This is a genomic window from Nonomuraea maheshkhaliensis (assembly GCF_039529435.1).
GTDB lineage: Bacteria > Actinomycetota > Actinomycetes > Streptosporangiales > Streptosporangiaceae > Nonomuraea > Nonomuraea maheshkhaliensis.
Genome location: NZ_BAAAMU010000066.1, coordinates 1 through 56,588, shown reverse-complemented (window position 1 = coordinate 56,588; position 56,588 = coordinate 1). Strand labels below are relative to the sequence as shown.

Here is a 56,588-nt window from a genome sequence, read left to right as displayed (position 1 = left end):
GCGCACGTACAGAGCCCCAGCGGTACGGCCCTAAGTCCCCGCATGAGGTGGCGGTCCTACAGTAGCCGTGCGCGGAGCGCCCGCCCTCTGCCTAGGTGTGAAGGCCCTTGGATCGGCCTTCACACCTAGGCATCTTTTGTCCCCCTTGTTATATTGATCACGTTCGTGATCTCGGCTGTGGTGCCTTGATCCGGCTTTCATGTCCGGGTTCGCAGCCCGGAGGTGACGCACTCCCATGCTGAGCATCGGCCTCGGCTACGACCCGGGGTATCTGACGCGGCAGGTCGGCACGGGAGCGGAGAACTACTACCTGTCATCGCTCGGTGACGAAGAGCGTGGCGAACCGCCAGGGATATGGAGCGGCGAGGCCTGCGCCGAGCTGGGGTTCACGCCCGGCGAACCGGTCGAACCGACAGCCTTCGAACGGCTGTATCGCAGCTTCGCCGACCCGCGTGACCCCGCCTTCGACGACCCGTCGGTCCCTGAAGCGGACAAGCCGGTGCTCGGCAGCAGACCAGCGCAGTTCGCCGCGGACACCGGCCGTAAGCCCGTCTACTTCCTGGACCTGACCTTCAGCCCGCCCAAGAGCGTGACGTTGCTCCACGCCGGCCTGCTGGCGAAAGCGGCTGAGCGAGAACGCGATGGCCACCCCGATCAAGCTCTGGACCTCCGGGCCCAGGCAGCCGCTGTATGGGACGCGGTCATGACGGGCAACAGGGCGATGCTGGAGTACTACCAGGACGTATGCGGGGTGAGCCGAGCTGGCAAACACGGCCCGAAGGCGGCGGGCCGGTCCACCGGACGCTGGGTCGACGCGCCCCGCTGGGTGGTCGCCTCGTTCCGGCAGCACACCTCCCGCAACGGCGACCCGCAGCTGCACGTGCACAACCCCGTCCTTAACCGGGTTCCGTGCGACGAGGACGGCAAGTGGCGGGCTCTGGACAGCCGAGCGATCCACGCCGTCCGTCCCGCAGCGGCCGCGCTGGCTGAGCGCGTCATGTGGGAGACGCTGACCCGTTCGTTGCCGATCAACACGCGGGTTCGAGCCGACGGCCATGGGCTGGAGGTCGAGGGCATCGACGACGACTTGATCGGCATGTTCTCCTCACGTCGCGTCGAGGTCTCCGGATTTCTGGAGCAGCTGCGTGCGCAGTACGTCGCCCGGCACAGGCGCGAGCCCTCGGCTCGCGCCCTGTTCTCCATGGCGCAGTACGCCACCCGCGCCACCAAGGCCCGAAAGAGCAAGGCTCCCGCGCCCACCCACGCCGCGGAGCTGGACCAGTGGATGGAGCAGTCCAGACAGGTTGAGTCAGGCACACTGGCCGACGTTCCCAATCGGGTCTTCAACGGACGCACGCATCCGGACACGGACTCCGACCGGGAGCAGGCGACGGCTCTCGCCGAGCAGATCCTGCAGCGCTCGGGCCATGCGACTCGTACGTCTCGACCCGGCGTCGCTATGGAGGTCGCCGAAGAGTCCCAGGCCGAGCAGCAGATCAACCGCATCCTGCAGTCCGCGGTTGCGGACGCTCAACGAGCCAAGGCCGTGTTCTCCCGGTACGAGGTGACCCGCGCGATCAACCGCCACCTGCCCGGCTGGCTCGGCGGGTTACCCGCGAACGCCGTCAGGCAGGTGCTGGAGGATCTGACCGAGCAGGCGATCGGCCCGGGCAACGCGTACGGAGTGCGATTGCTGAACGTGCCCGAAGTGGTCGAGGTGCCTCCCGAGCTGCGGAGGGCGAACGGCAGCAGCGCCTATGTCGCCCCCTGCGCCGAGCGATTCACCACCGACGATCACCTCGCCATCGAAAACCGGCTGCTCACCGCCGCTCAAGCACGTACCGCACCAGCAATCCCCCTCCAGCGGGTGCAGGAATGGCTGGCCCCGCGCCGCTCCGGCGACGACGGTCCCGGACTGCGCGAGGACCAGGCCGAAGCCATCATCGGCATCGCCACCTCAGGCCGGGCCGTGGACGTGTTCGAGGGCCCCGCCGGGTCCGGCAAGTCCTACACGCTGGGCCGGCTGACCGGGCTGTGGCGGGCCGGCCAAGGGGTCGGTTCGATCGGGCTCACCCTGTCCACGAACGCCTCCTACGTGCTGGCCGATGAGGGCTTCGAGCGGACGTTCAACATTCGCCGCTTCCTCACGCTGGCCCGGGCGGGCAAACTCAGAATCGAGCCGGGCACGCTGATCGTGGTCGACGAGGCGTCCATGGTGCCCACCGCCGACCTGGCCGCCATCCAGGAGGTAGCGGAACGGGCGTTCGGCAAGGTGGTGTGGGCGGGCGACACCGCGCAACTGTCGGCGCCGGAAGCGGGCGGGCTCATGCGCGTGCTGGCCGCCGACGCCGGTTCGTACGCGCTGAACGTGGTCGAGCGTATGGAAGCGGTCTGGGAGCGCGAGGCGTCCCTACGGCTGCGTTCCGGCCAGGTCTGGGTGGTGGACGAGTACGACGAGCGTGGCCGCATCGTGGAAGGCGACCGCGAACAGGTGACCACCCGCCTGGTGTCCGACTACCTGGAAGACCGCGCCGCCGGACGGCGGGCGGTGATGCTGACCATGTCCAACGCCGATGCCCGCGAGCTGGCGGCCCGAGTGCGCGCCGAGCTGGTACGACGCGGTGAAGTCAGCGCCGACGGGGTACGGCTTCGCGACGGCACCACTGCGGGCGTCGGAGACCTGGTGATGGCCCGCGCCAACACCAGGCGCGTCAACGTGGCCGGCACCTGGCGTACCTTGTCCAACCGCGACGTTCTGCGCGTCCACCAAGTCCTCGACGACGGGGCTCTGATCGCCCACCTGACCAGCCGGACTCACCCCAGCGGTGACCCCGCCCGCCACGTCTACATCCCCGCCCACTACGCCGCCAAGCACCTCGAACTCGGCTACGCCACCACGACCCACGCAGCCCAAGGCCGCACCGTCGACGTCGCGCGCGCCCTCATCGACGGTCGCGTCACCCACCAGATGTTGTACGTCATGCTGACCCGCGGCCGCTCCGCCAATGTCGGCTACGTCGACGTCACGGCCCTGACTGCGGCCGACCTGCGCGAAGGCGGCCGGCAGTCGCTCCAACTGGCCGAGCCTGACCCCGCGCCCGGCGCCCCCACCCTCAACGCCCGCACCGTCCTCGCCCACGTCCTCGACCGCGACGACGCCGCCCCGGCCGCCATCGAGGCCCTGCGCGAGGAAGGCGAACGCGTCACCCACATGGCGCATCTGATGGCCATCTGGCGCGACATCATCGCCCTGGCGACCCGGCCCCGCCACCGCCGCACGCTGGGCGCGGAGCTCACCCCCGACCTGTACGAGAGGCTCCAGAACGACCCTGCCCGCCGCGCGTTCGACGCCCTGCTCCAGCGGATCGAGCTGTCCGGCCGCGACAGTACCGAGCTGATCCGCCGGGCGGTGCACCACCGCACCTTCAACGACGCCCGCTCGATCGCCCAGGTACTGCACCACCGACTCACTCGCCTGCTGAGCGCCGATGACGAGGGCCGGGATCCGGTGCCCGTGCGTTGGCGTGACCGGCCGCCGCACATCGACGATCCCAACCTGGCCCGATACGCCCATGAAGTCGCCGAGCGTATGGACCAGCGCACCGAGCACCTCGGCCAGCGCGCCGCCCAGTCACCGCCGACCTGGGCTCTGCAGCACCTCGGCGAGGTCCCCGACGAACCCCTCCTACGACAGGAATGGATCGTCCGAGCCGGCGTCATCGCTGCCTACGGTGAGGCATACGGTACCTCCCTGCTGACCGACCACCGCCCAGGGCCGCTCGCTCCTGACCGCGAATCGGCCTGGCAGGCCGCCCGGCAGGCTCTGACTTCCCGCACCTTGCCAGCCGCCGAACGCCCGGATGGCGAAGTACGCCCGCCGGCCCCCACCACCCCGCAGAGGCCCGAGTCTCCCTCGCGTAGTGACGACACCGTCGCGGCGATGAGGCAGGCCGGCGCCTTGCTCGCCCTCTCGCACACGCCGTACCGCGTCGGGCTGCTCACACCAGAACAGCTCACTGCCCGCGCCGACGAGCTCACCAACCAAGCCCGCGATGCCGCAGCAGCCCTGACCGCCGCCGAGCAACGCGCCCGAACCTACGCCGTCACCGGAGGCGGCCCCGCCGAGCAAGAACTGACCAGCAAACGCGCCCAGCTGACGGAACGACTGCGCCGCATCGAGGAAGCCACCGCAGCGCAGGAGCGACTTCGCCTCGCCGAACAAGAACTGGAGCGCGCCCAGCCCGCCGAGCAGCCGAGCGCTCGCCTGTCGGCGGCACAACACGCGCACGCCACCGCGAGAGAACAAGCCCGCCAGGCCCTGGCCCAGGCGCCCCCGCGTACCGTATGGCCGCTGATCCGCCACCAGCACGACCAGCTGATCATCCACTGGGACACCATCCTGCATGCCGGCCGGCAAGCCGACATCCAGGCCGCCGAGAACGACGCCGTCACCGCCCGAACCGCCCAGCAGCAGATCCGCAGCGAACTGGATGCGATCCAGAACGAGATCGCCCGCCGCCAGGCCCTGCCTCAGGCCCGGCAGCGCGTCGAGCAGGCCGCTCGCGATCACCACCACGCCACGCAACAGCAGCAGGAACTCCTGGCCACCCTGGCCGGCACACCCGACGGCGTGGGCCTACTCACCACCAGTCAACTCTCCGCCCGCATGACAGAACTTCGCCAACGCGAGCAGGAACTCGCCGCCGCCGTACGAACCGCAGAAGACCACCTGACGCACCTCACCGAACACGGCGGCGGCCCCGCCGAGCACGTCCTCCAGCAGCGTCGTGACGAACTGGCGAGGCACCTCCGACGCATCGACGCCGCAGACCAGGCCGCCCGGCGACGCGACGAACTGGCCCAGCACCTGAGCGACCTCAACCAGCAGAATGAGGCGATCTTGGAACGGATCCAGCAGATCCGTCACGAACTTCCCACGCTAGGACGGGTGCGGCCTGGGTCACGAGCACGACGTGCCGCCCTGGAGAACCGGCGCGTCCAGCTCTACCAGCGCCACGCCGACCTCTTGCAGAGCCACCAGACGCTCGAAAGCGCACACCTCGAAGCGAGCCGAGCCGCCCACGCCAGCGCCGAGCAAGCTCCCTCCCGCTCCTCGTGGCCGCAGATCCGCCGACAGGCCGCCGAACTGGAGCGCACCTGGGAACAAACGCGGCAGCAAGCCCAGGTCACCGACCTGAAGTCGGGTCAAGACCGTCTCGAGGAGGCCCGCGGAAACGCCCTTCAGACGGCTCGCATGCTGCAGGCCACCGTAGAAGAAGTCGAGCGCCGCCGAAGCCTGCCCCACGGACAACGCAAGGCCGAGCATGACGCCCGAGCCGAGCATCAGCGGAGCCTTCGTGAAGAGCTAGAACTACGGGAGACCCACCGAGCCGCCAGTCGAACACCGGCAACTGGCCGCCGAATTCAAGACCGAGTGCCGGAGCATCAAGATCGTGAACGGAGCCACTGAGGCAAGAAGGCATTACGGTAGGTGGGCATGTAGCTGGATGATTTGGGCCGTCACCACTACGTCGGCGGCGCGGTCACGGAGCATTTCCGGTAGCACGCGGCCGACCGAATAGGTGACGGTCTTGCCAGGCTGGGCAGTCGCTTGACCTGCGACAGGTCGACTACGACGCCGCCGTGGAACGTCTTGGTGAAGATCGCCAGGATGCCTGGCACGATGGCGCCCTTGCCCTGGGTGCTGGTGAGGCCCAGATAGCTTGGATCAGGCGCGGAACATTAGATGGCTTGAAGGCTGGCTTCGGAACCTTGGGACCATCCCCGCGTACGCGGGGAGCACAAGCACCTGGGCATCGTCCCGCTCAACAAGGCGGGACCATCCCCGCGTGCGCGGGGGGCACTCGTCCGTGGTGAAGAAGAAGACACCCGGCTCGGGACCATCCCCGCGTGCGCGGGGAGCACGGGAACAAGGGCCAGATCAAGATCCCGGCCACGGGACCATCCCCGCGTGCGCGGGGAGCACGCCCAAGGCTTCCGCGACATCTTCTGTGGCGGGGGACCATCCCCGCGTGCGCGGGGAGCACGTTCGGTTCGACTCTGCGCAGGCGCTCGCACAGGGACCATCCCCGCGTACGCGGGGAGCACACGTTCGTGCTCGTGTTCTGGTTTACCGCCCGGGGACCATCCCCGCGTGCGCGGGGAGCACTCCATCCGCTACAAGGACCCGTGGGCGGATCCGGGACCATCCCCGCGTGCGCGGGGAGCACGAGGCCGCCCGCAACCGGGCCATCGCCGCCGAGGGACCATCCCCGCGTGCGCGGGGAGCACGACGGCTACTACAAGTGCGCGGGCTGCGGCCGGGGACCATCCCCGCGTGCGCGGGGAGCACGCCCTACCAGGACATTCCTTGGTCAACAAGCGGGGACCATCCCCGCGTGCGCGGGGAGCACGAGGCGCTCGGCTTCGACCCCACGCCAGGATCGGGACCATCCCCGCGTGCGCGGGGAGCACAGCTCCTATATTTCTCCACGTCTGTTGATCGAGGGACCATCCCCGCGTGCGCGGGGAGCACGGCGTTCCCAAGTCTCCACCGCCGACCTTCGAGGGACCATCCCCGCGTGCGCGGGGAGCACAACGTCGAGGTCCCGCTCGTTTCGCTCCAGGAGGGACCATCCCCGCGTGCGCGGGGAGCACACATCCTGGGTGAGCCGGTTGACGGTGGCCACGGGACCATCCCCGCGTGCGCGGGGAGCACTGCCGCACCAACGCCGCCGCCATGGGGCAGGTGGGACCATCCCCGCGTGCGCGGGGAGCACATCCGGCGGCTGTGCGTCGAGGAGGGCCTGGAGGGACCATCCCCGCGTGCGCGGGGAGCACTTCGACAAGCGGGCCACCTGCCGCTGCAATGCGAACCCTCCCCGCGTGCGCGGGGAGCACAGTATATTCACGGCGCGCAATTCAAGCAGAGTGGGACCATCCCCGCGTGCGCGGGGAGCACAAGCCGGACGACATCGCCGTCTACGAGAAGGCGGGGACCATCCCCGCGTGCGCGGGGAGCACTACTTCCTGGCACCGTGCGTGATCAACGCGGTGGGACCATCCCCGCGTGCGCGGGGAGCACAACCGCAGTGGGATACGGATCCGACGGGCCGGAGGACCATCCCCGCGTGCGCGGGGAGCACCCGGTGTCCACCCTGCTGGGCACCGGGATGTTGGGACCATCCCCGCGTGCGCGGGGAGCACGACGAGCTCGACGCCGGCGGCGTCCGGGACTGGGGACCATCCCCGCGTGCGCGGGGAGCACATCGCCAAGGACGGCGTGGCCGACAGGCCGACGGGACCATCCCCGCGTGCGCGGGGAGCACTCGAAGTAGAAGCGGCCCGTGTCGCCCAAGTGGGGACCATCCCCGCGTGCGCGGGGAGCACTCTATGAATGCGATGAATCCGATGCTGTAAAAGGGACCATCCCCGCGTGCGCGGGGAGCACTCTCGATGACCTGCATCGTTAGCCCGGACAAGCGCTCAAATGGAGTACTTTCGAGAATTCGGACATCCTGGACACTGTTCAGGTTGGCTTATGCGGAATGAGAACTTCACGATACGGGTTAGGTCGCGTCCTCGGAGCAGCACAAAAGACTCCGTGGGTGGAGCAGGGCTCGGCGGAGGTAGTGCAGGGTTCGCAGACCCGTGCTGGTCATGATAAAGCCGCGCCAGCCACGGGCAGTTCGGTCGAGGACGGCCCACACGAGTGAGACGCAGATGATCTCGCCGGGGAAGCGGCCGATGACCTTGACGCCCCGACAGGTGCGAGGCAGAGGGGACCGCTTGCATACAGGCATCCCCTCTGCTTGTCACGCGGCCATGAAAATCTTCGATTGTTGGGGTTTCCCCAGGGATGATGTCCTTTAATGGCTGCATGCTCGATGAGGAGCCTTCTCCTGGCCGTTGGGCGATGGGGCTGACCGCTGCGGCCGGCGCGGTTTGGGCTAAGCATCACCAGGAAACCGGTGGATGGTTGCCCTTGTGGCGGCACATGGCGGACAGCGCAGCAGTGGCTGGCTTGCTGTGGGACCGTTGGCTGCCCGTCCAGGTGATGCGGGTCATCGCCGAGAGCCTGCCGGGAGGCATCGAGGACGGGCGCCGGTTGGCGGTATGGTTGGCGGCCAGCCACGACATCGGGAAGGCGACTCCGGCCTTCGCCTGCCAGGTGGAGTCGCTCGCCGATGTCATGCGGGCGGCCGGGTTGGATATGCCGTTACAGAAACAGTTGCTCGACCGCAAGCTAGCGCCCCACGGGCTGGCGGGACAGATGCTGGTGCAGGAGTGGTTGTCGGATCGGTTCGGCTGGCAACGCTCGGCCACGGTGCAGTTTGGGATTATCGCGGGCGGTCATCACGGGGTGCCGCCCACCCATTCCGATATTCAGGCGTTGGCTGTCAACGGGCAGTTGTTGCGCATGCCTGGGTGCGCGTCGCTGTGGCGGAGCGTGCAGTGGGAGCTCTTGGATCGTTGCGCGGAAATCTGCGGGGTAGAGGAGAGACTGAAGAGTTGGCGGCAGGTGAAGCTTTCGCAGCCTGCCCAGGTTCTGCTCACCGGATTGGTCATTGTCGCGGACTGGATTGCGAGCAACCCGGACCTGTTCCCGTACTTTCCTCTGGCATCGCAGCAGAATGACAAGGATCGGATCGAGGCGGCTTGGCGCGGCCTGGATCTGCCGGAGCCGTGGCTGGGGCAGACCTTCGACGGTGACCCGCAGGAGTTGTTCGCTTCTCGCTTCCGGTTGCCCGCCGGTAGCCGGATCCGGCCGGTTCAGGAACGGGCAGTCCGAGCAGCGCGGGCGATGTCGTCGGCCGGGCTCATGGTGATCGAGGCGCCGATGGGCGAAGGGAAGACCGAAGCGGCTCTGGCCGTGGCGGAGGTGTTCGCAGCTCGTTCTGGGGCGGGCGGTTGTTTTGTTGCGTTGCCGACAATGGCAACGGGCAATGCGATGTTTCCGCGGATGCTGAAATGGCTGAGTCGGCTTCCCGATGCGGGGAATCGGCCTCGTCGGCGCTCGGTGCTGCTGGCGCATTCCAAGGCTGCGTTGAATGAGGACTACTCCCAGCTGATTCGTGCCGGTCGTCGGGGGACACGAGCAATTGAGGTGGATGGAGGCAGGATTGAATACCGTCATCGAGCTGATCGCAGGATTGCTTCGGCTGAACTGGTCGCCCACCAGTGGCTGCGCGGTCGTAAGAAGGGCATGCTGTCTTCATTCGTGGTGGGCACGATCGACCAGCTATTGTTCATGGGGTTGAAGAGCCGCCACCTGGCGTTGCGTCATCTTTCCTTGGCGGGAAAGGTTGTGATCATCGACGAGGCTCACGCTTATGACACGTACATGAATTCCTATCTGGATCGTGCACTGTCGTGGCTGGGCGCTTATCGGGTTCCTGTTGTGGTGCTGTCAGCCACACTGCCCGCTGGCCGTCGCCGCGAGCTCGCGCGGGCGTACGCGGGCCCCGCCGCAGGCTGCGGGGATTTCGACTCGGTGGGGGATGCCAAGGGGTATCCGTTGTTGACGGTCGTGGAGCCCGGCCGTCCGGTCGTGCCTGAGGTCGTGCCCTCGTCGGGCCGTGAGATCGGGGTGCACCTGGAGCAGTTGCGCGATGACCTGGGCGAACTCGGTGACGTGCTGGAAAGTGCACTGGGTGAGGGTGGCTGCGCCCTGATCGTACGCAACACCGTGGACCGGGTGATGGAGACCGCGGCGTATCTGCGGGAGCGATTCGGCGAGCGCAGGGTCAGCGTGGCTCACGCCCGTTTCGTGGATGTGGATCGTGCGGACAAGGACGCTGATCTTTTGGAACGTTTCGGCCCGCCTGAGATCAGCGGGGACCGTCGTCCTACGGATATGCACATCGTGGTAGCCAGTCAGGTCGCCGAGCAGTCTCTCGACATCGATTTTGACCTTCTGGTTTCGGATTTGTGCCCGGTCGACCTGCTGTTGCAGCGGATGGGCCGGCTGCATCGACACATCCGGGGTACAGGCCAAAGTGATCGTCCGGCACGACTGCGGGTGGCTCGTTGCCTGGTGACGGGCGCGGACTGGGACGCGGTTCCGGTCGAGCCGGTGCGAGGGTCCAAGCGGATCTACCGGGAGTACGCCCTGTTGCGAGCGGCGGCTGTTTTGGAGCCGTACCTGTCTGGGAGTGCTGAGAGCGGGCGTCCAGTGCGTTTGCCCGAAGACATCAACCCGCTGGTCCAGGCCGCTTACGGGGATGATCTGGTGGGGCCGCCGTCGTGGCAGGAAGCGCTGGAGCGAGCGCGCCGTGAGCAGGAGCTGTACCAGGCGAATCAGGACAGCAAGGCACACGACTTTCAGATCAATGCCGTCGGCAAGGCCGGTCGCGCGATGGTCGGTTGGATCGATGCCGGGGTCGGCGATGCCGACGACACACGCCGTGGCCAGGCCCAGGTCCGTGACAGCCCTGAGACGCTGGAGGTGCTGGTCGTGCACCGCCGATCGGACGGCGTGCTGGCGACGTTGCCGCATCTGAGCCAGGGCCGTGGCGGGCTGGAGCTTCCTGCCGATACGGCGCCAGAACCGGATCTTGCGCGCATCGTGGCCTCGTGCAGCCTGCGCTTGCCCTTCCACTTCTCCTTCACGCGCGTGTTGGACCAGGCGATCGATGAGCTGGAGAAGGAGTACATCGCGGCGTGGCAGGTCAAGGAGTGCTACTGGCTGGCGGGAGAGCTGCTCTTGGTGCTGGACGAGAACTGTCGTACGCGGCTGGCAGGCTACGACCTGCGCTACACACCTGTCGATGGCCTGGAGGTGGCTCGTGCCGCGTGACTCCGAGACACCGTCCTTCGATCTGACCCGCCGGCCGTGGCTGCCGGTACAGCGTCGTGACGGCAGCGAAGAAGAGCTGTCGCTGGAGGAGGTCTTCGCGCAGGCCGACAACCTGCGCCGGCTGGTGGGAGATGTTCCCACGCAGGAGTTCGCGCTGCTGCGGCTGTTGCTGGCGATTCTTCATGACGCGATCGACGGGCCGCAGGACGTCGAGGAGTGGCAGGCGTTGTGGGAAGACGGGCTGCCGATCAGCCGCATCAGTGACTACTTGAGCCGACAACGGGACCGGCTGGACCTGCTGCACCCCGGGCAGCCGTTTCTCCAGACCCCCGGCCTGCGCGCGATGTCGGGTGAGATCGCCCGCCTGGACCGGATCATCGCGGATGTGCCCAACGGAGCGCGGTACTTCACGATGCGTGCTCGCGGCGCCGAACGGCTGAGTTTCGCCGAGGCCGCCCGCTGGCTGGTGCACACGCACGCCTTCGACACCGCTGGCATCAAGACCGGCGTCGTCTGCGATCCACGGGTCAAGGGCGGCCGGGCGTATCCGCAAGGCGTGGGGTGGGCGGGCACACTGGGCGGCGTCATGGCCGAGGGGCACAGCCTGCGCGAGACGCTGCTGCTCAACTTGATCGCCTTCGACACCGACAACCTGCGCCTTGTCCCGGAGCGAGATGCGCCGGCCTGGCGGCGCGAGCCGAATGGTCCCGGGCAGATGGACGCGCTGGAGCTGAGCAGGCGCCCGGCGGGCGTACGTGACCTCTACACCTGGCCGTCGCGGCGGGTGCGGCTCGTCCACGACAGCCTGGGCGTGACCGGAGTGGTGCTCACCTACGGTGATCCGCTCTCGCCCGTGAACAAGCACCAGCACGAGCCGATGACCGGCTGGCGGCGCAGCCCTGCCCAGGAGAAGAAACTCGGCCTGGCTCAGGTCTACATGCCGCGCGAGCACGATCCGAGCCGAAGCGCCTGGCGCGGGCTTGGCGCGTTGATCGCCGGTTACGCTACCGGGGGTGAGCAGCGCGGCGAGGATGTGGCCGTCGTCCGGCCACGCGTTCTTGACTGGGTGGCCCGCCTGACCGTGGAAGGAGATCTGCCGCCGGATTTTCTGATCCGGGCACGGCTGGTCGGCGCGGTGTACGGCACTCAGCAGTCCGTGATCGACGAGATCATCGACGATGCCGTGAGCATGCCGGTCGTTCTGTTGTACGAGCGCGATAGTGGTCTCGGGCAGCATGCCATCGGCGCGGTCGGCGACGCGGAGGCCGCGGTGACCGTCCTGGGGAACTTCGCGTTCGACTTGGCCACGGCTTGCGGGGCGGAGGGCGAGCCGCCCAAGTCCACGGCTCGCCACCTCGGCTTCAGCGCGCTCGACGGGCCGTTCCGCGCCTGGCTGGCGGGTCTTCGTGCCGGCGATGACGCTCAGGAGCGCAGAACGGCCTGGCAGCAGCAGGTACATCGGATCATCAGCCGTCAGAGTGACGCCCTGATGCGAGAGGCGGGAGATGCCGCGTGGCGGGGCCGCGTCATCGAGACGAAGAAGGGCCAGGAGCTCTGGCTGACCGACTCCCAGGCGGACTGGGCCTTCCGCGGCCGGTTGCGCAAGGTGCTGCCCTTGGCCGTAACGGACGAATCTGACACTGATCTTCGAAGTGATTCACCGCAGAACGTGGAGGCACGCGCGTGATGTCGGTTCCTTCCGCTGTCCGGCGCCCACCCGGCGATCTCGTTGGCGAGATCGCCGGGGCGTACATCAGCGAACTGCAACAGGGCTATCTCGCCGACCACAGCGCCGCCGTCGCCGCGTTGGCGCAGCTCAGGCGCGGCGCTGGCAAGCTTCCCGAAGATGTTCCAGAGCTGTGGGGGATGGCGGGCACGGAACGGCTGTACGCCGAGCAGACGCTGTCTGCCCGAGAGGCTGAGATGGCCGAGGCCGCGCTGTTCCTGGCGGTCACGCTGTACGCGCTTCACCAGCAGTCCCGACCCGAGCAGCGGATGCACCGCAGCGGTGTCGAACTGGGCGCCGCGGTGCGCCGCCTGATGCCCGGCGGCGCTCTGGACGAGCCGATCCGGCGCCGCTTCGTCCGCGTCGGAACCGCCGGCACCCGCCAAGTGCTGGCCTACCGGCTGCGCGAGATCATCACCTTGCTGCGCGGGCAGTCGATCCCGCTTGACTACGCCCTGCTGGCCCAGCAGCTTTACCGCGCGCAGCTTCCGGACGGGCTACGCCAGGTTCGCCAGAGATGGGGCCGCAGCTTCCACGCCTACCGCCCCGACCAACCGTCCATGGACACCAGCCCAGATCAGTCTGCATCCCCCGAGAAGGACACCTGATGACCCGAACCGTCCTCGAGCTCCATGTCCTGCAGACCGTGCCGCCGAGCTGCCTGAACCGCGATGACACCGGGACGCCGAAAACCGCCGTCTACGGCGGGGTACGCCGCGCCAGGGTTTCCAGCCAAGCATGGAAACGCGCCACCCGGCGCAGCTTCCACGACCTGCTGGACCCCAGCGAACTCGGGGTGCGTACCCGCAGGGTGGCCGAACTGCTGACAGAGCGGATCACAGAGCTGGACGAAACGATCGAGCAGGCCGAGGCATGGACCCTGGCCGCCGAAGTCGTGCAGGTGGCGACCGGCTCCAAGATCGAGACGCCCAAGCGTAAATCCGACAACGGCAAGGGCAAAGCGGAGCCCGCGCCCGCACCCGAGTCGAAGTATCTGATGTTCCTCAGCGCCCATCAGCTGGACGGCCTGGCCGAGCTCGCGGTCAAAGCGCGTGGCGCCGGAAAGGACTACCTCAAGGACAAGGCCGTCAAGGAGCAGGCGAAACAGATCGCCAACGGCCGGCACTCGGTCGACATCGCCCTGTTCGGCCGCATGGTCGCCGACGGCGCCGACATCAACGTCGACGCCGCCGCCCAGGTCGCGCACGCCATCAGCGTGCACCAGGTGGACAACGAGTCCGACTACTACACCGCAGTCGACGACTACAAGAACAGAGAAAGCGATGACCTGGGCGCCGGCATGATCGGGACAGTGGAGTTCAACTCCGCCACCCTCTACCGCTACGCCGCCGTCGACGTCGATCTGCTGCGCAGGAACCTCGGCAAAGGACTACGCGACGACGAACCGGTCGCACAGCCCGTCCGCCGGGCGGTGGAGACGTTCGTGCACAGCTTCCTCACCTCGCTGCCGACCGGAAAGATCAACACCTTCGGCAACCACACCCTGCCCGACGCGGTGGTGGTCAAGGTGCGCTCGGCTCGGCCCGTCAACTTCGTCGCCGCCTTCGAAGAACCATGCCGCGCCGAGCCGGAGACCGGGGGCCACCTGCTGCAGGCCTCACAAGCCCTGGCCGCCTACATCCCCGAGGTCGAACGCGCCTACGGCCTCGACGGCGACGCCCCGACCTGGGTGCTGCGCGTCGGCAAGAACACCGAAGCGCTGTCGGCCCTCGGCGTCGAGATGTCGCTGCCCGAGCTGGTTCCGGCGATCGGCGAGGAGATCATGCGGAGGCAGGACGGGGCATGAGCGTCCTGCTGATGCAACTGGCCGGCCCTTTGCAGTCGTGGGGAGCCTCCTCGCGCTTCGCCCGCCGCTCCACCGAGGCGGCGCCCACCAAAAGCGCCGTGATCGGGCTGCTCGCCGCGGCACAGGGCCGCCAGCGGACGGACGACGTTGACGATCTGGCCGCATTGCGCTTCGCCGTCCGCATCGACCAGCCCGGCACGGTGCTGCGCGACTTCCACACCGCGCACCACTTCGCCGGGGGAGAGGCGATGCCGATCTCGGAACGCTTCTACTTGGCCGATGCCGTCTTCCTGGTCGCAGTGGAAGGCGACAGCGCCCTGATCGACGAACTACACCAGGCACTGTGCGCCCCGGTCTTCCTGCCCTACTTGGGGCGTCGCTCGTGTCCACCGGCACGCCCGATCGCGCTGGGGGTCGACCACGAGCACACAGCGGAGCAGGCACTGCGCCGCCAGAAATGGCGAGCCGCAGCCTGGTATCAGCGCCGCCGACGTAAAGAACAGCAGGTCGAACTGGAAATCCTCCTCGAGGCGACACCCGAGGAGGGCTCTGTCGACAGCCTGCGCGATCAGCCGGTCAGCTTCGATCCTCTACATCGACGCTATGCCCTGCGTGGAGTTCGCCGAGCCAGCCAGGACGTCACCAACCCTGCCGCTACGCGTCCCTTTCATGACCCGACCTCAGTCCTGGGAGGTGCGTGATGTACTTGACCCGGTTTCGCCTGAACACCGCGCGGCTGGGCGCTCGTCGGCTGCTGTCCTCACCGCAGATGCTGCACGCCGGGGTGCTTTCCTCCTTCGCCGACCTGCCACCCGCGGGCGAAGGCACACCGCGGGTGCTGTGGAGAATCGATCGCAACAGCAAAGCAGAGACCTACCTCTACATCGTCGGTCCCGACAAGCCCGATCTCACCCACCTGGTCGAGCAGGCCGGCTGGCCCGAGACAGGACGCTGGCAGACCTACGACTACGCACCTTTCCTGTCCCGGCTCGCTGCTGGAGACCGATGGGCGTTCCGGCTTACGGCCAACCCCGTGCACACCGCCCGCCGTACCGACGACGAACCCACCAAGATCACCGCCCATGTCGGCCTTCGGCATCAGCTGGGCTGGCTCCTGAAACGCCAGGACAGCGCGGGATTCAAAGTGCTGGAAAAGCCCGCAGAACGGCAACTCATCCCCGGTCAGGACCGGTATGAGCTGATTGTCCATGACCGTCGTCAGCTCGCTTTCAAAAAGAGCGGGCAGCGGCAACCGGTCACTCTCGTCACCGTCACCTACGACGGGCGCCTGGAGATCACCGACCCCGACGCGCTGCGGCGCACTCTCAGCCTCGGGCTCGGCAAGGCCAAGGCATACGGTTGCGGCCTGATGACCCTGGCCGAGGCATGAGCCATGGCCACCGTCAGCCAGCGCGGCGCATCCTCTCCCCGCGAACTCACGCGCATGGGAGATCGAATCTCGTTCATCTACCTTGAACGCTGCACCCTGCACCGCGAAGACAATGCGATCACCGCTGAAGACGCCCAAGGCGTCACCCACATCCCCTCGGCGACGATCGGCACGCTGCTACTCGGGCCCGGCACCCGCGTGACCCATCAGGCCATGAGCGTGCTGGGCGAATGCGGAGCGGGAGTGGTGTGGGTAGGAGAACAAGGCGTTCGCTTCTACTCAGGAGGGCGCTCCCTCAACCGGTCCTCCTCGATGGTGGAGGCACAGGCGACCAAGTGGGCCAACCGCCGCACGCGGCTCCACGTAGCCCGCGAGATGTACCGCATGCGCTTCCCCGGGGAAGACCCTGACCGCCTCACCCGGCACGAGCTTCTCGGCCGGGAAGGACACCGTGTCAAGGACTGCTATCGCAGGCACGCCGCCCGGGTCGATCTCCCCTGGAACGGCAGGGTGTACATCCCTGGTGACTTCAGCGCCACAGACCCGCTCAACCAAGCCGTCACGGCAGCAGCGCAATGCATGTACGGCATCGCGCAGACCACGGTCACCGCACTGGGCTGCGCACCCGGGCTCGGGTTCATCCACTCCGGGCATGAGTTGGCCTTCGTGCTGGACATCGCGGACCTCTACAAGACCGAAATCGCCATCCCCATCGCTTTCGACATGGCCGCAGAAGACCCCGAGGACGTCGGCTCCCGTACTCGCCGGGCCATTCGCGACCACGTCAACAAGATCGGCCTGCTGAAGCGGTGCGTCACGGACATCAAGCACCTCCTGCTGACCGACAGCGCCATCGATGAGACAGCGGACGAGGACGTCGATCGTGTGACGTTGCAAAGCGACCACGGCATCGAACTGGAATCGGGCCGTAACTACGGCGACGACCAAGCAGACGAGGTGCCCTGGTGATGGTCATCGTGCTCACCCGCTGCCCCGCCGGCCTGCGGGGCTTCCTGACGCGCTGGCTGATGGAAATCTCCCCAGGCGTCTTCATCGGCGGGCCGTCGGCGCGCATCCGACAAGCCTTGTGGATGGAAGTCCAGCAATACGCGGACACCGGACGCGCTCTGCTCGCCTACACCACCAACAACGAGCAGGGATTCGCCTTCGAGACCCACGACCACAAATGGCACCCCATCGATCACGACGGTCTCGTCTTGATACGTCGGCCCAAAGACCGGCCGGCAACCGCGGCGGCCTCTGCCCCTACCGGATGGAGCAAGGCATCCAAACGCCGCCGTTACGGACAGCGCTGACCCACCAACTGCTTCATGTGCCACCGTAGGCAGGCGCATGGCGATGTTCTCGTCCGCGCCATTGATCGAGAGTGTCCAAAATGTCCGAATTCTCGAAAGTGCTCGATCTGGGCGCCTTGGCGGGCTAACGCTGCAGGTCATCGAGAGTGCTCCCCGCGCACGCGGGGATGGTCCCCGGCCGGTAACGTCACGCCACCCCCGCAACTGGTGCTCCCCGCGCACGCGGGGATGGTCCCGCGATACCGATCCGCGCCGTAAACAGGTCCATGTGCTCCCCGCGCACGCGGGGATGGTCCCCTCACCAACACGAGCTACGAGGCCGGAACGCCGTGCTCCCCGCGCACGCGGGGATGGTCCCCTCACCAACACGAGCTACGAGGCCGGAACGCCGTGCTCCCCGCGCACGCGGGGATGGTCCCGGACCCGTCAGCGACCCCGGATCGGCCACCCAGTGCTCCCCGCGCACGCGGGGATGGTCCCCGGCTGCGTGTGGATCTAGGTCGAGCCAAGCTGTGCTCCCCGCGCACGCGGGGATGGTCCCCGGGAGCGCCGCAAGGTCGTCAACGCCAAGTAGTGCTCCCCGCGCACGCGGGGATGGTCCCACGTCCGGCCTGCACGGGTACAGTTCGCCGACGTGCTCCCCGCGCACGCGGGGATGGTCCCGAGGTGGCCACCCGGATCGTCGAGGCTCGCAAGTGCTCCCCGCGCACGCGGGGATGGTCCCGAGGTGGCCACCCGGATCGTCGAGGCTCGCAAGTGCTCCCCGCGCACGCGGGGATGGTCCCGAGCGGGCAGCGGCGATCTCCAGCAGGCCGATGTGCTCCCCGCGCACGCGGGGGATGATCGAGATGTGTTAAACGAGCTCCCGTGTTGAACGATCGACTATCAGGAGTCCGCTCGACCTTGAGCCGCATGCGTGCGGATGGTGGTGGCTCTACGCTTCCTGATGAGGTAGGACCTCGATTCCTTATCAAGGCCTTGGACATCCCAGGCCCTCGCACTCCAGACACGGGCAGCTTTGCTTTGTAAAGGCCGCTTGGTGGTTATGGATCTCAGCACAGCGGCGGAAGTGACATCGAATGAGAATCAGGGGCGGCCGTTGATCACGATGCGGCTGGCATCTGTAATTAGCGCGCCGATGATCGCCCGTCGTCGACATTTCGGAGATCGGGTACACCTGCTCGATCGAGCCGTTCCTGGCGGTGCTCACGCAGGCTGACGACACCGAGCCGGGTACGCATCTCTGCCAGCAGCGCGCGTCCCTTGATCGCGCGTTCGTAGACCGACTCGCGTTTGATGCCGAGGATTTTGGCCAGCTCGCCGAAGGAGTAGCCGCGCGGCTTCCCCTGGTTGATCGCGATGGCGGTGTTCATCGCGTCCCGCAGGTGCTCGCGCAACGGCTCGACGTGCACGAGCCCGACCGGATCATCGGCCAGTCGCCGGGCGAGCGCTTCGATCATCCGGTGCAGCATGGCGACGTAGTCCTCGGTCTCCACAACGCGCTTACGGTGCTTGCCGCGAGCGGGGGTACCCATGACTACCGCCCACCCTCTGTTCTCCGTTTCGTTGTGAGGCGTTGCCTCACAGTCCGAGGTGTGAGGGGCCGCCTCACACGTGATCGCCGATCTTGGCTTGGCCGTACCGATTGGCCTGGCTTGGATGGTTGGCGGCGGAGCGTGTGGCAGGGCCGCCGCGTGGACAGGGCGCGAGAGGTCTGTGCCGGGCGCCCGGACCTGGTGAGGTGAAGTCGTTCGTACGGAGAGCCTGTGGGCTCGGAAGCCGTTGACGTAACTGACAGAACTCCACTTTCGGGCGTTGACCAGGGGCGTTGGCGGATGACGGAGGGGCGGACAGAGCTGTGACGCAATGGCGCCGGCGATGACGGAACCGCGTCTGTGCACGAGAGCGCTGCAGGGGGCAGGGAGGTTGAGGTTCTGTCATCGGTCGTGAGTATCGTCATGGTTTCGTCTCTCCGTTCTGTCGGGCGTGTTGGCGCAGGTCGAGAGGGTTGTGTCGGTTCTGTCATCGCTCCTCGAAGAGGACGGGGTTGACGGAGAACCGAGGGGAGGGCGTTCTGCCGCCTCTGGAGTCGCGTTCCGGCTGGGGGAGGGGGCGGATGTAGCCGTGGGTGTCCAGCAGCGAGAGGACTGCGCTGACGGTGGCCGCGTCCTTGGCTTTCGACTGGAGTCGGCGGTGGAGGTCGCGTTGGCTGAAGGTTCTGTTCTGGGCCACCTTGTCGTTCTTGGTGATCCAGTTGAGGGCGTCGCGGGCGAGCTGGGTGTGGGGGCCTTCGACCATGACGCCGAAGCAGGCTGCCGCGTGGGCGATGTAGTAGCGGGCGATCTCGATGGCGTCGCGCATGATGTCCTCGGTGACGGGTTTGCGGAAGCCGTCGTCGGCGTGCAGGGCGAGGTGCAGCAGTCCGGCGATGCGAACGCAGGCGCCGACGAGCTTGCCGGCCCAGTCACGCAGGCTGTCCAGCTCGCCGATGCCAGCGCGGAGCTTGGGCTCGATCTCGTCCTGGAAGGCAGTGACGAGTTGGTCGGCGGCAGAAGACAGGGACAGGATCTGCGGCTGGTCCCATTCGGCGAGGCTGAGGACTATGGCCTGCAAGGTGTCGGTGTAGGTTTCGCGGACGCCGTCGGGGACGAGGGCGGGGGAGCTCTTGCGGTAGCCGACGGTGTCGGGCGGTAGGGCGTACAGGAACCGGGCCAGCAGGCCTTGGCCGCGTAGGCGGGGCTTTTCCGCGATGACGGTCAGGACGGCGGGCTGGATGCACACCGCGATGGTCAGAGCGGGGGATTTGACGTATTCGGCGCGTCCGCGGCGGTTGACCTTGAGGACGTCGCCGGCGTGGGCTTCGAGGAATGGGGTGAGGGTGGGGACGCCGTTGCTGTAGCGGCCGCAGATGATGTCGAAGATGTCACCCTCAGCGGACAGGATGGCCAGGCGCCCGTCCTGCTCGGACAGGATGGTCGAGCATTCCTCGGGGGTGACGTTCTTGGCGATGAGCTGAACCTCATGCGGGATTGAAATCTCGGCCAGAGCCAGAGCTGTGGATTCCGCTTCCGCCAAGTCGCTGGCGGAGCCGCTTCTGACGGCTCGCGTTCGCGCTTGTTTGTCGGCCTCTTCCAACTGCAGGCGCAGCAACTCCGCCTGCCGGGTTTTGGCCCGGCCTGCGACGGCCAGGGCCTCTTCGGCTTCGTACAGCGGGGCGGTCATGGCGCGGAAGACGGCTGATTTGCGGGTGGCGGGCGGGGCGACGCAGGCGAGGAAGAGATTAAGGGGCTCATGCCAGCCGCCGCGGACCCGGACGGTGGCCTTGCCGCCGGCCGCGGTGGACAGGGCGCCGAGGCCGAACGCGGCGGCGATGTCGGGCGCGGTCTGAGTCTCCTCCGCGACACCGTCGATCATGTCGCGCATCCAGATCGGCAGGCAGGCCACGGGGAAGGCGGGCGGGACGAGTCGTGAGCCGAGTGGGATGATCTCCTCCCACGCCTCCCCGCTGTGGGGCGCGCCGGGCTTGGGGATGTCGGGGGCCCAGTTCGGCTCCGTGGTCACCGGCGGATCTCCTCGCGTGGGAACGGCTTGGGAGCCCAGACCGGGAGGAAGTCGCCGGTAGTGCCTCCGCTGGTGAGGTGGTCGTGGGCGTCCACGCCATGGCGGGCCTGTAGCACGTAGATGGAGCGCGCGACCGGGAGCAGGTTGGCCACGACGGCTTCGGCGTGGCGGCGGCCGGCCTGGTTGCGGTCGGCGATGATGGAGACGTCGGCACCGTGGAAGTAGCGGGCGAAGTCGGGCCGCCATTTGCCGGCGCCCATCGCGTTGCAGGTGGCGGTGATGCCGGGCCGGGCGCGCAGGGTTTCGACGTCCTTCTCTCCCTCAGGGATCATGATGACGCGCTGCTCGCGGACGGCGGTGATGACCTCGGGCAGGCGATAGGGCACGAGACGTACGGCCAGGCTGCCGTCAGGGCCGTGCAGGCTCCAGCGGCGGCCGGAACGAGCGGAGGAATCGGGCCGCCATTGCCGGAAGCCCTGGCAGCCGTTGCCCTTGCGGTTACAGCGGGAGACCCCGTAGAGGAGGTGCCCGTGCTCGTCGGTGTAGCGGTAGTCGGCCACGCGATCGTGCCCGCACGGCATCCAACGGTCGGCGGTGGGCTTGAGCCGGCAGCGAGTCTTCCGCTCGTCTGCCGGCCATAACGCGGTCATGGGCAGATCGAGGGCTGCCATGACGTCCTGCACGGAGCATCGTGCGCCGCCGTGGCAGGTGAGCATGACCACGCCGTCCGGGGTCACGCCGACCGAGAGAGACGGGTGCCGGTCATCGTGGGCGGGACACCGGGCGCTCTTCTGCGTGGCTGAACCGCGGGGCGCGTATCCGGTCTTGTCGTAGAGCGCCTGGAGGATCAGCGCGAAGGGAGCGGTCATGGGGTCGCTCCGTGCTGTGTGCCGGCACGTGGCTGGTTGAGGCGAGTGATGGGGACGGCCTGCACCAGATCACCCGATTCTGCTCGTTGTGGCTGGACGTGGGGCTGTAGGGGTTGATTGGCGGTCAGGACGCGATGTCGATCGCCTCGAGGGTGGATGCCGAGGTGAGAGCTGGGTCGTCGATGTTGAGACAGCGCAGGATGTCGGCGCGACCGACGCGATAGGTGTTGCCGACGCGCAGGACGCGGCAGGGGAACTGGCCGTTTCTGGCGAGTTCATGCGACTTCGTACGACCGATGCCGAAGGCCTTCCCCGCGGTGGGGAGGTCGACGGTAGCGGGAAGCGCGAGTAGTTCCTTGGTGGTCAGGGCTTGAGCCATGGGGCGCGCCTTTCTGAAGAGAGCCCGCCCGGGCTCGTAGCAGGAGTACCGGGCGGTGTCATCACAATGGGATGGAAGCGTGCTCGCGGTCAGGATGGCATGATCAATGATGGACAATCAACCCAAACGCTTGTAATGTCCCATCCCATTCGGATGGATATGGAGATGGCCGATGCGTGACGCAACATCCGGCAACGCCGAGCAGGACTCGCCTGGCTCCCCCGCCTCCCGCACGCTGAGCGAGGAAAACGTCGCCATGCGGGTGGCCTGGGAGATGCGCCGGCGCGGCTGGTCGCAAGAACGCATGGCCCAAGAGCTGACGAATGCCGGATGTCCGACACACCAGTCGGCGATCTCGAAGATCGTCAATCCCAAGCCCGACGGGAGTCGCCGCGTGATCAGCGTGGACGAGGCGATCGCGATGGCCCGTGTGTTCGGCATCCCCTTGGAGGAACTACCCCTTCCCCCTGAGGCGGCCGAAGGACGAGACCTGCACGAGCTCAGCCGAACCGTCACCCATGAGGGGCGCAAGGCCAAGGCTCAGCACGCACAGTTCCTCCTGGCCTGGGCGCGGCTGCGTCACCGCCTCAGCCAACAGGACAACCGCGCTTTCTACCGGGAGTTCCTCGCCCAGCGCAGAGTCGGCGTGGATCAGGCGAGCGAGGCGATCAAGGTGTGGCGCGACCTGCCGTCCTGGCGTGACGCGACAGCCGCCTACTACAAGCTCGAAAGGACGTTGCAGACCCTCGGGACCGGCCGCGACATGACGCCGCCCACGGACGACGTCCGCCGACGCCGCAGCGTGGTGGCCGACCTTCTGCGAGCACGGGAACTGTTCGCCTCACGCATCCCCGGCGCCCCCGTACGAGTGGTCCCGGACCTGGTCGATCACTTCGCCCAGACACTGATCCGCGCCGACCTGCTGGAAGTCGCCATACCCCTCATCGACTCCTACGCCCGCGGCACGGCACACCCCGTCGATGAAGTGGTGACGGAGATCGATCGACGCCTGCAAGAGATCACCGCCCGCGAGCCCAAGAATCGGCACGAGTACCTCGAAAGCCTGGCCGCCCGCATCGGGCTACGCGGGGAAACTCATGAGTCCCAGGAGCGGCAGGCGCGATCCGCCGGCGACCTGGGCGTGAGCGTGGAGGATTACCGGGATGCGAAGGACCTCGGTGACATGTATCGCGAATCAGGAATGAGGTGAGCTATTGATGACGGGCAACGGGTTCAAGCGGTGCAGGTGCCGCGAGAACGGTCGTGAACTCGGCGCGAAATGCCCAAAACTGCGGCGTAAGGATGGCTCCTGGAATCCTCACCATGGGACGTGGTGCGGCAAGGAGGAGATTCCCGCGGGCCCCGACGGCAAGCGCATCTATCTGCGTTGCGGCGGGTTCGCCACTGAGGCGGATCTGATCGCCTGGTATCAGGCCGCCGGCCGCCTGCTCGATATTCCGGACGCGGGTCCGGAGGGGCATGAGGCTCGTATGGAAATCCTCGACATGATCCGGGCGGCGCACAAGAGACAGGCGCCGCTGCCGGAGTACGAGGAGCTGCACCGAAAGTACAAGGCCGGGCAGTCGTTGCAGTCGATCACGTTCGGGGAGTATTGGGATACCTGGGTGGAGCGTCGCCGTCGGCTCGGGGACATTCGGGAAAGTACGCTGATCGGCTACATCTCCCATTGGGAGACCCATATTCGCGCTGTCCTGGCCGGCGTGCGCATGGACCGGTTGTTCGTGCCTGTGGTCGAGGGGGTCTTCACCGAGATCGACCGTAAGAACGAGGAGTTGCTCGCCGCCCGTGCGTCCGATGACCCCGAGGTGCGGGCGTCGGTACGGGGCAAGCGGCCCACCGGGCCGGTGACCAAGCAGCGGATCCGGGCGACGCTTCGCACGGTGCTGGCCTCGGCGCAACGGGAGCACGTGGTCACTTTCAACGCCGCGGAGCTGGTGAAGCTGGACTCTGGGAAGAAGGCCAAGGGGGTGGTCTGGACGAAGGCGCGAGTGGACGCTTTCGAGGCCGCTTTCGACGAGAGGCTGGCAGCCGAGCGGTCGGCCGAGGTTCAGCCGAAGAAGCCGTTGGAAAGGTTCAAGGTGTGGCTGGCGACGCCGCGGCCGTCGCCCGTCATGGTGTGGACGCCGGCGCAGCTTGGGGTGTTTCTTGATCACGCGGCGGCTGACAGGTTGTACGCCCTGTACCACCTGATCGCTTTCCGGGGGCTGCGCCGGGGTGAGGCGTGCGGGGCGCGCTGGGTCGATGCCGAGCTGGATGGGGGGCTGCTGGCCACGGCCAGACAACTCAACAACGTGGGGCGGCAGGTGAAGGAGGGCTCGCCCAAGACGGAGTCGTCGGACGCGGTGGTTGCGCTGGACTCGGGAACGGTGGCCGCCCTTCGGGCGCACAGGACGCGTCAGGAGGCGGAGCGGCTGGCGGCGGGGTCGGCGTGGATCGACAGTGGGCGGATCTTCACCAAAGTGGACGGGAGTGAGTTGACGCCTGACTGGGTCAGCGAGCATTTCGAGCGGTTGACGTTCGCGGCCGGTCTGCCGCCGATCCGGCTGCACGATCTTCGCCATGGCGCGGCGACACTCTCCCTGGCGGCCGGCAACGACATGAAGACGACATCGGCGATGCTGCGGCACTCGAGCATCTCGATCACGGCCGATCTTTACACGACGGTTCTGCCGGAGGTGGCGCGGGAAGCGGCCGAAGCGAGTGCTGCCCTGGTGCCCCGGGCTGTCGTAGTGACGGGGGCGTCCGAGACTGGCGGTCTCCCCTCGGTCTCCCAAGCGGGGAACCATCGCCCTGCGGACTCGACGGGATCAAGGTAGCCGCAGGTAGAGCACCAGGTGGAAAGGTAGGGCGGGTGGGACTTGAACCCACGACCCACGGATTATGAGTCCGATGCTCTGACCGGCTGAGCTACCGCCCCTGGATTGAGTTGTACGGCGACGAGAGGATCATGCCACCCCGCGCAAGCTAAGGCTAGAGCATCGGATGCGATAGCGGCGCCCGCTGGATGGGTGACAGGTCTCCGCCGACATCATTCCACGTCTGTCGCCGTCGGTGGAGCGTAAGTCGATCATAGTCGGGGGCCGGGAGCTGCGGGGGCGGGTCGGGGAGGGGCGGCGAGTACGGGGGCGCGGCTCGCACCCGCCGCGAAAGTGGGGCTATGGGGCGGTTCGGGCCCAGGGTGTGCGTGCCGGTTCCGGTGCTGGTTCCGATGCAGGTGAAGGGGGAAGCGAAGGTGGTACGTGCGGGTGTAGGTGACGCGGTGGGTGGGTGCGTGGGCAGGGGTGGGGGAATGGTGCTGCGGGGGTGGAGGGTCAGGGGGCGGTGCCGTAGCCGGGGTTGCGGACCAGCCAGTCCGAGTAGACCGGGCTGCGGCGTACGGCGTCCATGTGGGCCTGTTTGGCCTGGGCGACGACCCAGGCGGCTTCGGGGGCGGTGGGGTGGCGGCCGAGGAGTTGGCGCCAGCGGAGCGGGGCGCCGGCCAAAGGGATCATGGTGAGGCCGGGGGCCGCCTGGTGGGTGGCCTGGCAGAGGACGACGGCGCGGCCGACCTGGGCGAGGTGGACGCAGGTCGGTACGTCGGTCTCGTAGATGGTGCCCGGGGTGAAGCCGGATCGGGCGCAGGCCATCGCGAAGCAGTCGGCGAAGCAGCCGTCGCCGGGTGTCACCGCCCACTGTTCGTCGGCGAGGTCGGCCAGTTCGACCTCCTTCTCCCTGGCCACCGGATGGGCGTCTCGGACCAGGCAGAAGACCGGGTCGAGGCTGATCGTCTCCCACAGCAGGGTGCCGGTGGGGGTGCCGGAGTCGCCGCAGGCGCCGGTCAGTACGTAGTCGAGGCGGCCCATTTCGACCATGCCGTTGAGTTCGCGGGCCGACCAGGAGGTGTACGTGCTGACCTTGCGCTCCGTGGCGAGCCGGTCGACGAGGCCGCCGAGTATCGGCCCGTTGGTGGCGCCTATGCGGAAGCCGGGAGAGGGGGCGTGCGCGAAGCGTACGGCTTCCTCCTGCAGCTCCTTGGCGGCGGGGAGGAGCACGCGCGCCCTGGCGAGCACGAGTTCGCCGAGGCGGGTGGGCCTGGCGCCGTGGCGGTCGCGTTCGAAGAGGGTGCCGCCGAGCAGCCTCTCGATGCGCTTGAGCTGTGCGGTTAAGGCCGGTTGTGCCAGCCCGAGCAGGGACGCGGCCTTGCTCACACTTCCCGCGTCCGCGACCGCGCGGACGATCCTGAGGTGCCTGAGCTCGAGGTCCATAACGGGAAGGTAAGGCGGCGATGTCTTACAGACAATGCCTCTATGTCAGGAAATGTGACAGATATTGTTCGGAGCTTCCTGGGGTAGGGGGAGCCCATGACGACGATGGGAATAGATCCGGCCCAGCTCAGCGACGATGATCTGCTGCGTGAGCTGCGCCAGTTGCACGCCACGCGGAGCGATACCTTTTTCCACGGTTCGGACGACGCGCTGGCCCACCACACGTCGCGGACGAACGAGCTCGAAGCCGAATACCTGCGCCGCGTTCCGGATCGCGAGGTCGACCCCGCGCGGCTGAGGGAGGGAGCGAGGCAGCGATGATGGGCAAGGCTCGTGATGTGCGGGGCCGTGACATCCAGCAGGACCGCGACATCCAGCAGGACCGCGACGTGCAGGGTCATGATGTGCAGGGTCACGACGTGCAGGCGCTGTCGGATGTGGACATTCACGTCTACGAGGCCGTGGCGTCTCAGGTGGTGGAGTCCGGTGGCACCGAGCTCGGCGCGGTGGTCCGGGCCTGCGGGCTGACCGAGGAGGAAGTGCGCGAGAGCCTGGAGCGGCTGGTCGGGCATGGGTACGTGGTGCCGCGGGGCGACGGGTACGCGCTCGGCCATCACACGTTCGAGGTCGAATACTAGGGTCCGGTCGGCCTGGAGCCGTGCGTCAAGACGGGTACGCGACCCGCTCCCAGGTGGTGGACCGGCGTACGCCGGGCTCTTAATGTCAAGAAGGTGGACGTCGCCGAACTGAGCCCGGCGCAGGCGCGGGAGCGCTTCCGCGGTGGTGAACGGGTGCCCACCGCCGGCTGGTGCCGGGGCTACGCGCAGGCCAACCTCATCGCGGTGCCGAAGCGGCTGCGGTACGAGCTGCTGCTGTTCGCCCATCGCAACCCCCAGGCGTGCCCGGTGCTCGACGTGGGGGAACCGGGGGCCTGGTCAACTGACCTGTTCTCCGGCGATCTGCGTACCGACCTGCCCGGCTACCGCCTCTACCGGGACGGCGTGGCGGTGGCCGACCTCGGTGACGTGGTGGCGGAGTGGCGCGAGGACCTCGTGCCGTTCCTCATCGGCTGCAGCTTCACCTTCGAGCGGGCGCTGCTCGCGGCGGGGGTGCCGGTGCGGCATCTGGAGGCGGGGACGAACGTGCCGATGTACGTCACCAGCCTGCCCTGCGAGGCGACCGGCAGCCTGTCGGGCCCGCTGGTCGTGTCGATGCGGCCGGTGCCGGGCGCGCTGGTGCCGACCGCGGTCGAGGTGAGCGGACGCTATCCGATGGTGCACGGCGCGCCCGTGCACGCGGGCGATCCGGCCGCGATCGGGATCCGTGATCTGAGCAAGCCCGACTACGGGGACCCGGTGGAGGTACGGGCGGGGGAGGTGCCGCTGTTCTGGGCGTGCGGGGTGACGCCGCAGGCGGCGGTGCTGGCCAGCGGTGTCGAGTACGCGATCGGGCATTTGCCGGGGCACATGGCGATCACGGACGCTCGGGATGATGACTATTTGGTGATTTAGCGCGATATTTCGCCTCAGGTGCCGCTGGCGAGCGTCGTACGCCGGTGCAGGGCCGGTTCACCCGGCCGCCGCAGGTGCTCGCGGCGGGATGCCCGCCGCCGTGAGCTGCTGCCCGATCGGTGGCGCGCCGCGCCGGTTGTCGATCTCCAGATGCGGTACGACCGGCGGCTCGTCCACCCGGATGGCGCGCAGATAATCCGCGAACGCGGACAGTTTGCCCGTGTCTCTGCTCAACCCCCTGGCCGTCAGGCGTTCGCGCAGGATCGCGGCGTCGGAACGAACCCACAGCAACCGGACGGGCGGCCCGCCCAGCTCCTCCACCCACCGCTCCCACCGGGCCGCGTCGTGCACCTGCGTGGTGAACGGGCCGTCCAGCGCGACCGGGCAGCCGTGGCCGCGGATCTGGCGGGCGATCGCGGTCAGCCCCGCGTACTCGTGGTGTTTGACGTGCTCGTCGTACCAGGGGCCCTCGCGCTCGCCGTCCGGACGGCCGTGGGCGCGCAGCACCTCCGCCACCAGGCCGCCGTAGACGGTGTCCTTGTCGAGCAGGGCCGGGACGGGGGACAGGCGGGCGAGCAGCTCGGCCGCGACCGTGGACTTGCCCGCGCCCGGCGGCCCGCTGATCACCCACACAGTGCTCACGCGATCACCGTAGCCCGGGCCGCGCGGATGCGGGTACGCGGATCTGCGTACGCCGGTGCCTCGTTCCGGCGGACGACCCGGGCCCGGCGCGGCGGTCAGACTCCTTGCTCATGCTGACCGTCTTGACCAGGGCGTTCCGGGTGCCGGAACTGCGCGGGAAACTGCTGTTCACGCTCGCACTCATCGGGCTGTTCCGGCTGGGGCAGGTGATGCCCGCGCCGGGTGTCGACGTGGTGGCCGTGCGCGAGTGCGTGGGATCGGCCTCCGGCGGGCTGTTCGACATGGTGCAGCTGCTCAGCGGAGGCGCCATGCTGCACCTGTCGGTGTTCGCGCTCGGCGTCATGCCGTACATCACCGCCAGCATCGTCATGCAGCTCCTCGCCGTCGTGGTGCCTCGCCTGGACGCGCTCAGGAAGGAGGGCTCGCGCGGGCAGGCCAAGATCACCGAGTACACCCGCTACCTGACCGTCGGCCTGGCCGTGCTCAACGCCGGCACGGTCGTCGCGCTGGCCCGCGCGGGGCAGCTCCTGCCCGGCTGCGCCCGGCCGCTGCTGCGGGACGACGGGCTGTTCGCCGTGGCGGTGATCGTGCTGACGATGGTGGCCGGGACCTGTGCAGTCATGTGGCTGGGCGAGCTGATCACCGAACGCGGGATCGGGAACGGCATGTCGCTGCTGATGTTCACCCAGGTCGTGGCGGTTTTTCCGGCGTACATGTCGAAGATCTTCGTGCTCAGCCCGTTCAGCTTCGCGGTGATGGTCGGGTCCGGGCTCTGCCTGGTGGCGGCCGTGGTGTTCGTCGAGCAGGCGCAGCGGCGGGTCCCGGTGAGTTACGCCAAGCGGATGGTGGGGCGGCGGATGTACGGGGGGCGGGGCACGTACATCCCGATGAAGGTGAATCAGGCGGGAATCGTCCCGGTCATCTTCACCTCGTCCCTGCTGTACCTGCCGACGCTCGCCGCGCCGCTGCTCGGGGCGGAGGCGCGGGCGTGGGTGGAGCTCAACCTGACCGCCGGGTCGCATCCGCTCTACATGACCGTGTACGTGCTGCTCATCGCGGCTTTCGCGTACTTCTACGTGGCGATCACGTTCAATCCGGTGGAGGTGGCGGACAACATCCGGCGGTACGGGGGGTTCGTGCCGGGGATCCGGCCTGGGCGGCCGACGGCGGAGTATCTGGCGTACGTGCTGTCGCGGTTGACCGCGCCTGGGGCCTTGTATCTGGGGGTGTTGGCGTTGTTGCCGCTGGTGGCGTTCGCGATCCTGCGGGATCCGGGGACGCAGCAGAACTTTCCGTTCGGGGGGACGAGTGTGCTGATCATGGTGGGGGTGGGGCTGGACACGGTGAAGCAGGTCGAATCCCAGCTTCAGCAGCGCAACTACGAGGGGTTCCTGAAATAACCGGATGTGGGAGGGGATGAGGAGGCTGGTGCGCGGGGGTGAGGGCAGGTGGGCTCGATCGGCTCAGGTGGGTGGGGCTCGGCCGGTTGAGGGGGTGCGGCCGGGGGGGAAGGAGCCGGTCAGGTGGGCTGGGGTGTGGCCGGGGCAGGTGGGGTGTGGGCGGGGGTCAGGTGGGGAGGGCGAGGCCGGCTCGTATGGCGAACACCACGAGCTGGGCGCGGTCCCTGGCGTGCAGTTTCACCTGGGCGCGGCTGACGTGGGTGCGTACGGTGTCGGGGCTGATCGTCAGCTCGGCGGCGATCTCGTCGTTCGAACGGCCGGTGGCCACCCACGCCACCATCTCCCGCTCCCGAGGCGTCAGCGTCTCCAACCCCTCGACCGGTTCCGCGCCTGCCCTTCCGAACAGGCCGATCACCTTCCGCGTGATGGCGGGTGACAGCAGTGCCTCGCCGGCGGCCACCACGCGTACGGCGTTGACCAGCTCCGCGGGGTCGCTGTCCTTCAGCAGGAAGCCGCTGGCCCCGGCCTGGAGGGCGGCGAAGACGTACTCGTCCACGGCGAACGTCGTCACCACGACGATCCTGGTGGCGCGCAGGTCGGGGTCGGCGGCGATGGCGCGCAGGGCGGCCAGGCCGTCCATGCCGGGCATGCGGATGTCGAGCAGCAGGACGTCGGGGCGGGCCCGGCGCAGCAGCGCGAGTGCGGCCTGCCCGTCGCCGGCCTCCCCGGCGTATTCCATGCCGGGCTCCCGCTCCAGCAGCGCCCGCAGCCCCATCCGGACGACCGCCTGATCGTCGGCGATGGCGACCCTGATCACGTCCTTGTCCGCCTGGTGGGAGGTGTCGCCGGTGCCGGTCACACCTTCACCTGTCCGCCCGGGCGGCGCCGCTGGCGTCGATCATGCCTTCGCCCATCTGCGGGGCGGGGTCGTCGGTGCGGGTCCTGGGGGCGTCGGTCATGCCCTCACCTGCGGGAATCGGGCTACGACCTGGAAGCCGCCGCCTTCCCGGGGGCCGGTCGTGAGGTGGCCGCCTGCCTCGGTGACTCGGGCGCGCATTCCCGCCAAGCCCCGCCCTTCGGGGGCTCCCGCGTGGCCGGCGCCTCGGTCGGCCACCTCCAGGACGAAGTCCTGCCGGTCCTCGGTCGCGCGGACGAGGGCTCTGGTCGGGCCGGCGTGGCGCAGCACGTTGGTGAGCGACTCGCGCACCACCCGATAGACGGTCTCCCGGAGGTGGTAGGGGACGGTGAGAACGGCGGGATCGGTCAGGGCGGCGGGATCGATGAGGGTGGCGGGTTCGACGTCCACCGGCAGTCCCGCCGCCCGGACGCCGTCGATGAGTGCGGCCAGGTCGCCGTCCGGTGGGTCGATGCCGTCGAGCGCCGCCCGCAACTGCGCGAGAGCCGTCGTGCTGGTCTGTCTGATCGCCTGCAGTGAGGCCCTGGCCTGTTCGGGGTCTTCGTCGAGGACGACGAGTGCGATGCCGGCCTGCATGGCGATGGCGGCGAGCCCGTGTCCGGCCACGTCGTGCACCTCGCCGGCGATCCTCGCCCGCTCCAGCGCCACCACGTCCACCTGGGCCGATGCGTCATCCGCCTGCGGCTGTGCCGGTGGTGCCGCCGGGCTGCCGAGGTGCGGGGTCGTGTCGGGTTGCCCTGGGCGAATGGTGGCGAATCGGGATTTGCTGACGTTCGAGATACCCCATGCCGCCCGTGACGGCTCGGCGAGTGCTGGATGATGCGCGGTCGCCGTGGCGGGGGAGCGCGGGCGGTCCGTGGCACGGGAATGGCGGCTCGGTGGCTCGGCGTCCGTGGTGGTGGTTGAGGAGTGGAGGCGGGGTGGTTCGGTGCTCGCGGCGGCGGCCGCGGCGGCCGCGCGGGCCTGGGCGAGGCCGCTGAACGACCACGGCACCGCCAGCCATCCGGCCCACGCCAGCATCACCACGACCGGTACGTCGCCCAGCCGGCTCAGCCCCGACAGAGCGGCGGACGACCGGCGCGGGCTCGGGCCGGACGCGTCAGCGGGCGAGTCGGTGGATGGCCGGCGTGGGCGCAGGAGGGTCGTGGGGGAGCGGCGTAGGCGTGACCAGCCGGTGAGTGGTCGGCGCGGGCGCGCGTCCCCTCGCGTCTCCTCGGTCGCCATCCCCCACCCGCTCAGGCTCCTGCGGCCCCGACTCAGGCTCGTGTAGTCCCGATCCTAGCGAGCTTTCACACCGTCCGGCTCTCCCGCGGCCCGTCCAGGCCCCACGAGATGATCTTGGTGGGGGTGATGCGGATGATCTCCCGGGAGAAGAACGGGACCGGCGGCTCGGCGTCCGTCAGCGCCACCGCCGTCCCCCGGATCTCGATGCCCCGCGCCACCCACGGGTCGACGGAGGCCAGGTCGTCCACCACGAGTGCGACCGTGCTGCCCTGCTGGACGTTCCTGAACTTTCTCGACTTCCCCATGGCGTGCCCGCCGATGACGATCGTGCCGCTTCCGGCGTCCAGGAAGAAGCCCACCGGGTTGTTCTGCGTCTGCCCGCCGGGTGTCACCGTGGCCAGGCGGCCGAGTCGCTGGGTCGCGAGATAGTCGAGTTCCGTGGTTGTGAAGGTCATGAGCCTCAGTGTGCAACCTTGACCTCAGTGGAGGTCAAGGTGATCACGAGGGGCGGAAAAGGCTCTCGGCCGGTCGGCGCATCGGCCCCGCGATCAGGAAAGGCCCTCGGTCAGCCAGCGGAGCGGGTTGGTGCGGGTGATCAGGCGGAGGACGTCCTCATCCGTCCCGGCCTCGCGCAGACGCGGCAGCAGGGTGTCGAAGAGGTGGGCGTAACCGGGGCCGCCGTACTTGCCGACCTGCGCCACTCGGTTCACCCCCGTGCTGATCAGGAGACGGTCGGCGTGGCCGTCCTCGATGAGGCCGAGCGCGATCCTGGCCACCTGCTCGTGGCCTAGGCCCAGGGAGCCGAGGCTCACGTACGCGCCCGCCTCGGCGATCTTCCTGGCCGCCCCCAGGTCCCCGCCCGCGTAGCCGACGGCCACCCGCGCGCCGGGCAGGCCCTGGCCGAGCAGGATCTCCAGCAGCGCGGGGGCGTTCCGCCCGTGCGTGGCGACCGGCAGGCGCGTACGCAGCGCGGCGCGGGCGGCGGCGACCAGGCAGCGTTCCTCGCGCGGCGTCGGCTCGGCGCCCCAGGAGCCGACCTCGCCGATGACGCCGGGGAACACGCCGGTCCCGTCCACGCCGCTGACGATCTCCTCCATGAGCAGGCCGGTGAGGGTGTCCACGTCCTGTTCGCCCACGTTCGTGAACGGCTCCGCGAACAGGCCGGTCGAGGCGATCACCGGCACCCGGCTCCCGGCGGCGATCCTGGCCAGGGCGGCGGCGTCGCGGCCCATGCCCAGGCAGGTCAGCTCCACGACCAGGCCGAGCCCGTGATCCGACTGGCGCAGCTCCCTGAGCTCGGCGGTGACGGTGCTCTCCTCGTCGAGCCAGCGGTGCGGGTCGGAGTCGATGCCGACCGCCCAGCGCATGTCGGTGCGCAGGTGCTCGTGGGGGAGTACGGCGCCCTCGATGGCGGCGGCGCGTACAGGGCCGGTGACGGTACGGAGCAGAACGTCGGGCATAACAGACATTAACCGATGTTTGCCGGGCAAAGCCGGGGCTGGCAGGAAGTTTTACTTCGTGTGGGGTTTGAGTGCTTGCAACTGAGCTGCAAGTGGGCACGGAATCGGAGCCGTATCCTGGGGAGCACACCGACTGCCGGGGGGTAATCGTGCCGTTTCAGAACGCCGAAACCGGCGAAGCCGACGTGATCAAGGACGAGGCCGCCGATCGTTCCAGCATGCCCGAGCGCCGTTCCGGTCTCCAGGGATGGCTGGACGGCATCCGCTCCACCCGCACGGGAGCGCTCACCCTGAAGATCGTGATCGGCCTGATCGGGACCGTCATGGTGGCGGGCGGGCTGATCATGGTGCCGTTCCCCGGGCCGGGCTGGCTGGTCGTCTTCGCCGGGCTGGCGGTGCTGGCCACGGAGTTCCACTGGGCGCACAAGCTGCTGGAGTTCGGCAAGCAGACCCTGCGCGCCTGGACCGAGTGGTACAAGCGCCAGGGCTGGACCGTCCGCATCCTCGTGCTCATCGTGACGGTCGCCGCCGCGGGCGTGATCGTGTACTTCGGGCTGCTGACGCTCGGCGTGGACGTCATCGCCATCGCCAATCGCTTCATCTGAGGAATCAGAGGTAGAGGCCCGTGCCGTGGTCGGTCTCCTGGGTGGCGACGGCGTGCAGGTCACGCTCGCGCATGACAAGGTAGACCTTCGCGTGCACCTCGACCTCGAACTGCTCCTCGGGGTTGAACAGCACCTTGTCGCCGACCTTGACCGAGCGCACGTTCGTGCCGACGCCGCAGACCTCGCCCCATGCCAGGCGGTTGGCCATCTTGACCGTCGCGGGGATGACGATCCCGGAGCCGCTGCGCCGCTCCTCGGCCTCCTGCTCCAACCTGATCATGACTCGGTCGTGCAGCATCTGAATCTCGAACTTGGGCTCTACCACAGGCACAAGTCTAAGAGCAGGGCAAGCCCGGGAACTCCACAACCAGGAACGAAGGGGTCAGCGCGGGAGCCGGAGCTCGGCGAAGACGGGCCGGTGGTCGGTGCGCTTGAGTGACAGCACCTCGAACGCCCGCACCGCCATCCGCGAGTCCGCCAGCACGTGATCGATCGTCACCCCGGGCAGGTGCACCGGTGAGTCACCCTGCGGCCAGGTGGCCCGCAGCCCGCGTCCCATCACGTCGGCCGCGTCCCGGTAACCGGCCGCCAGCAGGTCGCGCATCGGCAGGTGGTCGAGCGTGGCGTTGAAGTCGCCGGCCAGCACCCGCAGCTTGCCGTCGCCGCGCGGCAGCGCCTGGAGCCCGGCCGCCCAGCACGGCGTGCTGCGGGTCCGCTTGGGGGCGCACGGGTGCACGGAGACGATCTCCACCCGGGTGCCGCCGGAGTGCGTCAGCCAGGCCCTGGCCTGCCCGAACCCGCCGATCTTGATCATCGGTACGGCGTCGAGCGGATGCCTGGCGTAGATCGCGGACCCGCCCACCCCTTCCAGGGGCCGGGCGACGGCGTGGGGCAGCGCGTGCCGCAGCCCCGCCGCCTCCAGCCGGCGCATCGCGGCCGGCGTGAACTCCTGCAGCGTCAGGACGTCCGGCTTCAGCCTGGTCACCAGGGCCATCAGCTCGCCCGTGTCCGCGCCGCCCACCAGCAGGTTGGCCGCCAGCACGCGCAGCGCAGGCCCCTTCGCCCCTGGGTTGCCGTCGGCGAGCGCGCGGGGCAGCACGACGGGCGTCATGGCCAGCACCGACACCAGCGCGACCGTGCCCGCCGCCCACCGCCGCAGCACGCAGGCCAGGATCAGCGCGAGCACGGCCGCGCCCAGCGCGTACGGCGTGTACGACACCACCGGCACCCACGGGAAGTCCGGCTCGAACCCGCTCAGTCTGACCGCGGCCCACAAGCCGAAGGGCACCACCACGATCCAGCTCATCCATGTCCGCACGCCCTGTATCGCCACGAAGCCCCAGAAAGGTTCATGGGCGCCACGAGAAGTGAGAAGGTGTGCCCTATGCACGACGTGGAAGCCCGGGTACTCAACGCCATCGACGAGCCCGAGACCGTGAACCTGCTGGCCGAGACCGTCAGGGTCCCCAGCGTGACCGGCACCGACGCCGAGTCCGAACTGCAGCACCGGCTCGCCCGCCTGCTCACCGAGGCGGGCATGGACGTTGACGTCTGGAAGCTGGACCTCGCCGATCTGACCGCCCGCCCCGGCTTCCCCGGCACGGAGGCGCCCAGGACCGAGGGCTACGGCGTGGCCGCCGTCACCCCGGGCGGCGAGGGCCCGCCCGCGCTCGCGCTGCAGGGACACGTGGACGTGGTGCCGACCGGCGACCTGGCCAAGTGGGCGGGCAGCGACCCGTTCGCCGCCCGGATCGAGGGCGGCGCGCTGCACGGCAGGGGCGCGTGCGACATGAAGGCGGGCCTGGTCGCGAACCTGGCCGTGGCGCGGGCCATCGCCACATCAGGTGTCAGGCTGGCCAGGCCGCTGGCCGTGCAGTGCGTGATCAGCGAGGAGGACGGCGGGCTCGGCGCGTTCGCCACCCTGGCAAGAGGGCACACGGCCGAGGCCGCGGTGATCAGCGAGCCCACCAGCGGCGCGGTGATCACGGCGAACGCGGGCGCGCTGACGTTCCGGCTGGAGATCGCCGGGAGGGCGGCGCACGGCGCCACGCGGCACGAAGGGGTCAACGCCATCGAGGTGTTCTGGCCGGTGTTCGAGGCGATCAGGCGCCTGGAGGCCGAGCGGAACCGGGACGCGCCCGCGCTCTTCGCGGCCACCGCGACGCCGTACCCGATCGAGGTCGGGACCGTGCGGGCGGGCGACTGGGCCAGCACCGTGCCGGACCTGCTGGTGGCCGAGGGCCGCCTGGGAGTGCGGCTGGACGAGGACCCGGCCGCGGCCAGGGCGGCGTTCGAGCAGGCCGTCGCGGAGGTGGCGCACCCCTGGCTGCGGCAGAACCCGCCGGTGGTGACGTGGCCGGGCGGCCAGTTCGCCAGCGGCCGGCTGCCCGCGGGGCACGAGCTGCTCGACCAGGTGGGCCGGGCGGTGGCGGACACGACCGGGGTGCGGCCGGTCGAGTCGGCGGCGCCGTACGGGAGCGACCTGCGCCTGTACGCGGCGGGCGGCATTCCCACGCTGCACTACGGCCCCGGCGACGTGCGGTTCGCGCACGCGCCCAGGGAGCAGGTGCGGCTGAAGGAGCTGCACGAGGTCACGCGGGCACTGGCACTGCTCGCTGTCCGCCGCTGCGCAGCACTCTGATCAGCGCGGCGGGGCTCATCAGCGCGGGCGGCGGATCGTAGAGGTTCGTCACCCGCAGGAAGCGCCGCGTCAGCTCGGGGTCGTGCGCGGCGGCGGCGTGGAAGCGGTCGAGGTAGGCGGCAACGAGCCGCATCTTCGGCGTCGGGTCGCCCTGGACGCCGGGCATCCGCAGGTCGCCGCCGACCGTGATCTCCCAGGGGGTGTCCACGACGCCGGCGATCCGCCGGAAGAACGGGCGCGGGTTCAGGTCCGGGTCGAGCAGCGCGCCCGCCTCCATGGCGGCGACCGTCATGCCCTGGCCGTACAGGGGGTTGAAGGCGCAGACCGCGTCGCCGGTGACCAGCAGGCCCTCGGGGAAGCGGGCCAGCCGCTCGTAGCGGCGCCGGACGGCCGCCGGCGTACGGTACGCGCGCGGCTGCCCGATCGGCTCGGCCGTCGTGACCAGCTCGTGCAGGTCGGGGACGGGCAGGATGGCGGCGTAGGCGGCGAAGCCGGGCAGGTCGAGCGGCGCGCCCTCGCCGTACCCCACCAGGGTGACGATCCAGCGGTCGTCCTCCAGGGCCAGCGCCACGCCCGCGCGCGGGGTCTCCGGCGTGGGCCCGACGATCACGACCTGGTCCCCGTCGAGGTGGTCGTGGCGGCGTACGAACTCCCACGTCGCGTACCGTACGTCGATCTCCACCCGGTCCTCGCGCGGCGGCTCGTAGCCCAGCTCGCCCAGCCAGGACGGCGTGCGCGAGCCCCGGCCGGCCGCGTCCATGACGAGATCGGCCGGGATCGGCTCCCCGCCGGCCAGGCACACCCCCGTGACCCGGCCCTTCTCGGACAGCAGACCCGTGACGATCCGCTCGGACAGCACCCGCACCCCCGGCAGCGCGCTCGTCCTGCGCCGGATCTGGCCCTCCAGCAGCGGCCGGCTGACCAGCAGCCCGTCCAGGCCGCAGGTCCCCCGGGCCAGCCGGATCCCGGCGTGCACGTGGCGGCCCCGCTCCTGCATGTCGCCCAGCATCGCGCCCTGGGCGACGAGCTCCCCGGTGATGCCGGGCAGCAGTTCTTCCATGGCCTCCCGGCCCCTGGCGAGCAGGCCGTGCGCGTGGCGGCTCTGCCCGACGCCCCTGCGGTGGGCGTCCACGGCCGGCAGGATGTCGCGGTCGAGCACCGTGACCCGGGCGAAGCGGCGGTGCAGTGCCGCCGCGGACAGTAATCCCGACATGCTGGCGCCGATGACGACGGCGTGGTCCATCTGGTCCCCCTGGGAGAGTTCTCTGCGTGTCGCGCAGAGGGTCTCCCGGGGTGGCTCGCCGTTCCATGTCTTTTGGCGCGTTCCAGGAGAAACGTTCGGTACAGCGCTGCCGCTCGCGCCGGGGGTGTCAGGCCGGTACGCGGCGGCGGGCCTCGGGGACGATGAGCGGCGTGCCCGACTGCGGGTCCGGGATGATCTCGCAGCGCAGGTCGAACACCTGCTGCACCAGATCGGGCGTGACGATCTCCGCCGGGTCACCCTCGGCCACGATCCGCCCGTCGCGCATCACGATCAGGTGGGTGGCGTACCGGCAGGCCTGGTTCAGGTCGTGCAGCACGGCCACCATCGTGCGCCCCTCCTCGTGCAGGTCGGCGCAGAGGTCGAGCACCTCGATCTGGTGGGAGATGTCCAGGAACGTGGTCGGCTCGTCCAGCAGCAGGATCGGCGTCTCCTGCGCCAGCGCCATGGCCAGCCACACCCGCTGCCGCTGCCCGCCCGAGAGCTCGTCCACGATCCGGTTCGCCAGGTCGGTCACGTCGGTGGCGCGCATGGCCTCCGCCACCGCCGTCTCGTCGGCCCTGGACCACTGCCGCATGAGCCGCTGGTGCGGGTAACGGCCCCTGGCTATGAGGTCGGCCACCGTGATGCCGTCGGGCACGAGCGAGCTCTGCGGCAGCAGCCCGAGCCGCCGCGCCACCTCCTTCGACGGCAGCGACGTGATCACGCTTCCGTCCAGGTGCACCGCGCCCGTCCTCGGCTTCAGCATCCTGGCCAGCGCCCGCAGCAGGGTGGACTTGCCGCAGGCGTTCGGCCCGATGATCACGGTGAAGGACTCGTCGGGGATCGTCACGTCCAGGCCGGTGGCCACGATCCGCTGGTCGTAGGCGAGGGTGAGCCCGGTGCCGGACAGGCGCGCGGAGGTGGCCATCAGTGGCGGTCCTTTCGCAGGAGCAGGACGAGGTACGTGCCGCCGATCGCGGCGGTCAGCACGCCGACGGGGAGCTGGGTGGGGGCGAGCAGCCGCTGCGCGGCCAGGTCGGCGCCGGTCAGGAGCACGGCGCCCATGAGCGCGGAGGCCCCCATGGTCACGCCGGGCGAGCGGGTGAGCCGCCGGGCGAGCTGCGGCGCGGCCAGGGCGACGAAGACGACGGGCCCGGCGGCGGCCATGGCCACCCCGGACAGCAGCACCCCGGCCGTCAGCGCCGCCCCGCGCACCACCTCGACCCTGACGCCCATGGCCCTGGCCGCGTCGTCGCCCATCTCGATCATGCGCATCGGCCGGGAGACGTACGCGCACACCGGCAGCAGCACCACCAGCGCCAGCGCGACCGGCAGGGCGTGGTCCCACCCGCGCCCGCTCAGGCTGCCGGTGAGCCAGGCTCCCGCCGTGGCCGCGTCGTTGATGTCGGCCCTGGTCAGCAGGTACGAGTTGAGCGCCACCAGCAGCGCGTTCGCCCCGATGCCGACCAGGACCAGCCGGTAGCCCTGCACGCCGCCCCGGTAGGCCAGCGCGTACACCAGCACCGCCGTGGCCACGCAGCCCGCCAGCGCGCCGCCCGCGATCATCGCGGCCGAGCCGCCCGAGACCACGGCGATGATGCCGCCGGTGGAGGCCCCGGCGGTGAAGCCGATGAAGTCGGGGCTGCCCAGCGGGTTCCTGGTCAGGCTCTGGAAGATGGCACCGCTGACCCCGAACGCGGCCCCGACCAGCAGGCCCGTCACCACGCGCGGGGCGCGCAGCCTGCCCACGATCAGCTCGGCGACCGGGGTGCCCTGGCCGAAGAGCGCGCCGAGGATGTCGGGCACGGGCACGGTGAACTCGCCCGTGGACAGCGCCGCCACGGCGACGCAGAAACCGGCCAGGACGAGCAGCGCGGTGACGAGCAGGGCGCGCGGCGCCAGCCGCAGGGACCAGGGGCCGACACGGACGTTCACAGCGCCACCCGCCTCGGCCGTAGGGGCCGGGATCCGACGCGGACGTTCACAGCGCCGCCACCCGCTTCCGCCTGGCCAGCATGATGAAGATCGGCGCGCCGATCACCGCCCACACGATCCCCACCTGCACCTCTCCCGGCCGGGCGATGAGCCGCCCTGCCACGTCGGCCCCCAGCAGCAGCACCGGCGCGGCCAGCGCCGAGTACGGCAGCACCCACCGCTGGTCGGGCCCCACCAGGGCGCGCACGGCGTGCGGCACGATCAGCCCGACGAACCACAGGGGCCCGGCGGCGGCGGTGGCCGCGCCGCACAGCAGCGTGACGGCCACGCCGGTGAGGATCCTGGTCCGGTTCACTGCCACGCCCAGCGCCTTGCCCGCGTCGTCGCCGAGCGCCAGCATGTTGAGCGGCCTGGCCAGCAGCAGGCCCAGCACCAGCCCCGCGACCATGAAGGGCGCCAGTCGCACCAGCGTGTCCGCCGTCTGCCCGGCCAGCGAGCCGGTCAGCCAGAACCGCATCCGGTCGAAGGTCTGCTGGTCCATGCGCAGGATGGCCGAGGCGACCGCCGTGCACACCATGCCGAAGGCGACCCCGGCCAGCGCCAGGCGTACCGGGCTCGATCCCGAGTGGCCGGAGGAGGCCAGGGCGTACACGGCGGCGGAGGCCAGCGCCGCCCCGCCGAAGGCGAACCACACGTAGACGGCCGGGTCGCTGAGCCCGAACAGGCCGAGCGCCAGCGTCACGCCCAGCGCCGCGCCCTCGTTGACGCCGAGCAGCCCCGGGTCGGCCAGCGGGTTGCGGGTCAGGCTCTGCATGAGCGCCCCCGCCAGGCCCAGCGTGGCGCCCACGCCCAGGCCGAGCAGCGTGCGCGGGACGCGCAGCTCGCGGATGACCGTGTGGTCGCTGGAGCCGTCGGGGGCCACGAAGGCGTCGATGACGGTGCCGAACGACACCGACCGCGCACCCAGCGCCACGCTGGCCAGAGCGACCAGGACGAGCACGGCGAACGTGACGAGCAGCCCGGCCACCAGCACCGGCGGCCGGCCCTTCACCGTCCGCGGCCCGTCCTCCTCCGGAGCGCTCACAGCGCTCACCGGGGCCGTCCCTGGGGCCGTGTCTGGGGCCGTGTCATCAGCCGGGCGCACCCGACCCCCTCTCGTCGCACGTCAAACTTAGGCAAGGCTAATCTAATGGGCGGATGACAAGGCAACCCTAACCAAGGAGATCCACATGTCAGGACCGGTACTGGCTCGCCGGGGCTTCCTGTCGGGCGCGGCAGGCCTCGCGGTGGCCCTGACACTCGCGGCGTGCGGCGACGGCGGCACCGGGACGGCGGCCCCGGCGGGCGGCGCGTCCCCCTCGGACGGCGCGGCCCCGGCCGCCCGGAGCTGGACCTTCACCGACGACCGCGGCAAGAAGCTGGAGCAGCCCAAGGTCCCCAGCAGGATCGTGGCCCAGGTGGGCTCGGCCGCCGCCCTCTGGGACTTCGGCGTGCGCCCCATCGCCGTCTTCGGCCCGCACAAGCTCAAGGACGGCAGCAAGGACCCGCAGGTCGGCAACGTCGACATCTCCAAGGTCACCGGCCTCGGCAACGTCTGGGACGAGTTCAACGTCGAGCAGTACATCGGCCTCCAGCCCGACCTCCTGGTCAGCAGCATGTACGTCAAGGACACCCTCTGGTACGTGCCCGAGAAGTCCGAGGAGACCATCGAGCAGGTCGCCCCCAGCGTGGGCGTCATGCTCACCGGCAAGAGCGCCACCGAGGTGATCGGCACCTACGAGGCGCTGGCCAAGTCCCTCGGCGCGGACATGCAGGGAGTGCCCGAGGCCAAGGCCCGCATGGAGGCGGCCACCAAGGAGCTCGCCGCGTTCGGCGACCTCAAGATCCTCATGGTGTCGGGCGGCGCGGACGCGTTCTGGATCGTCAACCCGCCGGAGTATCCCGACATCGTGCACCTGAAGAACGCCGGCCTCACCGTGGTCACCCCGTCGAAGGTGGACGAAGGCGGCTTCTTCCAGACGCTCAGCTGGGAGAACGCCGACGAGTACGAGGCCGACGTGATCCTCTACGACACCCGTACGCAGGCGCTCAAGCCCGAGGAGATGATGAAGAAGCCCACCTTCGCCAAGCTCCCCGCGGTCGAGGCGGGCCAGCTCTACCCGTGGAACGCCGAAGCCCCCTACAGCTACCAGGGCTACGCGGCCTTCCTGGAGGGCCTGGTCGCGAACCTGAAGAAGGCGAAGCCTCTCACGTAGGCCCGCCCGGGGCCGCGCTCGTAGGTCGCCGGCCTCAGTAGGCGCCGCGCACCTCGACGATCTCGGCGAGGGGGAACTCCAGGTAGTCGCCCGCCTCCTCGCACCAGGCGTCGAGCGCGGCGCCCTTGAGCTCGCCGTGGCTGATCGTGGCGGTCAGCCCGTCGGTGAGCGTGATGCCGGCCCGCACGCCCCGGTCGACGACGAACCCGAGCAGCGACTGCTGCGCCGTCGGCAGCCTGGTCGCCATCCGGCCGATGATGGCCCAGGTGCGCCCGTTCTTGGCGTCCTCGCTCCGGCCGGCGGCGACGAGGCGGCGGGCGTGCTCGTAGGGATCGGGCGCCGGCTCGGCGAGCATGTGGGCGGGCGCCTCCAGCTCCGTCAGGCCGGGGAACTCCGACAGCTCGGCCACCTGCCCGCCGGGCAGCAGGATGAGTTTGCCGTTGGCCGGCTCCTCCGACCTGACCCGGTGGATGGTGATCTCGCCGGTGTCGGAGACGGGCACGGGGGAGTAGCCGACCTCGCGCAGCGCCGCCAGCGTGCGATCGGCCGGAGCCCCGCTCACCAGCACCGTGGGCGCCAGCAGCCGCAGGCCGAGCCGTCCGAGCCGCCGGTGCGCGGCGATCTCGGCCAGCAACGCCGGGTCGGGCGCTTGCACGACGCAGCCGACCGTGCTGACCGTGACCTCGCCGTGCCTGCGGGCGGTGTCGCGGACCAGGTATTCGAGCGGCTGCGGGATGGTGCCGACCGTGGCCAGCTCGTCGAGCAGGTCGTCGGCCTCGTAGCCGCGGTCGAGCGCCCGCCGCACGCTCTCGGTGGTGAAGCGCCACACCGAGGCCGCGCCCCTGGACTCGCGCTCGGCGGTCCGGTCGAGCAGCGCCGCCAGCTCCGCCGACGGCGGCCCGGTGACCACCGCGGTCAGGTCGGGCCCGAACAGGGCGCTCCTGCGTACGCTGGCCAGCGCCCGGGTGGCCGCCTCGGCCAGGACCGGATCGTGCTCGACCACGGGGACGGCGTCGTCGTTCTCGTCGCCGGCCTTCGCGCCCAGGCCCGCCAGCGCGCGGCCGAGGTCGGTGAGCGCGTTGTTGGCCAGCAGGCCGAGCAGCCTGGCCTCGTCGAGCACCGCGGGCGCGCACTCGCGCAGCAGCGGCACGTCGATCAGCGGCGCGTGCCAGTGGACGCTGCTCATCAGGCTGTCGCGGTCGGCGAAGGCGGTGCCTGCGGGCAGGTGGGCCAGCACCGACAGCACCGCCCTGCGGATGCGGGCGAGCGCGCTGCCGGCGGGGTCGTCGCCGAGCACGGTGCCGTACTTGCCGTCGATCTTGCGCAGGGAAGATCGTTCCATTCGCCACCAGGCCGCGAGCAGCACCCGCAGCCGGGCCGAGCCCTCGTCGAGCCGCCACCGGTCGAAGCGCTCGGTGGGGATCATGCCGCCGGACGGCTCGTCCCAGGCCAGCAGCCTGGCCACCGTGCACACTTCGAGCAGCAGCCGGGTCTCGTCCTCGTCGCAGCCGGTCTCCTTGGCCACCCTGCGGACCTCGCGCACGCCCACGCCGCCGGTCTTGAGCAGCGGCAGCGGCGTCTTGGAGGTGTTGTCGAGCAGCGCGGCGCACCGCTCGACCACGTGCGGCGCGGCCAGCGTCATCAGGTGGTCGACCTCTTCCGGATCGACTGGGATGGTGGCCACCTCGGGCGCCTCCGGCCGGTAGGCCGGATGGTAGGCGGGGCCGCGCAGGCAGATCGCCACCTCGCGAGGGATCTCCGCGACGTGCCAGCTCGGCCGGAAGAGCAGCCCGTGGTCGGCGCACCACTTCTCGGGCGTGCCCGGCACGACGAACCTGCCGCCGTCGACGTCGAGCGCGGGCCCCTCCCAGGCGAACCGGTCGAGCAGCGCCACGGTGCCCTCGGGCGCGTTACGCATCAGCGCCTTGACGTGAGCGAGGTCACCGAGCGTGTCGATGACGCGGGCGATCATGCGGCGCTTGTTGCCGTGGGCGGGCAGGCCGAGCGCGCGGGCGAGCGCGTGCAGCGCGTCGTTGCTGATGGACCAGGAGTTGAGGTAGTGATCGAGCGGCTCGCCCAGGCTCAGGGGCGCGGACCAGTAGCGGGTGACGCCCTCGGCGAGGTGGATCACCCCGTCGTCGCCCGGCCAGGCCAGGGCGTGGTCGTAGAGGTGCTCCAGCCAGGGGGTGACGTCCTCGGGGCGCGCGTCGACGAAGCGCGCCAGCGTCTCCGGGGTGGGCCGCGTCATGGCCAGCGCGGCCTCGGCGAGCTGCAGGCAGGGCAGGGGCAGACCGCGCAGGGTCTCCATCACGGCGAAGCCGTTGCCGAGCCGCTGGGCCAGGGTGTCGAGCCGCCTGGGCCAGGGCGCGGCGATGGCGTCGGGCCTGTTCGCCAGGATGCGGCCAAGCCGTTCTTCGTCTAGTTTTCGCAGCCAGCCGAGCAGGTGATCTTCCATCTGTCAGCACTCTCATGGGGTCGCGCGCCGGACTCACCGTGAGCCATGACCATCCACGGTAATGCAGATCACCCCCGGTCAGGAGAGGACTGCCCAGACGATCTTTCCGTGAGGCGCGAGTGCGGACCAGCCCCAGCGGAGGCTGAGTGATTCGACGATGTGGAGTCCGAGGCCGCCGGTGTCGAGAGGCCCAGGGTATCGCAGCACCGGCACCGAGGAGCCTGGATCGGTGAAGGCGCAGGTGATGAGCGGCCCGCGGCGGACGAGTGACATGTGGACCGTGTGCTCGCGGCGCGGGTCGTCGAGGCACAGGCCGTGGCGCAGCGCGTTGGTGGCGAGCTCGGAGACCACCAGTTCGAGGTTGTCGGCTAGCTCCTCGCCCAGGCCCCAGCCCGACAGGGCGCCGGCGGTGAAGCTCCGGGCGGCGTGAACCGAGGACGCGGTGGGCGGGAGCACGAACGTGGCGCTCGCGGAAGGTCCGGGCACCAGCAGATCGCCGGCCGCCTCCGGCCACCAGCCGATTGGGGGCCACCAATCGAACGTGGTCCACTGGCCGTGTGCCGTGGTTTGTTGCACGTTGATCATTCTGCGCCAAACTCTCGTGCAGGTGCAAGAGCGAATGCACGTGCAGACAACTCGTGCACACGCTACGGTTGCCCTCAAATGGTCAATATGGGGGAAAGGGGATCTTGTCCGCGGCCCATGATCTTTCGGCCGTGAAGTGACAGACTGTCTCGCAAGGAAACGACCAAGGAGCAGCACGTGTCGATTGATCCGCCCGGTTCCGGTTCGACCGTAAGGCGCATCATGCTGGGGGCGAGCCTCAGGCGTCTCCGCGAGGCCAGCGGGCTCGACCGGGCACAGGCCGGATTCCACATCCGGGCGTCCGAGTCCAAGATCAGCCGGATGGAGCTCGGCCGCGTCGGTTTCAAGACACGTGACGTAGAAGACCTTCTCACCCTGTACGGCGTCGTCGACGATGCCGAACGCCGTGCCCTGCTGGAGATGGTGCGCGAGGCCAACACCCCCGGGTGGTGGCACAAGTACTCCGCCGAACTGCCGTCGTGGTTCACCACGTACATCGGCCTGGAGGAGGCCGCCAGCGTGATCCGCACCTACGAGGTGCAGTTCGTGCCCGGCCTGCTGCAGACGGCCTCGTATGCGCGGTCGGTCTTCCAGCTGGGCAATCCCGATGCGAGCCCGGAGAGAATCGAGCGGCGCGTGCACATGCGTATGCAGCGCCAGGAGCGCTTCACCCAGAAGGACGGCCCCCGTCTGTGGGCCGTCATCGACGAGGCGGCGCTCAAGCGGACCATCGGCGGGCGGGAAGTCATGGCCGAGCAGCTCCAGCATCTGCTAGAAGTCGCCGCCCTTCCCAACATCACCCTCCAGGTGATGCCCTTCAGGTTCGGCAAACATGCCGCCGAAGGGGGCGCGTTCAGCATCTTGCGGTTTCCCGAGTCCGACTTGTCGGACGTTGTCTATGTCGAGCAGCTCTGGGGTGCCCTGTACCTGGACAAACGTGAGGACATCGACCCGTACCTCACGGCCATGGAGCAGCTGTGCGTGGAGAGCACCACGCCAGGGGGCACCGTCGAGCTCATCGGCGGTCTTCTCAGAAAGATGTAGATGAACCAGACCTACAATGGCATGCCCGCGGCGGACCTGACCCAGGTCGCCTGGCGTAAGAGTCGCTACAGCAACTCGCAGGGCAACTGCGTGGAACTCGCGGAACTGCCCGACGGCGGCATCGCGGTGCGCAACTCGCGCTTCCCCGACGGTCCCGCCCTCATCTATACCCGCGACGAGATCCGGGCCCTGGTGCTCGGGGTGAAGGACGGAGAGTTCGACGGCCTTCTCGTTTAACAGCGTTGTAACCTCCGGCGCGCCCGCTTAACGGCGGCGCGCCGGAGGCGTAACCGCCCGGCCTCGTCCTGCGGTCAGGATCGGGGTCATGCTCGACCAGATGACCCTGTATCCGATCGCCGACGACGTGCTGTTCGCGCCGGGCGGCAAGGTCGTGATCCGCACTTATGGCGTGGCACCGGCCACCGCGGGGGCGACCGTCTCCTACCGGACCTGGGTGACCGGCCTGCGCGACCAGCCCCGCTACTGGCACTGGGGCCACTTCGAGGATGCCGCCTCCGGGCACCGCAGGGTGCTGGAGTGGCTGACCGGCCGAGGGCCGCAACCTTCCCAGACGCCCGCCTGATCGCTATCCTCGGGCCAAGCAACCGCTTGGTAGAGGAGGCGTGGTGCGGCGCGCGATCCACCTGATCGAGGAGGTCGACTTCCGGCCGATGAACTCCAGGCGCCCCCTGGAATACCTCACCTGGCTGACCCGCTACAAGCGCGAGGACGAGACGCGTACCGCGCCGTCGCTCACCTCCGGCATGTCCATCAGGTCCCGCGAGATCGACCTCGTCGGGGCCTTCTACGCGGTCGGCATCACCGGCCATCCGCAGTTCAAGGCCGTCACCCTCTGGGACTGCCACGGCGGCTGGGACGGCGGCTGGCGGCAGATGATGGAGATCTATCAAGGCGTGGACGAGCGCCTGTTCCTGTCCGACATCGACGACCTGCGCTTCTCCGCCTTCTCCCGGCCGCTCGGCGCCGCACCCGGCTGCCCGCCGCTGTCCGCGGCCCCCGCCGCGGAGCTCTACCTCTTCGAGAGCGCCCGCGTCCGCCCCGGCGCCGCCCTCGACTACCTGCACGCCGTACGCACCGAGCGCGCGCCCGTCCTCGCCGAGCACGGCCACACCCTGGCCGGCCTGTACGAGGTGCTCTTCTGCGACACCGAGGCGGTCACCCTGTGGGCCGTCTCCCTGGACGACCACCTGGCCACCCAGCGCGCCAGGGACGCGGCGCTCGGCCTCGACGACGAGGTCGCGCCCGACGCCCGGCTGCTGGAGTGGGGAAAACGGGCTCGCGACTACCTAGAAGGCCGCTGGCGTGAGACGCTTCTGGCACCCTTCCCCGGTTGCCGCCTGGCTCCGGGAGAACCGCCGGCCTAGCGTCGGCCGCGGAGGTGGTCATGTCAGACGCATACCTCTACAACGGGCAGCGGCCGGACGATCATGTCGCCTCGTGCCCCGACTGCGGCGCCGCCGTCGCCCTGCTCGACCAGCCCGGCACGGCCGTCGAGCCGCCACCCTCGTTGCGCGCGGCCGTGCTGTCCATGGCCCGGCGCCGCCGCAGCCCCGCCGCGGTGGGGGTGGCCGGCGTGGCCACCCCCTACGCCGAGCAGGTCGCCGTCATGGACCAACTGCTCGCGGAGCTGAGCGCGCCGCAGTGGGAGGCCCCGATCGCCCGGCACGGCACCGTCAGGGGGCTGGTCGAGCACCTGACCGCCAACGACGCGACCGTGGCGGCGTTCATGGGCCTGCCGGGCCGCGACGAGGGCGCGCCCGCGCACCGGCGCTGGCGCGAGCAGGCCGGATCCCTGCTGGAACGGGTCTCGGCCAGCAGTGAGGTGCTCATGGGCGTGGAGGTCTCGCTGGCCGGCACCCGCCCGGCCCGCGCGCCGCTGCGCCAGGCCATGATCCAGCGCACGTTCGAGACCTGGACGCACGCCGACGACATCAGGGCCGCCACCGACCGCTCCCGCGCCGCGCCGCGGCCGGAGCACGTGCACATGATCGCCGAGTTCGGGCTCGCGCTGCTGCCGCGCGCGATGAAGGGCCCGCGCCGTGACGTCTCCGCCACCGTCGTGCTCACCGGCCCGGGCGGCGGCACCTGGACGATCCCGCTCTCGCCCGCCTCCGACCACGTCGCCGTGCTCATCTCGGCGGACGCGGTCGGCTTCTGCCGCCTGCTGGCCGACCGGTGGCCGCCGGGCTCGTTCCCGTACGCCGCCGAGGGCGACCCCGCCCTCGCCCGTGACCTGATCCGCGCCGCCGCCACGCTGGGATGCGACTGATGAGCGACATGGACCTGTGCGCACGGCTGACGGCCGGCGACCTCGACGCCCTGGCCGAGGCGTACGACCTGCACGGCTCGTACGTGTTCGGGGTGGCGGCCAAGGTCACCGGCAGCCAGGCGTACGCCGAGGAGATCACCCAGAACGTCTTCGTCGCGCTCTGGGAGAGCCCGCAGACCTACGATCCAGGGCTGGGGTCGCTGCGCGGCTGGCTGGTGAGCCGGGCCCTGCACGAGTCGGCCCTGCGCGCCAAGGTCGGCTGAGCAGACCGCCGGTCAAGCCTGTCTCTGCCGGCCGGTGGGTCAGCCGACCGGGGCGTTCCAGGTGGTGAGGACGGGTTCGGCGTGCTCGAAGCCGAGCCGCGAGTAGGTGCCGGTGTCGAGCTTGAGCAGCCTGCCCTCCTCGGGCGCCAGGCCCAGCCAGCGGGCGGCCAGCACGCGCAGGAAGTGGCCGTGCGCCACCACCGCCACCCGTCCGCCGGCCTTACGCGCCCGCGCGATCACCCGGTCGGCGCGGGCGGCCACCTGTGCGGCGCTCTCGCCCGGATGGTCGGCGTCGCCGGGGATCACGCCGTCGCGCCACAGGTACCAGCCGGGCCGGCTCGCGCGAATGTCGGGCGTGGTGATGCCCTCGTAGCCGCCGTAGTCCCACTCCCACAGGTCGGGGTCGATCTCGTAGCCGGTCAGGCCCGCCAGGTCGGCCGTGCGCCTGGCCCGCTGGGCCGGGGAGACCAGCACCAGGCCGAACGGCTCCTTCGCCAGCGGCGCCAGCGCCCTGGCCTGCTCCTCGCCGTGCTCCGTCAAAGGCAGGTCTGTGCGGCCCGTGTGCCTGCCCGCCTTGCTCCACTCGGTTTCACCGTGCCGGAGCAGCAGCATCTCGTCCATGGTTCCCATCATCGGGCACGGCCGGTCGTGCGGTCGCGTCAGGTGGCCAGCTCCGCGACGACGGGCTCGAACGCGGCCAGGTCTCGCTCATGATGCACCACGAAATACGAAATATCGTGCTCATCCCGCCAATAGCGGAGCTTGTCGGCTATGTCGTGACGGGTGCCGAGGAGGACCTGGGGCGTCCCGTCCAGGGCGGAGCTGTCGGCCGCGCTCCACGACTCCTCCGGCTTGCGCTCGCCCGCCTGCATGACGCTCGTGCCCAGCTCCAGGCGCGAATACCGGTCGCCCGCCGCCTCCCGCACGGCGGCGAGCTTGGCCAGCAGCGCGGCCCGCCCGCCGTCCGCCGCGTCGGGCCCGCTCCCGTCAGGCAGCACGCGCGTGCCGATGTTCACCACGTCCGCCTCCTCGGCCGCCAACCGCAACATCCTGGCCCCGCCCGCGCCGATCACCAGCGGAGGGCCCGGCCGCTGCACGGGCTTGGGCCGCTGGTCGAGCCCGGCGATCCGGTAGTGCCGGCCCTCGAAGTGGAACGGGCCCTCGCCCCAGAGCCCCCTGAGCACGGCCAGCGCCTCCCGCAGCCGTTCGATCCTGACCCCCGGCGGCGCCAGCTCCAGCCCTGCCCCCGCGTAGTCGCCCGCCATCCAGCCGGTGCCGATCCCGACCTCCAGCCGCCCGCCGGACAGCACGTCGAGCGTGGCCGTCTCCTTGGCCAGCACGGCCGGATGACGGAAGTCGTTGGCGAACACCAGCGTGCCGACCCGCAGCCGGGTGGTGGCGCAGGCGGCGGCGGTCAGGGCGGCGATGGGGGCGAACCTCGGCCCCACCAGGTGGTCGGGCACGAGCAGCACGTCGAACCCGGTCTCCTCCAGCCGCCTGGCCCTGTCCGCCCACTCCTTCGCCGACGCCGCCTCCCGTACGACCGCCCCGAACCTGAACCGCCGCATCGGCGCGCCCCTTCGTTGAACCAAATGCTTGCTTGGGATTCTAGTCGCGGGGCCGGAGCGGGGGAACGCCGTAGAATTCGGGGACCGTCACGGTGGAGCGCCCATGAAGCTGCCCTCGCTCGACGAGCTCGTCAAGTTCTTCCAGCACCCGGTCTGGTTCGTCGTGCTCGTGCTGCTCGTCCTGCTGTCCAGGAAGGCGCTGGCCCGCTGGTGGGGGCGGCTGTCCGAGCACGTCGGCGACGAGCTGGCCGCCAGGACGCTGGGCAGCGGCCGGTGGAACCGGCGCGGGCTGCGCCGCTACGCCACCAGGGTCCGCGACGAGTTCGCCACCTTCCACGTGCCGTTCACCGAGGGCATGAAGCTGCGCATGGACGGCGTCTACGTGCCGCTGCGCCACGACGGCGACCGGCTGCAGCCCGGCTCCGACGACATGTACGCCCGCGTCAGGGACGAGCCGTGCACGGTCGTGCTCGGGCCGCCGGGCGCCGGCAAGTCGATGCTGCTGCGGCACTCCATGCTGGAGTGGGCCAGGACCGTCCTGGGCGAGGGACGTACCCGGCGGGTGGCCGTCCTCGTCCGCTTACGCGCGTGCAGCGGCGACCCCAGGCCGCTGCGCGCGCACGTGGCCGGCGCGCTCAAGCGGGTCGGCGACGCGGGGGCCTACCTCGACCGGCTGCTCGAACGCGGCTGCCTCACCGTGCTCTTCGACGGGCTGGACGAGGTCGCCATGGCCGACCAGGAGCGGGTGGTGAGCGAGCTGCACGCGTGGGCCAGGGACCATCCCGACGGCAACCAGATGGTGGTCACCTGCCGCTCGGCCGTCTACGACCGCCGGCTCGCCGAGGTGGCCACGTGCACGGTGGAGGTGGCCCCGTTCGACGAGGCGCAGATGCGGCGCTTCCTGACCAGCTGGCCCTGGCCGGGCGCAAGCGGCTCCCCGGAGGACGCGCACGCCGGGAGGGAGAGGGTGGACGAGCTCATGGCCACCCTGCGCGACGCGCCGCTGATCATGCAGCTGGCCCGCAACCCGCTGCTCCTGACGATGATCGCCTACCTCTACAGCGGCGACGACGAGATCAAGCTGCCCAACTCGCGCACCGTCTTCTACGCCCACGCCACCGACTACCTGCTGCGCTCCAAGCTCACCCACGCCACCCGGTTCAAGGAGCAGCAGCGCCGCCGCGCCCTGCAACGCCTGGCCCTGCTGGCGCACAGGACCGCGATCGGGCGCGAGGACCGGCTCACCCTCCCGTACGAGAACGTGCTCGCGGAGCTGGAGGAGGTGATCACCACCAGGTTCGGCGGCAAGCCCGAGGCGGCCGAGCCGATGCTGACCGAGATCGTCGAGCGGACCGGGCTGCTGCTGCCCGTGGACGGCGGGCGCGGGTTCAGCTTCGCGCACCAGACGCTGCAGGAGTACTTCGCCGCCTGCGAGCTGGCCGACGACCCCGACGAGCTGCTGCGCGCGCACGCCGAGGCGCCGGACGTGTGGCGCGAGGTGGTGAAGATGTGGTGCGGGGTGACCAGGCGGCCGGCGTCCGGGGTGGTGCGCGAGATCTACCGGCGGGACCGGGTGCTGGCCTTCGCCTGCGTGGCCGAGGCGGTGGACCTGGAGAAGGAGCTGGCCGGGGAGATCACCGCGTGGTTCGAGGAGCACCTGGGGGAGCCGGGGCAGGCGGCCGACGCCGAGCAGACGATCGGGGCGTTCGCCCTGGTGGCCGCGGGTCCGGGGGAGCGGGGGCAGGCTGTTCGCGCGTTCCTGTCCCGTACCGCGCGCACGGGCTCGGGGGAGCGGCGGGAGGCCGCGATCGCCGCGCTGGCGGCCACCAACCTGCCCGCCGCCGCCGAGGTCCTGGCCGGGCTGGCCCCCGGCGACCCGAAGGTGCGTACGGCGCTGATCGACATGGGCAACCTCGCCATCGGCGCCCTGCGTGACCGGGCGCCCCGCGATCCGGCGGCCGTGGACGACCTGGCCGCGATCGGCACGCCGGAGGCGGCCTGGGCCCTGGCCGGGCTGATGGCCGCCGAGAAGCCGGTCGCGACCCGGGCCGCCTGGCACCTGGGGGCCCTGCTGCGCTCGGCCGACATCGAGACGGCACTGGGCGACCCGCCATCGGGCGCCGAGCCGGTCGGCGGTCCGGGGCTGGCGTGGGTGTGGGCGCCGTTCGCCCAGAGCTCCCCTCCCGCCCTGACAGCGGTCGCGGAGCGGATCGCGTGGCTGCTCGCGGACTCGGACGCGGAGACCGTGTCACCGCACGTGCGCGTGGACAGTCGGCTGGCGCTCCCGCTGGTCGCGATGGTCCTGGGGAAATCGGAGACGCGCCTGGCCATACCCCCGGGGGAGAGCCTGTCGCCCGTTTCCGAGGAGAAGTTGAGCGAACAACTGGACACACTCGTGTCGCAATGGACTTACGAGTCGCATCCCGCGATCTACACGCTGCTGGACAGCCTGAACCCGGCACAGCGTGTCAGGCTCCTGATCCGCCTCCGCGGAACGTCCGGGCGGGCGGCCACGGAGGACGATTGGCGGCGGGTCACGGCGCCCGTCGAGTTCCGGCAGGGTCGGCACGTCGGGCTCATCGCCGCCTTGGCGTCGGTCTTCGTCCTGGCCGCCTGGATGCGCGCCGTGCTGGTGCTCAACGGGCGGGCGCCGTGGGGTGAGCCGTGGCTCGCCTGGGGAGCCCTGCTCGCGGCGACGTCCATGGCCGTGATCGTGGTCATGCTCGTCATCGACCTCACCGGACGGGGCGCCATCGGATGGGGTGTCCTGCGCTGCAAACCCGCCGTGGTGACCAGCGTGCTGCTGTTCCTGCCGGCAGTGGTCGCGGCCCCGGGGTCGCTCGCGCTGGTGACGCTCGGTGAGCTGATCGGCTGGAACTGGGCGATCGGGGCCGTCGTCATGGGCTTCGGAATCTTCCTGGCCGTCCTTCCCGGGCCCGAACGCGAGGATTCGGGTCCCTGGCTGTTCACCGTGGCGCTGTCCGCCCTGCTTCCGCTGCTGGCGGCGGTGCGCGGAGTGGTCGTCCTGACCGGCGAATGGCCGGGGCCGCCCGCCTGGCTGGCCTGGGCGGGCCTCGTCTCCGGAGTCTGGCTGCTGTGGCTGCTCACCGCCCGGGTCTCGGCGGGGCTGTTCACGGTCCGCTCGGCCCTCATCGGCGGCGTCGCGATCCACTACGCCGCCGCGCTGACGGCGGTGGGCGTGCTCGCCTTCGTCGCGCTGCGCGACCTGACGAACGTGCCCCTGGCCGTCACCGTCATGAGCGGAGCGGTCGCGGCGTGCGTGCTGACGGTGGCCGACCTCAAACGCAAGGTACGGCAGGCCACCAACCCGCTGCACGGCATCCTGGAGCTGCAGGAGGCCCCCGGCCGGACCACAATCGTCGCGACACGTCTTACCAAGCGCTTGCTTTAGGTGTCAGACTGGCCCCATGGAGATCCCCGTGCGCCAGGCGAGCGACGACGAGGCGGCGTTCTTCCACGAGCACGGATGGGTCAGGCTCGACCGGCTGATCGAGCCGGACCTGGCCGCGCGACTGCGCGAGCGGGCCATGCGCCGGCTCGACGCCCGCGAGAGGAGCCGCGCGACGCTGGTCGACCAGGCGTTCGGGCAGTCCAGGGACATCGCGGCGAGCGACGAGCTGTTCGGCGCGCTGGCCCTCAGCCAGGGGATGGGCCGCACCGCCGTACGACTGCTGCGCGGCGTGCGCGCCGTCCGCGTCCAGGTGACCAACCTGCTGGTCAAGGAGGCGGGCGAGCACGGTGCGACCGAGTTCCACCAGGACTTCCCCTGGATGCCGATGGACCGCTCGGCCATGCTGACCGTCTGGCTGGCCCTGGCCGACGTGCCGGCCGACATGGGGTCGCTGCGCTTCTACAGCGGTTCCCACCGCTGCGGCCTGCTCGGCCGCAGCTTCACCCGGCCGGGCGACGACCAGCTCAGCCAGCACCCCTGGCTCAAGGAGTTGGAGCTGTCGCCGCCGCTCGACCTCAAGGCCGGCGACGCGACCGCGCACCACGCGCTGACCGTGCACGGCGCCCCCGCCAACCGCCGTGACAGCCCGCGCCTGTCGTTCACCGTCACCTACTTCGACGCCGACGCCCTCTACACGGGCCTGCCCTACCGGCAGACCGACGGGCTCGGGCTGCGGGTCAACCAGCCGTTCGAGCACGAGAGGTTCCCGTGCCCGAGACCGTGAGAGGCCCGGTCGCCGGCCTCGGGGCGACGCTCATGCACGAGCACGTCTTCGGGCTGAGCCCGGAGATCCTGTGGAACTGGCCGGACATCCCGGAGGGCTGGGACCTGGAACGGCGGGCCCGCGAGGCGGCGGGCAAGCTCGACGCGCTCAAGGCCGAGGGCGTCGACACGATCGTGGACCTCACCGTGGTCGGGCTCGGGCGCTACGTCCCCGCCGTGCAGCGGGTGGCCGAGCTGACCGAGGTGAACATCGTGGCCGCCACCGGCCTCTACACCTACGACGCACTGCCGTCCTACTTCGGCAACCGGGGCCCAGGATCGTTGTTCGGCGGGCCGGACCGGCTGGCCGAGTTCTTCGTCCGCGACCTCACCGAGGGCATCGGGCGCACCGGCGTCAAGGCGGCCATGCTCAAGTGCGCCTCCGACCACCTGGGCATGACCAAGGGCTGCGAACGGGTGTTCAGGGCGGTCGCCGAGGCCCACCTGGAGACCGGCGCGCCGATCACCACCCACTCCCACAGCGCCTCCAAGGGCGGCCTGGAGCAGCAGGACCTGCTGGAGTCGCTGGGCGTGGACCTCGGCCGGGTGGTCATCGGGCACGCAGGCGACTCGACCGACGTGGCCTACCTGGAGGAGCTGGTCGCGCGCGGCTCGTACCTGGGCATGGACCGCTTCGGCATCGAGACGATCAGCCCGTTCGAGGACCGGGTGGCGATCGTGGCGGAGATGTGCGCGCGCGGCCACGCCGGGCGGATGGTGCTCGGCCACGACTCCTACTGCTTCAACGACCGCTTCGACGCCGGCGTGGTCCGGCACCGGCATCCCCGCTACCACCTGCTCCACGTCTCCCGCGACGTGCTGCCCGAGCTGCGCCGGCGGGGCGTCACGGACGACCAGATCGATCAGATGCTGGTCGGCAACCCGCGGAGGATCTTCGGATGATCGAGGACTTCGACGTCACGTCGGACTGGCACGTCGCCGCCCCCTACCCCTTCCTGCGGCGGCTGCGCGCCGCGTCGCCGGTGTTCAAGAGCGAGCACCTCGGCGCGTACGTGCTGACCCGCCACGCCGACGTGCGGGCCGCGTACGCCGACCCCCGGAGCTTCTCCTCCAAGGGCTCGCTGACGATCTCGCGCAGCCTGACCCGCGAGACCAGGGAGAAGCTGGGCGAGCACGGCTCGTTCCTGTCCAGCTTCGTGGCCAACGTGGACCCGCCGGACCACACCCGCCTGCGCCGGTCGGTGTCCAGGGCGTTCACGCCGCGCGCGGTCGCCGCCCTGGAGCAGCGCTTCCGCCGGCTCAACGAGGACCTGCTCGACCGGGTGGCGCCGCGCGGGCACGCGGACTTCGTCAGCGACCTCGGCCACGAGCCGTCGATCAAGCTGACCGCCCGCTTCATCGGGGTGCCCGAGGCGGACGAGGCGTTCGTGCAGTCGCACGTCAAGGACTGGTTCCAGCTCTTCCTGTCACCCCAGCCGCCGGAGCGGCAGCTGGAGCTGGCCGGCAGCTTCCTCGACTACCTCGACTACGTGGACCGGCTGGTCGACGCCCGCGCCAAGGACCCGCGCGACGACTTCACCTCCCTGATGACCGCGCTCATCGGCGCGGAGCTGACCCACCGCGAGGTGGTGGAGCTGATCTCGACGATCCTGCTCGGGGGCAACGACACCGTCCCGAACCAGCTCGGCAACACCGTCCTGCGGCTGCTGCGCGAGGGGGTCTGGCCGGTGCCGGACGCGCTCCTCGCGAACGCCTCCGAGGAGTGCATGCGCGTCGACGGCGCGTCGCTGGGCTCGTTCAGGTACGCGGCGCGCGAGCTCACCCTGCACGGCGTGACGATCCCGGCCGGCGCCCTGGTGCTGCTGTCCACCGACTCGGCCGGCCACGACGAGAGCGTCTTCCCCGATCCCGACCGGTTCGTGATCGACCGGCCGAACGCGGCCGAGCACCTGGTCTTCGGCTACGGCATCCACTTCTGCGTCGGGGCCGCGCTCGCCCGGCTGCAGCTGCGCCCGGCGCTGGCGGTGCTCGGCCCCCGCCTGCCCGGCCTGCGGCTCGTGCCCGGCCAGGACATCGCCTACCGCAGGTCCATCGTGGGCCGCGGCCTGTCCCGCCTGGCGGTGGAGTGGTGAACGGGCGCTTCGACGGGCGCGTGGCGCTCGTGACCGGCGCCGGGTCCGGCATCGGCGCGGCCTGCGCGCCCCGCCTGGCCGCCGAGGAGGCCTGCGTCGGGGTGCTCGACCTG

General features: G+C 70.0%; 48 protein-coding genes, 1 tRNA gene, 1 pseudogene and 2 CRISPR repeat arrays. Of the genes and pseudogenes, 28 read left to right on the top strand and 22 right to left on the bottom strand.

All coding sequences use genetic code 11. The features are described from left to right. Window positions 1-235: 235 nt before the first annotated feature. A complete protein-coding gene (gene mobF / locus ABFX54_RS34740) occupies window positions 236-5,470 on the top strand; it encodes a MobF family relaxase (RefSeq protein WP_346110872.1) in 5,235 nt (1,744 codons plus the stop codon). A gap of 304 nt (window positions 5,471-5,774) precedes the next feature. Beyond that, window positions 5,775-7,450: direct repeats of the CRISPR family, unit length 29 nt; unit sequence GGGACCATCCCCGCGTGCGCGGGGAGCAC. A 118-nt stretch (window positions 7,451-7,568) separates the two neighbouring features. On the opposite strand, the pseudogene ABFX54_RS57150 reads toward mobF, so the two are convergent. After that, window positions 7,569-7,769, bottom strand: a pseudogene (locus ABFX54_RS57150) (hypothetical protein); the annotation flags it as partial. Window positions 7,770-7,879: 110 nt separating this feature from the next. Between ABFX54_RS57150 and cas3 the strand changes: the two are divergent. Genes cas3 through cas2e form a run of 8 tightly spaced genes read left to right on the top strand, consistent with a single transcriptional unit; the run spans window position 7,880 to window position 17,037 of the window. Continuing rightward, window positions 7,880-10,798: a CRISPR-associated helicase Cas3' gene (cas3, locus tag ABFX54_RS34735; RefSeq protein ID WP_346110870.1), complete on the top strand. Its 2,919-nt coding sequence runs from the start codon at window positions 7,880-7,882 to the stop codon at window positions 10,796-10,798. Further along, window positions 10,770-12,485 carry a type I-E CRISPR-associated protein Cse1/CasA gene (casA, locus tag ABFX54_RS34730; protein WP_428834604.1) on the top strand — a complete coding sequence of 572 codons (1,716 nt, stop codon included), beginning with the start codon at window positions 10,770-10,772 and terminating at the stop codon, window positions 12,483-12,485. The genes cas3 and casA overlap by 29 nt, the downstream gene beginning before the upstream one ends. After that, the gene (gene casB, locus ABFX54_RS34725; RefSeq protein ID WP_346110888.1) at window positions 12,485-13,132 is read left to right on the top strand and encodes a type I-E CRISPR-associated protein Cse2/CasB; all 648 of its coding nucleotides are present in this window, start codon (window positions 12,485-12,487) and stop codon (window positions 13,130-13,132) included. The genes casA and casB overlap by 1 nt, the downstream gene beginning before the upstream one ends. Then, window positions 13,132-14,331 carry a type I-E CRISPR-associated protein Cas7/Cse4/CasC gene (gene cas7e, locus ABFX54_RS34720; protein ID WP_346110866.1) on the top strand — a complete coding sequence of 400 codons (1,200 nt, stop codon included), beginning with the start codon at window positions 13,132-13,134 and terminating at the stop codon, window positions 14,329-14,331. Before casB ends, cas7e begins: the two co-directional genes overlap by 1 nt. Continuing rightward, window positions 14,328-15,032, top strand: a complete 705-nt coding sequence (cas5e, locus tag ABFX54_RS34715) for a type I-E CRISPR-associated protein Cas5/CasD (protein ID WP_346110865.1) — start codon at window positions 14,328-14,330, stop codon at window positions 15,030-15,032. Before cas7e ends, cas5e begins: the two co-directional genes overlap by 4 nt. Then, entirely contained in the window at window positions 15,032-15,721 is a 690-nt protein-coding gene (gene cas6e / locus ABFX54_RS34710) for a type I-E CRISPR-associated protein Cas6/Cse3/CasE (protein WP_346110887.1), read from the top strand. The genes cas5e and cas6e overlap by 1 nt, the downstream gene beginning before the upstream one ends. Window positions 15,722-15,724: 3 nt before the next feature. After that, on the top strand, window positions 15,725-16,690 hold the full coding sequence (cas1e, locus tag ABFX54_RS34705) for a type I-E CRISPR-associated endonuclease Cas1e (RefSeq protein WP_346110863.1): 966 nt from the start codon (window positions 15,725-15,727) through the stop codon (window positions 16,688-16,690). Beyond that, complete coding sequence (cas2e, locus tag ABFX54_RS34700) at window positions 16,687-17,037, top strand: type I-E CRISPR-associated endoribonuclease Cas2e (RefSeq protein ID WP_346110861.1); 351 nt, start codon at window positions 16,687-16,689, stop codon at window positions 17,035-17,037. Before cas1e ends, cas2e begins: the two co-directional genes overlap by 4 nt. A gap of 146 nt (window positions 17,038-17,183) precedes the next feature. Continuing rightward, a CRISPR array of direct repeats spans window positions 17,184-17,822; the repeat unit is 29 nt; unit sequence GTGCTCCCCGCGCACGCGGGGATGGTCCC. Window positions 17,823-18,164: 342 nt separating this feature from the next. Here cas2e and ABFX54_RS34695 read toward each other — a convergent pair. From ABFX54_RS34695 to ABFX54_RS34680, 4 genes are all read right to left on the bottom strand, one after another. Beyond that, window positions 18,165-18,572: an RNA-binding protein gene (locus ABFX54_RS34695; RefSeq protein WP_346110860.1), complete on the bottom strand. Its 408-nt coding sequence runs from the start codon at window positions 18,570-18,572 to the stop codon at window positions 18,165-18,167. A 487-nt stretch (window positions 18,573-19,059) separates the two neighbouring features. Continuing rightward, window positions 19,060-20,460 carry a YfjI family protein gene (locus ABFX54_RS34690; RefSeq protein ID WP_346110858.1) on the bottom strand — a complete coding sequence of 467 codons (1,401 nt, stop codon included), beginning with the start codon at window positions 20,458-20,460 and terminating at the stop codon, window positions 19,060-19,062. A gap of 134 nt (window positions 20,461-20,594) precedes the next feature. Next, window positions 20,595-21,467, bottom strand: a complete 873-nt coding sequence (locus ABFX54_RS34685) for a hypothetical protein (RefSeq protein ID WP_346110857.1) — start codon at window positions 21,465-21,467, stop codon at window positions 20,595-20,597. Between the two features lie 124 nt (window positions 21,468-21,591). Further along, on the bottom strand, window positions 21,592-21,846 hold the full coding sequence (locus ABFX54_RS34680; protein ID WP_346110855.1) for a DNA-binding protein: 255 nt from the start codon (window positions 21,844-21,846) through the stop codon (window positions 21,592-21,594). Window positions 21,847-22,018: 172 nt separating this feature from the next. Between ABFX54_RS34680 and ABFX54_RS34675 the strand changes: the two genes are divergently transcribed. Together ABFX54_RS34675 and ABFX54_RS34670 are read left to right on the top strand one after the other, a co-directional pair. Continuing rightward, entirely contained in the window at window positions 22,019-23,056 is a 1,038-nt protein-coding gene (locus tag ABFX54_RS34675) for a helix-turn-helix domain-containing protein (protein ID WP_346110853.1), read from the top strand. Between the two features lie 7 nt (window positions 23,057-23,063). Continuing rightward, window positions 23,064-24,683, top strand: coding sequence for a tyrosine-type recombinase/integrase (locus ABFX54_RS34670; RefSeq protein ID WP_346110851.1), 1,620 nt, complete (start codon window positions 23,064-23,066; stop codon window positions 24,681-24,683). 27 nt (window positions 24,684-24,710) lie between these two features. Here ABFX54_RS34670 and ABFX54_RS34665 read toward each other — a convergent pair. Beyond that, window positions 24,711-24,784 (bottom strand) — tRNA-Ile (locus tag ABFX54_RS34665). A gap of 394 nt (window positions 24,785-25,178) precedes the next feature. Beyond that, on the bottom strand, window positions 25,179-26,111 hold the full coding sequence (locus ABFX54_RS34660) for a LysR family transcriptional regulator (RefSeq protein ID WP_346110850.1): 933 nt from the start codon (window positions 26,109-26,111) through the stop codon (window positions 25,179-25,181). Between the two features lie 96 nt (window positions 26,112-26,207). On the opposite strand from ABFX54_RS34660, the gene ABFX54_RS34655 reads away from it, so the two are divergent. The 3 genes from ABFX54_RS34655 to ABFX54_RS34645 all read left to right on the top strand — a co-directional run bounded on the left by ABFX54_RS34655 (window position 26,208) and on the right by ABFX54_RS34645 (window position 27,622). Continuing rightward, window positions 26,208-26,432: a DUF6158 family protein gene (locus ABFX54_RS34655; RefSeq protein WP_106242362.1), complete on the top strand. Its 225-nt coding sequence runs from the start codon at window positions 26,208-26,210 to the stop codon at window positions 26,430-26,432. Further along, window positions 26,429-26,749: a hypothetical protein gene (locus ABFX54_RS34650; RefSeq protein WP_346110848.1), complete on the top strand. Its 321-nt coding sequence runs from the start codon at window positions 26,429-26,431 to the stop codon at window positions 26,747-26,749. The genes ABFX54_RS34655 and ABFX54_RS34650 overlap by 4 nt, the downstream gene beginning before the upstream one ends. A gap of 93 nt (window positions 26,750-26,842) precedes the next feature. Then, the gene (locus tag ABFX54_RS34645; protein WP_346110847.1) at window positions 26,843-27,622 is read left to right on the top strand and encodes a putative hydro-lyase; all 780 of its coding nucleotides are present in this window, start codon (window positions 26,843-26,845) and stop codon (window positions 27,620-27,622) included. Window positions 27,623-27,679: 57 nt separating this feature from the next. Here ABFX54_RS34645 and ABFX54_RS34640 read toward each other — a convergent pair whose 3' ends face one another. Then, on the bottom strand, window positions 27,680-28,264 hold the full coding sequence (locus ABFX54_RS34640) for a P-loop nucleotide/nucleoside kinase family protein (RefSeq protein WP_346110846.1): 585 nt from the start codon (window positions 28,262-28,264) through the stop codon (window positions 27,680-27,682). Between the two features lie 110 nt (window positions 28,265-28,374). On the opposite strand from ABFX54_RS34640, the gene secY reads away from it, so the two are divergent. Further along, the gene (gene secY, locus ABFX54_RS34635; protein ID WP_346110845.1) at window positions 28,375-29,664 is read left to right on the top strand and encodes a preprotein translocase subunit SecY; all 1,290 of its coding nucleotides are present in this window, start codon (window positions 28,375-28,377) and stop codon (window positions 29,662-29,664) included. A gap of 166 nt (window positions 29,665-29,830) precedes the next feature. On the opposite strand, the gene ABFX54_RS34630 is transcribed toward secY, so the two are convergent. The 4 genes from ABFX54_RS34630 to ABFX54_RS34615 all read right to left on the bottom strand — a co-directional run bounded on the left by ABFX54_RS34630 (window position 29,831) and on the right by ABFX54_RS34615 (window position 33,264). Further along, window positions 29,831-30,481, bottom strand: coding sequence for a response regulator (locus ABFX54_RS34630; protein ID WP_346110885.1), 651 nt, complete (start codon window positions 30,479-30,481; stop codon window positions 29,831-29,833). A 138-nt stretch (window positions 30,482-30,619) separates the two neighbouring features. Further along, window positions 30,620-31,804, bottom strand: coding sequence for a sensor histidine kinase (locus ABFX54_RS34625; protein WP_346110844.1), 1,185 nt, complete (start codon window positions 31,802-31,804; stop codon window positions 30,620-30,622). A 65-nt stretch (window positions 31,805-31,869) separates the two neighbouring features. Next, complete coding sequence (locus ABFX54_RS34620; RefSeq protein WP_346110843.1) at window positions 31,870-32,259, bottom strand: PPOX class F420-dependent oxidoreductase; 390 nt, start codon at window positions 32,257-32,259, stop codon at window positions 31,870-31,872. A gap of 93 nt (window positions 32,260-32,352) precedes the next feature. After that, window positions 32,353-33,264, bottom strand: a complete 912-nt coding sequence (locus ABFX54_RS34615) for a phosphotriesterase family protein (protein WP_346110842.1) — start codon at window positions 33,262-33,264, stop codon at window positions 32,353-32,355. A 149-nt stretch (window positions 33,265-33,413) separates the two neighbouring features. On the opposite strand from ABFX54_RS34615, the gene ABFX54_RS34610 reads away from it, so the two are divergent. Continuing rightward, on the top strand, window positions 33,414-33,869 hold the full coding sequence (locus tag ABFX54_RS34610) for a TIGR02611 family protein (RefSeq protein WP_346110841.1): 456 nt from the start codon (window positions 33,414-33,416) through the stop codon (window positions 33,867-33,869). 4 nt (window positions 33,870-33,873) lie between these two features. Here ABFX54_RS34610 and ABFX54_RS34605 read toward each other — a convergent pair whose 3' ends face one another. Next, window positions 33,874-34,194: a GroES family chaperonin gene (locus ABFX54_RS34605; RefSeq protein ID WP_103957875.1), complete on the bottom strand. Its 321-nt coding sequence runs from the start codon at window positions 34,192-34,194 to the stop codon at window positions 33,874-33,876. Between the two features lie 57 nt (window positions 34,195-34,251). Continuing rightward, window positions 34,252-35,175: an endonuclease/exonuclease/phosphatase family protein gene (locus ABFX54_RS34600; RefSeq protein WP_346110839.1), complete on the bottom strand. Its 924-nt coding sequence runs from the start codon at window positions 35,173-35,175 to the stop codon at window positions 34,252-34,254. A 78-nt stretch (window positions 35,176-35,253) separates the two neighbouring features. On the opposite strand from ABFX54_RS34600, the gene ABFX54_RS34595 reads away from it, so the two are divergent. Then, window positions 35,254-36,510 carry an ArgE/DapE family deacylase gene (locus tag ABFX54_RS34595; RefSeq protein WP_346110838.1) on the top strand — a complete coding sequence of 419 codons (1,257 nt, stop codon included), beginning with the start codon at window positions 35,254-35,256 and terminating at the stop codon, window positions 36,508-36,510. Here ABFX54_RS34595 and ABFX54_RS34590 read toward each other — a convergent pair. From ABFX54_RS34590 to ABFX54_RS34575, 4 genes are all read right to left on the bottom strand, one after another. Continuing rightward, window positions 36,461-37,753: an FAD-dependent oxidoreductase gene (locus tag ABFX54_RS34590; protein WP_346110837.1), complete on the bottom strand. Its 1,293-nt coding sequence runs from the start codon at window positions 37,751-37,753 to the stop codon at window positions 36,461-36,463. The genes ABFX54_RS34595 and ABFX54_RS34590 overlap by 50 nt on opposite strands. Window positions 37,754-37,880: 127 nt before the next feature. Continuing rightward, a complete protein-coding gene (locus ABFX54_RS34585) occupies window positions 37,881-38,681 on the bottom strand; it encodes an ABC transporter ATP-binding protein (protein ID WP_346110836.1) in 801 nt (266 codons plus the stop codon). Then, window positions 38,681-39,688, bottom strand: a complete 1,008-nt coding sequence (locus ABFX54_RS34580; protein ID WP_346110835.1) for a FecCD family ABC transporter permease — start codon at window positions 39,686-39,688, stop codon at window positions 38,681-38,683. The genes ABFX54_RS34585 and ABFX54_RS34580 overlap by 1 nt, the downstream gene beginning before the upstream one ends. A gap of 46 nt (window positions 39,689-39,734) precedes the next feature. Next, entirely contained in the window at window positions 39,735-40,781 is a 1,047-nt protein-coding gene (locus ABFX54_RS34575) for a FecCD family ABC transporter permease (protein WP_346110834.1), read from the bottom strand. A gap of 136 nt (window positions 40,782-40,917) precedes the next feature. On the opposite strand from ABFX54_RS34575, the gene ABFX54_RS34570 reads away from it, so the two are divergent. Beyond that, window positions 40,918-41,943, top strand: a complete 1,026-nt coding sequence (locus ABFX54_RS34570; RefSeq protein ID WP_346110833.1) for an ABC transporter substrate-binding protein — start codon at window positions 40,918-40,920, stop codon at window positions 41,941-41,943. A gap of 34 nt (window positions 41,944-41,977) precedes the next feature. Here ABFX54_RS34570 and ABFX54_RS34565 read toward each other — a convergent pair whose 3' ends face one another. Both ABFX54_RS34565 and ABFX54_RS34560 read right to left on the bottom strand, forming a co-directional pair. Further along, window positions 41,978-44,398, bottom strand: coding sequence for a helicase-associated domain-containing protein (locus ABFX54_RS34565; RefSeq protein WP_346110831.1), 2,421 nt, complete (start codon window positions 44,396-44,398; stop codon window positions 41,978-41,980). A 78-nt stretch (window positions 44,399-44,476) separates the two neighbouring features. After that, a complete protein-coding gene (locus ABFX54_RS34560; protein WP_346110830.1) occupies window positions 44,477-44,983 on the bottom strand; it encodes an ATP-binding protein in 507 nt (168 codons plus the stop codon). 222 nt (window positions 44,984-45,205) lie between these two features. Here ABFX54_RS34560 and ABFX54_RS34555 point away from each other — a divergent pair, with 222 nt between their 5' ends. The 6 genes from ABFX54_RS34555 (at window position 45,206) to ABFX54_RS34530 (ending at window position 48,580) form a co-directional block, all read left to right on the top strand. After that, the gene (locus tag ABFX54_RS34555) at window positions 45,206-46,027 is read left to right on the top strand and encodes a helix-turn-helix domain-containing protein (RefSeq protein ID WP_219911970.1); all 822 of its coding nucleotides are present in this window, start codon (window positions 45,206-45,208) and stop codon (window positions 46,025-46,027) included. Next, window positions 46,028-46,264 carry a DUF397 domain-containing protein gene (locus tag ABFX54_RS34550; RefSeq protein WP_043632079.1) on the top strand — a complete coding sequence of 79 codons (237 nt, stop codon included), beginning with the start codon at window positions 46,028-46,030 and terminating at the stop codon, window positions 46,262-46,264. A gap of 88 nt (window positions 46,265-46,352) precedes the next feature. Beyond that, entirely contained in the window at window positions 46,353-46,610 is a 258-nt protein-coding gene (locus ABFX54_RS34545) for a hypothetical protein (RefSeq protein WP_106242400.1), read from the top strand. Between the two features lie 43 nt (window positions 46,611-46,653). Next, a complete protein-coding gene (locus ABFX54_RS34540) occupies window positions 46,654-47,412 on the top strand; it encodes a hypothetical protein (protein WP_346110829.1) in 759 nt (252 codons plus the stop codon). 20 nt (window positions 47,413-47,432) lie between these two features. After that, entirely contained in the window at window positions 47,433-48,317 is an 885-nt protein-coding gene (locus ABFX54_RS34535) for a maleylpyruvate isomerase family mycothiol-dependent enzyme (protein WP_346110828.1), read from the top strand. Then, on the top strand, window positions 48,317-48,580 hold the full coding sequence (locus ABFX54_RS34530) for a sigma factor (protein WP_346110827.1): 264 nt from the start codon (window positions 48,317-48,319) through the stop codon (window positions 48,578-48,580). Before ABFX54_RS34535 ends, ABFX54_RS34530 begins: the two co-directional genes overlap by 1 nt. Window positions 48,581-48,619: 39 nt before the next feature. On the opposite strand, the gene ABFX54_RS34525 is transcribed toward ABFX54_RS34530, so the two are convergent. Beyond that, the gene (locus ABFX54_RS34525) at window positions 48,620-49,201 is read right to left on the bottom strand and encodes a histidine phosphatase family protein (RefSeq protein WP_346110825.1); all 582 of its coding nucleotides are present in this window, start codon (window positions 49,199-49,201) and stop codon (window positions 48,620-48,622) included. Between the two features lie 38 nt (window positions 49,202-49,239). After that, on the bottom strand, window positions 49,240-50,148 hold the full coding sequence (locus tag ABFX54_RS34520) for a TIGR03621 family F420-dependent LLM class oxidoreductase (protein WP_346110824.1): 909 nt from the start codon (window positions 50,146-50,148) through the stop codon (window positions 49,240-49,242). Between the two features lie 103 nt (window positions 50,149-50,251). Here ABFX54_RS34520 and ABFX54_RS34515 point away from each other — a divergent pair, with 103 nt between their 5' ends. Genes ABFX54_RS34515 through ABFX54_RS34500 form a run of 4 tightly spaced genes read left to right on the top strand, consistent with a single transcriptional unit; the run spans window position 50,252 to window position 56,475 of the window. Continuing rightward, window positions 50,252-53,560, top strand: coding sequence for an NACHT domain-containing protein (locus tag ABFX54_RS34515; protein ID WP_346110823.1), 3,309 nt, complete (start codon window positions 50,252-50,254; stop codon window positions 53,558-53,560). Window positions 53,561-53,576: 16 nt separating this feature from the next. Continuing rightward, entirely contained in the window at window positions 53,577-54,344 is a 768-nt protein-coding gene (locus tag ABFX54_RS34510; RefSeq protein ID WP_346110822.1) for a phytanoyl-CoA dioxygenase family protein, read from the top strand. After that, entirely contained in the window at window positions 54,329-55,285 is a 957-nt protein-coding gene (locus tag ABFX54_RS34505; protein WP_346110821.1) for a phosphotriesterase family protein, read from the top strand. The genes ABFX54_RS34510 and ABFX54_RS34505 overlap by 16 nt, the downstream gene beginning before the upstream one ends. Further along, entirely contained in the window at window positions 55,282-56,475 is a 1,194-nt protein-coding gene (locus tag ABFX54_RS34500) for a cytochrome P450 (protein ID WP_346110820.1), read from the top strand. Before ABFX54_RS34505 ends, ABFX54_RS34500 begins: the two co-directional genes overlap by 4 nt. The last annotated feature ends 113 nt before the right edge of the window (window positions 56,476-56,588 follow it).

Coding starts and splice junctions, on each gene's coding strand:
- mobF (WP_346110872.1), top strand. CDS start 236: ATGCTGAGCATCGGCCTCGGCTACGACCCGGGGTATCTGACGCGGCAG.
- cas3 (WP_346110870.1), top strand. CDS start 7,880: ATGCTCGATGAGGAGCCTTCTCCTGGCCGTTGGGCGATGGGGCTGACC.
- casA (WP_428834604.1), top strand. CDS start 10,770: ATGGCCTGGAGGTGGCTCGTGCCGCGTGACTCCGAGACACCGTCCTTC.
- casB (WP_346110888.1), top strand. CDS start 12,485: ATGTCGGTTCCTTCCGCTGTCCGGCGCCCACCCGGCGATCTCGTTGGC.
- cas7e (WP_346110866.1), top strand. CDS start 13,132: ATGACCCGAACCGTCCTCGAGCTCCATGTCCTGCAGACCGTGCCGCCG.
- cas5e (WP_346110865.1), top strand. CDS start 14,328: ATGAGCGTCCTGCTGATGCAACTGGCCGGCCCTTTGCAGTCGTGGGGA.
- cas6e (WP_346110887.1), top strand. CDS start 15,032: ATGTACTTGACCCGGTTTCGCCTGAACACCGCGCGGCTGGGCGCTCGT.
- cas1e (WP_346110863.1), top strand. CDS start 15,725: ATGGCCACCGTCAGCCAGCGCGGCGCATCCTCTCCCCGCGAACTCACG.
- ABFX54_RS34695 (WP_346110860.1), bottom strand. CDS start 18,572: ATGGGTACCCCCGCTCGCGGCAAGCACCGTAAGCGCGTTGTGGAGACC.
- ABFX54_RS34690 (WP_346110858.1), bottom strand. CDS start 20,460: ATGCGCGACATGATCGACGGTGTCGCGGAGGAGACTCAGACCGCGCCC.
- ABFX54_RS34685 (WP_346110857.1), bottom strand. CDS start 21,467: ATGACCGCTCCCTTCGCGCTGATCCTCCAGGCGCTCTACGACAAGACC.
- ABFX54_RS34680 (WP_346110855.1), bottom strand. CDS start 21,846: ATGGCTCAAGCCCTGACCACCAAGGAACTACTCGCGCTTCCCGCTACC.
- ABFX54_RS34675 (WP_346110853.1), top strand. CDS start 22,019: ATGCGTGACGCAACATCCGGCAACGCCGAGCAGGACTCGCCTGGCTCC.
- ABFX54_RS34670 (WP_346110851.1), top strand. CDS start 23,064: ATGACGGGCAACGGGTTCAAGCGGTGCAGGTGCCGCGAGAACGGTCGT.
- ABFX54_RS34660 (WP_346110850.1), bottom strand. CDS start 26,111: ATGGACCTCGAGCTCAGGCACCTCAGGATCGTCCGCGCGGTCGCGGAC.
- ABFX54_RS34655 (WP_106242362.1), top strand. CDS start 26,208: ATGACGACGATGGGAATAGATCCGGCCCAGCTCAGCGACGATGATCTG.
- ABFX54_RS34650 (WP_346110848.1), top strand. CDS start 26,429: ATGATGGGCAAGGCTCGTGATGTGCGGGGCCGTGACATCCAGCAGGAC.
- secY (WP_346110845.1), top strand. CDS start 28,375: ATGCTGACCGTCTTGACCAGGGCGTTCCGGGTGCCGGAACTGCGCGGG.
- ABFX54_RS34625 (WP_346110844.1), bottom strand. CDS start 31,804: ATGGCGACCGAGGAGACGCGAGGGGACGCGCGCCCGCGCCGACCACTC.
- ABFX54_RS34620 (WP_346110843.1), bottom strand. CDS start 32,259: ATGACCTTCACAACCACGGAACTCGACTATCTCGCGACCCAGCGACTC.
- ABFX54_RS34615 (WP_346110842.1), bottom strand. CDS start 33,264: ATGCCCGACGTTCTGCTCCGTACCGTCACCGGCCCTGTACGCGCCGCC.
- ABFX54_RS34600 (WP_346110839.1), bottom strand. CDS start 35,175: ATGAGCTGGATCGTGGTGGTGCCCTTCGGCTTGTGGGCCGCGGTCAGA.
- ABFX54_RS34595 (WP_346110838.1), top strand. CDS start 35,254: ATGCACGACGTGGAAGCCCGGGTACTCAACGCCATCGACGAGCCCGAG.
- ABFX54_RS34590 (WP_346110837.1), bottom strand. CDS start 37,753: ATGGACCACGCCGTCGTCATCGGCGCCAGCATGTCGGGATTACTGTCC.
- ABFX54_RS34585 (WP_346110836.1), bottom strand. CDS start 38,681: ATGGCCACCTCCGCGCGCCTGTCCGGCACCGGGCTCACCCTCGCCTAC.
- ABFX54_RS34570 (WP_346110833.1), top strand. CDS start 40,918: ATGTCAGGACCGGTACTGGCTCGCCGGGGCTTCCTGTCGGGCGCGGCA.
- ABFX54_RS34565 (WP_346110831.1), bottom strand. CDS start 44,398: ATGGAAGATCACCTGCTCGGCTGGCTGCGAAAACTAGACGAAGAACGG.
- ABFX54_RS34560 (WP_346110830.1), bottom strand. CDS start 44,983: ATGATCAACGTGCAACAAACCACGGCACACGGCCAGTGGACCACGTTC.
- ABFX54_RS34555 (WP_219911970.1), top strand. CDS start 45,206: ATGCTGGGGGCGAGCCTCAGGCGTCTCCGCGAGGCCAGCGGGCTCGAC.
- ABFX54_RS34550 (WP_043632079.1), top strand. CDS start 46,028: ATGAACCAGACCTACAATGGCATGCCCGCGGCGGACCTGACCCAGGTC.
- ABFX54_RS34545 (WP_106242400.1), top strand. CDS start 46,353: ATGCTCGACCAGATGACCCTGTATCCGATCGCCGACGACGTGCTGTTC.
- ABFX54_RS34535 (WP_346110828.1), top strand. CDS start 47,433: ATGTCAGACGCATACCTCTACAACGGGCAGCGGCCGGACGATCATGTC.
- ABFX54_RS34530 (WP_346110827.1), top strand. CDS start 48,317: ATGAGCGACATGGACCTGTGCGCACGGCTGACGGCCGGCGACCTCGAC.
- ABFX54_RS34525 (WP_346110825.1), bottom strand. CDS start 49,201: ATGGACGAGATGCTGCTGCTCCGGCACGGTGAAACCGAGTGGAGCAAG.
- ABFX54_RS34520 (WP_346110824.1), bottom strand. CDS start 50,148: ATGCGGCGGTTCAGGTTCGGGGCGGTCGTACGGGAGGCGGCGTCGGCG.
- ABFX54_RS34515 (WP_346110823.1), top strand. CDS start 50,252: ATGAAGCTGCCCTCGCTCGACGAGCTCGTCAAGTTCTTCCAGCACCCG.
- ABFX54_RS34510 (WP_346110822.1), top strand. CDS start 53,577: ATGGAGATCCCCGTGCGCCAGGCGAGCGACGACGAGGCGGCGTTCTTC.
- ABFX54_RS34500 (WP_346110820.1), top strand. CDS start 55,282: ATGATCGAGGACTTCGACGTCACGTCGGACTGGCACGTCGCCGCCCCC.